This window comes from Veillonella sp. AS16 (assembly GCF_000517785.1).
In the GTDB taxonomy this organism is placed as follows: domain Bacteria; phylum Bacillota; class Negativicutes; order Veillonellales; family Veillonellaceae; genus Veillonella; species Veillonella denticariosi.
Genome location: NZ_AZYX01000007.1, coordinates 461,372 through 519,042 on the forward strand (window position 1 = coordinate 461,372; position 57,671 = coordinate 519,042).

General features: G+C 42.0%; 58 protein-coding genes (2 of these 58 running past the window's edge). 2 read left to right on the plus strand and 56 right to left on the minus strand.

The window, feature by feature from the left end:
- Window positions 1-1,412, plus strand: partial view of a transglycosylase domain-containing protein gene (locus HMPREF1521_RS02300; protein WP_038115328.1) — the 3' portion only. The gene continues 679 nt to the left of window position 1, outside the view; only the last 1,412 of its 2,091 coding nucleotides appear in the window; its start codon lies off the left edge, out of view; its stop codon occupies window positions 1,410-1,412.
- A gap of 200 nt (window positions 1,413-1,612) precedes the next feature.
- Here HMPREF1521_RS02300 and HMPREF1521_RS02305 read toward each other — a convergent pair whose 3' ends face one another.
- The 41 genes from HMPREF1521_RS02305 to nth all read right to left on the minus strand — a co-directional run bounded on the left by HMPREF1521_RS02305 (window position 1,613) and on the right by nth (window position 41,397).
- Entirely contained in the window at window positions 1,613-4,051 is a 2,439-nt protein-coding gene (locus HMPREF1521_RS02305) for an endonuclease MutS2 (protein WP_232203163.1), read from the minus strand.
- Window positions 4,005-6,428 (minus strand): DUF3656 domain-containing protein, encoded by a 2,424-nt coding sequence (locus HMPREF1521_RS02310; RefSeq protein WP_038115330.1) that lies wholly within the window; start codon window positions 6,426-6,428, stop codon window positions 4,005-4,007. The genes HMPREF1521_RS02305 and HMPREF1521_RS02310 overlap by 47 nt, the downstream gene beginning before the upstream one ends.
- Window positions 6,429-6,516: 88 nt before the next feature.
- Complete coding sequence (gene pheT / locus HMPREF1521_RS02315) at window positions 6,517-8,961, minus strand: phenylalanine--tRNA ligase subunit beta (protein ID WP_038115332.1); 2,445 nt, start codon at window positions 8,959-8,961, stop codon at window positions 6,517-6,519.
- A gap of 9 nt (window positions 8,962-8,970) precedes the next feature.
- Window positions 8,971-9,993, minus strand: a complete 1,023-nt coding sequence (pheS, locus tag HMPREF1521_RS02320) for a phenylalanine--tRNA ligase subunit alpha (protein ID WP_038115334.1) — start codon at window positions 9,991-9,993, stop codon at window positions 8,971-8,973.
- Window positions 9,994-10,029: 36 nt separating this feature from the next.
- Window positions 10,030-10,494, minus strand: coding sequence for a PaaI family thioesterase (locus HMPREF1521_RS02325; protein WP_038115336.1), 465 nt, complete (start codon window positions 10,492-10,494; stop codon window positions 10,030-10,032).
- Window positions 10,495-10,677: 183 nt separating this feature from the next.
- Window positions 10,678-11,889, minus strand: a complete 1,212-nt coding sequence (locus HMPREF1521_RS02330; RefSeq protein ID WP_038115338.1) for an ABC transporter permease — start codon at window positions 11,887-11,889, stop codon at window positions 10,678-10,680.
- On the minus strand, window positions 11,882-12,604 hold the full coding sequence (locus HMPREF1521_RS02335; protein WP_038115340.1) for an ABC transporter ATP-binding protein: 723 nt from the start codon (window positions 12,602-12,604) through the stop codon (window positions 11,882-11,884). Before HMPREF1521_RS02335 ends, HMPREF1521_RS02330 begins: the two co-directional genes overlap by 8 nt.
- 12 nt (window positions 12,605-12,616) lie before the next feature.
- Window positions 12,617-13,699 (minus strand): efflux RND transporter periplasmic adaptor subunit, encoded by a 1,083-nt coding sequence (locus tag HMPREF1521_RS02340; RefSeq protein WP_038115343.1) that lies wholly within the window; start codon window positions 13,697-13,699, stop codon window positions 12,617-12,619.
- Between the two features lie 152 nt (window positions 13,700-13,851).
- Complete coding sequence (locus HMPREF1521_RS02345; protein ID WP_038115345.1) at window positions 13,852-14,766, minus strand: ATP-dependent 6-phosphofructokinase; 915 nt, start codon at window positions 14,764-14,766, stop codon at window positions 13,852-13,854.
- Entirely contained in the window at window positions 14,723-15,421 is a 699-nt protein-coding gene (locus HMPREF1521_RS02350; protein WP_038115348.1) for a shikimate kinase, read from the minus strand. The genes HMPREF1521_RS02345 and HMPREF1521_RS02350 overlap by 44 nt, the downstream gene beginning before the upstream one ends.
- Window positions 15,422-15,575: 154 nt before the next feature.
- Window positions 15,576-15,896: a hypothetical protein gene (locus tag HMPREF1521_RS09080; protein WP_232203164.1), complete on the minus strand. Its 321-nt coding sequence runs from the start codon at window positions 15,894-15,896 to the stop codon at window positions 15,576-15,578.
- A 61-nt stretch (window positions 15,897-15,957) separates the two neighbouring features.
- On the minus strand, window positions 15,958-16,212 hold the full coding sequence (locus tag HMPREF1521_RS09085; protein ID WP_232203165.1) for a hypothetical protein: 255 nt from the start codon (window positions 16,210-16,212) through the stop codon (window positions 15,958-15,960).
- A gap of 307 nt (window positions 16,213-16,519) precedes the next feature.
- Window positions 16,520-17,374 carry a hypothetical protein gene (locus tag HMPREF1521_RS02365; protein WP_038115352.1) on the minus strand — a complete coding sequence of 285 codons (855 nt, stop codon included), beginning with the start codon at window positions 17,372-17,374 and terminating at the stop codon, window positions 16,520-16,522.
- A 9-nt stretch (window positions 17,375-17,383) separates the two neighbouring features.
- On the minus strand, window positions 17,384-17,737 hold the full coding sequence (locus HMPREF1521_RS02370; protein WP_232203166.1) for a hypothetical protein: 354 nt from the start codon (window positions 17,735-17,737) through the stop codon (window positions 17,384-17,386).
- 34 nt (window positions 17,738-17,771) lie between these two features.
- A complete protein-coding gene (locus HMPREF1521_RS02375; RefSeq protein WP_051435732.1) occupies window positions 17,772-18,239 on the minus strand; it encodes a hypothetical protein in 468 nt (155 codons plus the stop codon).
- Window positions 18,240-18,436: 197 nt separating this feature from the next.
- Window positions 18,437-18,760 (minus strand): hypothetical protein, encoded by a 324-nt coding sequence (locus HMPREF1521_RS02380; protein WP_038115360.1) that lies wholly within the window; start codon window positions 18,758-18,760, stop codon window positions 18,437-18,439.
- 37 nt (window positions 18,761-18,797) lie between these two features.
- The gene (locus HMPREF1521_RS02385) at window positions 18,798-19,259 is read right to left on the minus strand and encodes a hypothetical protein (RefSeq protein WP_038115362.1); all 462 of its coding nucleotides are present in this window, start codon (window positions 19,257-19,259) and stop codon (window positions 18,798-18,800) included.
- The gene (locus tag HMPREF1521_RS02390) at window positions 19,226-19,780 is read right to left on the minus strand and encodes an A24 family peptidase (protein WP_038115364.1); all 555 of its coding nucleotides are present in this window, start codon (window positions 19,778-19,780) and stop codon (window positions 19,226-19,228) included. The genes HMPREF1521_RS02385 and HMPREF1521_RS02390 overlap by 34 nt, the downstream gene beginning before the upstream one ends.
- Window positions 19,781-19,865: 85 nt before the next feature.
- Entirely contained in the window at window positions 19,866-20,312 is a 447-nt protein-coding gene (locus HMPREF1521_RS02395) for a prepilin-type N-terminal cleavage/methylation domain-containing protein (protein WP_156924910.1), read from the minus strand.
- A gap of 96 nt (window positions 20,313-20,408) precedes the next feature.
- A complete protein-coding gene (locus HMPREF1521_RS02400; RefSeq protein ID WP_038115366.1) occupies window positions 20,409-21,584 on the minus strand; it encodes a type II secretion system F family protein in 1,176 nt (391 codons plus the stop codon).
- Between the two features lie 8 nt (window positions 21,585-21,592).
- Window positions 21,593-22,612 (minus strand): type IV pilus twitching motility protein PilT, encoded by a 1,020-nt coding sequence (locus HMPREF1521_RS02405; protein WP_038115368.1) that lies wholly within the window; start codon window positions 22,610-22,612, stop codon window positions 21,593-21,595.
- The gene (locus HMPREF1521_RS02410; protein WP_038115370.1) at window positions 22,596-23,606 is read right to left on the minus strand and encodes a GspE/PulE family protein; all 1,011 of its coding nucleotides are present in this window, start codon (window positions 23,604-23,606) and stop codon (window positions 22,596-22,598) included. The genes HMPREF1521_RS02405 and HMPREF1521_RS02410 overlap by 17 nt, the downstream gene beginning before the upstream one ends.
- Before the next feature lie 238 nt (window positions 23,607-23,844).
- Entirely contained in the window at window positions 23,845-25,131 is a 1,287-nt protein-coding gene (gene eno / locus HMPREF1521_RS02415) for a phosphopyruvate hydratase (protein WP_038115374.1), read from the minus strand.
- Between the two features lie 103 nt (window positions 25,132-25,234).
- Window positions 25,235-26,761: a 2,3-bisphosphoglycerate-independent phosphoglycerate mutase gene (gene gpmI / locus HMPREF1521_RS02420; protein ID WP_038115376.1), complete on the minus strand. Its 1,527-nt coding sequence runs from the start codon at window positions 26,759-26,761 to the stop codon at window positions 25,235-25,237.
- A gap of 14 nt (window positions 26,762-26,775) precedes the next feature.
- Window positions 26,776-27,546, minus strand: a complete 771-nt coding sequence (gene tpiA / locus HMPREF1521_RS02425) for a triose-phosphate isomerase (RefSeq protein WP_038115378.1) — start codon at window positions 27,544-27,546, stop codon at window positions 26,776-26,778.
- Window position 27,547: 1 nt separating this feature from the next.
- A complete protein-coding gene (gene pgk, locus HMPREF1521_RS02430; protein ID WP_038115380.1) occupies window positions 27,548-28,726 on the minus strand; it encodes a phosphoglycerate kinase in 1,179 nt (392 codons plus the stop codon).
- 13 nt (window positions 28,727-28,739) lie between these two features.
- Window positions 28,740-29,750: a type I glyceraldehyde-3-phosphate dehydrogenase gene (gene gap, locus HMPREF1521_RS02435; protein WP_038115382.1), complete on the minus strand. Its 1,011-nt coding sequence runs from the start codon at window positions 29,748-29,750 to the stop codon at window positions 28,740-28,742.
- 72 nt (window positions 29,751-29,822) lie between these two features.
- Complete coding sequence (locus tag HMPREF1521_RS02440; protein ID WP_038115383.1) at window positions 29,823-30,848, minus strand: sugar-binding transcriptional regulator; 1,026 nt, start codon at window positions 30,846-30,848, stop codon at window positions 29,823-29,825.
- A 207-nt stretch (window positions 30,849-31,055) separates the two neighbouring features.
- Window positions 31,056-31,484, minus strand: a complete 429-nt coding sequence (locus tag HMPREF1521_RS02445) for a zinc ribbon domain-containing protein (protein ID WP_051435733.1) — start codon at window positions 31,482-31,484, stop codon at window positions 31,056-31,058.
- A gap of 26 nt (window positions 31,485-31,510) precedes the next feature.
- The gene (gene upp / locus HMPREF1521_RS02450) at window positions 31,511-32,137 is read right to left on the minus strand and encodes a uracil phosphoribosyltransferase (protein WP_038115384.1); all 627 of its coding nucleotides are present in this window, start codon (window positions 32,135-32,137) and stop codon (window positions 31,511-31,513) included.
- A gap of 283 nt (window positions 32,138-32,420) precedes the next feature.
- Entirely contained in the window at window positions 32,421-33,653 is a 1,233-nt protein-coding gene (gene glyA / locus HMPREF1521_RS02455; protein ID WP_038115385.1) for a serine hydroxymethyltransferase, read from the minus strand.
- A gap of 45 nt (window positions 33,654-33,698) precedes the next feature.
- A complete protein-coding gene (rpiB, locus tag HMPREF1521_RS02460) occupies window positions 33,699-34,136 on the minus strand; it encodes a ribose 5-phosphate isomerase B (protein ID WP_038115386.1) in 438 nt (145 codons plus the stop codon).
- An 11-nt stretch (window positions 34,137-34,147) separates the two neighbouring features.
- A complete protein-coding gene (locus tag HMPREF1521_RS02465; RefSeq protein WP_038115388.1) occupies window positions 34,148-34,594 on the minus strand; it encodes a low molecular weight protein arginine phosphatase in 447 nt (148 codons plus the stop codon).
- 121 nt (window positions 34,595-34,715) lie between these two features.
- The gene (locus HMPREF1521_RS02470) at window positions 34,716-35,747 is read right to left on the minus strand and encodes an L-threonylcarbamoyladenylate synthase (protein WP_038115391.1); all 1,032 of its coding nucleotides are present in this window, start codon (window positions 35,745-35,747) and stop codon (window positions 34,716-34,718) included.
- A gap of 1 nt (window position 35,748) precedes the next feature.
- Window positions 35,749-36,618, minus strand: coding sequence for a peptide chain release factor N(5)-glutamine methyltransferase (prmC, locus tag HMPREF1521_RS02475; RefSeq protein WP_038115392.1), 870 nt, complete (start codon window positions 36,616-36,618; stop codon window positions 35,749-35,751).
- Complete coding sequence (prfA, locus tag HMPREF1521_RS02480; protein WP_038115394.1) at window positions 36,611-37,693, minus strand: peptide chain release factor 1; 1,083 nt, start codon at window positions 37,691-37,693, stop codon at window positions 36,611-36,613. The genes prmC and prfA overlap by 8 nt, the downstream gene beginning before the upstream one ends.
- A 2-nt stretch (window positions 37,694-37,695) precedes the next feature.
- Window positions 37,696-38,601, minus strand: coding sequence for a DUF1385 domain-containing protein (locus HMPREF1521_RS02485; protein WP_038115396.1), 906 nt, complete (start codon window positions 38,599-38,601; stop codon window positions 37,696-37,698).
- 57 nt (window positions 38,602-38,658) lie between these two features.
- Window positions 38,659-38,856, minus strand: coding sequence for a 50S ribosomal protein L31 (rpmE, locus tag HMPREF1521_RS02490; protein ID WP_004696185.1), 198 nt, complete (start codon window positions 38,854-38,856; stop codon window positions 38,659-38,661).
- An 84-nt stretch (window positions 38,857-38,940) separates the two neighbouring features.
- The gene (locus HMPREF1521_RS02495) at window positions 38,941-39,210 is read right to left on the minus strand and encodes a YdbC family protein (RefSeq protein WP_038115399.1); all 270 of its coding nucleotides are present in this window, start codon (window positions 39,208-39,210) and stop codon (window positions 38,941-38,943) included.
- Between the two features lie 110 nt (window positions 39,211-39,320).
- A complete protein-coding gene (locus tag HMPREF1521_RS02500; protein ID WP_038115400.1) occupies window positions 39,321-40,760 on the minus strand; it encodes a hypothetical protein in 1,440 nt (479 codons plus the stop codon).
- A gap of 1 nt (window position 40,761) precedes the next feature.
- Window positions 40,762-41,397, minus strand: a complete 636-nt coding sequence (gene nth, locus HMPREF1521_RS02505; RefSeq protein WP_038115402.1) for an endonuclease III — start codon at window positions 41,395-41,397, stop codon at window positions 40,762-40,764.
- Window positions 41,398-41,617: 220 nt separating this feature from the next.
- Between nth and HMPREF1521_RS02510 the strand changes: the two genes are divergently transcribed.
- A complete protein-coding gene (locus HMPREF1521_RS02510) occupies window positions 41,618-41,887 on the plus strand; it encodes a DUF896 domain-containing protein (RefSeq protein WP_038115405.1) in 270 nt (89 codons plus the stop codon).
- Between the two features lie 145 nt (window positions 41,888-42,032).
- Here the strand turns inward: HMPREF1521_RS02510 and HMPREF1521_RS02515 are convergent, their stop codons facing one another.
- The 15 genes from HMPREF1521_RS02515 to murF all read right to left on the minus strand — a co-directional run.
- Window positions 42,033-43,037, minus strand: coding sequence for an ABC transporter substrate-binding protein (locus HMPREF1521_RS02515; protein ID WP_051435742.1), 1,005 nt, complete (start codon window positions 43,035-43,037; stop codon window positions 42,033-42,035).
- Window positions 43,038-43,087: 50 nt separating this feature from the next.
- On the minus strand, window positions 43,088-43,888 hold the full coding sequence (locus HMPREF1521_RS02520) for an ABC transporter ATP-binding protein (RefSeq protein ID WP_038115412.1): 801 nt from the start codon (window positions 43,886-43,888) through the stop codon (window positions 43,088-43,090).
- Window positions 43,888-44,892, minus strand: a complete 1,005-nt coding sequence (locus HMPREF1521_RS02525; protein ID WP_038115415.1) for an iron ABC transporter permease — start codon at window positions 44,890-44,892, stop codon at window positions 43,888-43,890. Before HMPREF1521_RS02525 ends, HMPREF1521_RS02520 begins: the two co-directional genes overlap by 1 nt.
- A 171-nt stretch (window positions 44,893-45,063) precedes the next feature.
- A complete protein-coding gene (locus HMPREF1521_RS02530) occupies window positions 45,064-46,311 on the minus strand; it encodes a pyridoxal phosphate-dependent aminotransferase (RefSeq protein ID WP_038115417.1) in 1,248 nt (415 codons plus the stop codon).
- A 190-nt stretch (window positions 46,312-46,501) separates the two neighbouring features.
- On the minus strand, window positions 46,502-47,074 hold the full coding sequence (locus tag HMPREF1521_RS02535; protein WP_038115420.1) for an outer membrane beta-barrel protein: 573 nt from the start codon (window positions 47,072-47,074) through the stop codon (window positions 46,502-46,504).
- Between the two features lie 86 nt (window positions 47,075-47,160).
- Window positions 47,161-48,201 carry a cell division protein FtsZ gene (ftsZ, locus tag HMPREF1521_RS02540; RefSeq protein WP_038115423.1) on the minus strand — a complete coding sequence of 347 codons (1,041 nt, stop codon included), beginning with the start codon at window positions 48,199-48,201 and terminating at the stop codon, window positions 47,161-47,163.
- Window positions 48,202-48,344: 143 nt separating this feature from the next.
- The gene (locus tag HMPREF1521_RS02545; RefSeq protein WP_038115426.1) at window positions 48,345-48,689 is read right to left on the minus strand and encodes a small basic family protein; all 345 of its coding nucleotides are present in this window, start codon (window positions 48,687-48,689) and stop codon (window positions 48,345-48,347) included.
- The gene (locus tag HMPREF1521_RS02550) at window positions 48,686-49,381 is read right to left on the minus strand and encodes a DUF881 domain-containing protein (protein ID WP_038115430.1); all 696 of its coding nucleotides are present in this window, start codon (window positions 49,379-49,381) and stop codon (window positions 48,686-48,688) included. The genes HMPREF1521_RS02545 and HMPREF1521_RS02550 overlap by 4 nt, the downstream gene beginning before the upstream one ends.
- Window positions 49,382-50,293, minus strand: a complete 912-nt coding sequence (locus tag HMPREF1521_RS02555) for a cell division protein FtsQ/DivIB (RefSeq protein ID WP_038115433.1) — start codon at window positions 50,291-50,293, stop codon at window positions 49,382-49,384. It lies immediately after the preceding gene.
- Between the two features lie 28 nt (window positions 50,294-50,321).
- A complete protein-coding gene (locus HMPREF1521_RS02560; protein WP_038115436.1) occupies window positions 50,322-51,254 on the minus strand; it encodes a D-alanine--D-alanine ligase in 933 nt (310 codons plus the stop codon).
- Window positions 51,254-52,633 (minus strand): UDP-N-acetylmuramate--L-alanine ligase, encoded by a 1,380-nt coding sequence (gene murC, locus HMPREF1521_RS02565; RefSeq protein ID WP_038115438.1) that lies wholly within the window; start codon window positions 52,631-52,633, stop codon window positions 51,254-51,256. The genes HMPREF1521_RS02560 and murC overlap by 1 nt, the downstream gene beginning before the upstream one ends.
- Window positions 52,634-52,647: 14 nt before the next feature.
- Entirely contained in the window at window positions 52,648-53,757 is a 1,110-nt protein-coding gene (gene murG / locus HMPREF1521_RS02570; RefSeq protein ID WP_038115441.1) for an undecaprenyldiphospho-muramoylpentapeptide beta-N-acetylglucosaminyltransferase, read from the minus strand.
- Complete coding sequence (murD, locus tag HMPREF1521_RS02575) at window positions 53,757-55,127, minus strand: UDP-N-acetylmuramoyl-L-alanine--D-glutamate ligase (RefSeq protein WP_038115444.1); 1,371 nt, start codon at window positions 55,125-55,127, stop codon at window positions 53,757-53,759. The genes murG and murD overlap by 1 nt, the downstream gene beginning before the upstream one ends.
- 166 nt (window positions 55,128-55,293) lie before the next feature.
- The gene (gene mraY, locus HMPREF1521_RS02580) at window positions 55,294-56,280 is read right to left on the minus strand and encodes a phospho-N-acetylmuramoyl-pentapeptide-transferase (protein ID WP_038115446.1); all 987 of its coding nucleotides are present in this window, start codon (window positions 56,278-56,280) and stop codon (window positions 55,294-55,296) included.
- A gap of 60 nt (window positions 56,281-56,340) precedes the next feature.
- On the minus strand, window positions 56,341-57,671 hold the 3' portion of the coding sequence (gene murF / locus HMPREF1521_RS02585) for a UDP-N-acetylmuramoyl-tripeptide--D-alanyl-D-alanine ligase (RefSeq protein WP_038115450.1). It continues 28 nt past the right edge of the window; the window shows 1,331 of its 1,359 coding nt (coding positions 29-1,359); its start codon lies beyond the right edge, outside the window; the stop codon is at window positions 56,341-56,343.

Genomic DNA, 57,671 nt, shown 5'->3' on the forward strand with positions numbered 1-57,671 from the left:
CTAACTACTACTCTCCTTTCAATAACTTAGAGGAAAGTAAAAAACGTCAGGCGATCGTATTGGGGCAAATGGTTAAATACGGTTATATTACACAAGAACAAGCCGATGAAGCTCGCCAAGCCGATTTAGGACTGATTGCTAAGCAAGAACAGGCTCATGAAGATTCAAATGCGTCATACTTTATCAACTATGTTATCTCTCAGGTTTCTGAAAAATATGGTGATGATGCTATCTATAAAGATGGGCTTAAAATCTATACAACGTTAGATATGAATGCTCAGAATGCAGCTGTCGCAGCTATGCAAAACCTCCCTAGCTTTTACAATGATCAAAATGGTCTACAACAGCCGCAAGGTGCCATTGTGGCCATGAATCCGCATAACGGTTATATCGTAGCCATGGTCGGTGGTCGTGGTGATGATGCCTTTAACCGTGCGACACAGGCGGAACGTCAGCCGGGTTCTGCTATGAAACCGTTTGTATACCTGGCGGCGATTCAAAGCGGTAAAACCCCTGGCTCCATCGTCGATGACAGTCCGGTCGATTTCAACGGTTGGCGTCCACAGAACTATGAAAAAGAATTCAACGGCGAGATTACATATCGCTATGCACTACAACACTCAGTTAACGTAGCGACTATTAAAATTGCCGATGAAATAGGAATGTCTAAGATTCTCCGTTTAGCAAAAGATATGGGTATTACTACTCTCACTGATAATGATAACAACTTGTCCACGGCTATCGGCGGTCTAACACATGGTGTAACGCCTCTCGAAATGGCACAGGCATACGGTGTACTTGCCAATGGCGGTATCAAAGTACAACCTACTGCCATCGTTAAAATCGTAGACAGAAACGGTCAAATCGTAGAGGAAAATTCAATTCAGGAAAAACGCATTATCGAAGAAAAAGATGCGGCTATTTTAACCAATATGCTTGAATCCGTAATAAATGGCGGTACTGGTGGCAATGCAGCAATCGGACGACCTGTAGCCGGCAAGACAGGTACTACAGATGACTCCAAAGATGCCTGGTTCGTAGGTTATACGCCTGACTTAGTCGCTGCCGTATGGATGGGTGATGATTATGGTACGGAAACATTGCACGGTATCACAGGCGGTACTACACCGGCTATTATCTGGGCACAATTTATGAGCAATGCACTTGCCAATACACCTGTATCCGATTTTAGTGTCCCTGCCAGCGCACAGTCAGCGATTCAGGAAGGTTACCGAAATCCTGTAAAAGAAACACCTAAACAGGAAGAAGTGAGAGAAACTCGACAATCATCTGAACGGGTAAGGAAAGATGAAAAAGTGAAAGAAGAAGAAAAGCCGTCTAAAGAGGAGGCTTCAGACTCAAAATCTCACTCATCTAAGAACTCAAAAAAATCCAGTAAAAAAGATCGTTAGACTATAAAAGCAACTATAAGTCATAGATGTCACAGAGGGCGGAACAATGTGTTCCGCCCTTTCTCTCTTTCATGTAAAAATGGTAGCGGATTCAACGCATCCGCTACCATTTTCATTACAATATTAATATTATGTATTATTAGGCTGAAATTTATTTTCACAACTGTTATCAACAACCGATATAAAAATCTAAATAATAGTTATTTAAGTACTACATTAGTAGCACCTGCACCGCCTTCATCATAACCGGCCGTTTCAAAATGTGCCACATGAGGCAATGTACGTAAATATTGATGAACACCTTCGCGCAATGCACCTGTTCCCTTACCATGAATAATTCGTACCTGGTTGACACCGCCCAGTAACGCCTGGTCGATAAATCGACCCACAGATACGGTCGCTTCATCTACGGTCTGACCGAGAATATTGATTTCCGTACGCACCTCTTTTTGTCGTTGAACCGCTGAACCGCCCATACGCTTTCTCATCTTAGGAATAGCACCTCTTTGTTCACGTTCAAGCTTGTGTCCTTCTTCTCGTGTTGCAGATTGTAATTCATTAATCTTAACCGTCGCGGTAAGTCCATTAATATCTACATTGACACGATTGCCCTTAACGGATAATACCGTTCCTAATGAACGCAGTGTCGTCACATATACGGCCTGACCGACTTTAATAGTATCCGGTGTTAAGCTTTTGCGATTGTCATCCACCGGTGCATCCGGTACATATACATTTGAAATCCCCTTACGAGCCGCATTAATGGCAGACTGTCTCTTATCCTTATTCATTTCAGAGAATTGAGATTTCAACTGCTTGATAATGGCCTCCCCTTCGACGCGTAAACTGCGTTTCATAGACTCCGCATCGGCTTGTGCCTTGGCTAAAATCTGCTTTCGCTTTTCATTGAACTGTTTCTTTTCCTTTTCCAATTGCCCCCGCATACGACGAGTTTCATCAAGTTCCTTTTTAAGGGCTCGCTCCCGCTCCGATGCCTTACGCAATTGTTCATTCAAATCGGAAAGAACTTCCTCCATTTCATGACTGCCGAATTGCGATTTATACTCCGATGCACGAGCCACGATATCCTTAGGAAGTCCCAACCGCGCGGCAATGCTCAACGCATGACTGCTGCCGGCTACACCGATATGTAAACGATAGGTCGGCTTTAATGTACGTTCATCAAATTCCACATGTCCATTTTCGATGCCCTCAGTATGATAGGCATAATTCTTAAGCTCATTATAATGGGTGCTGACCATCATAAGAGCGCCCTTTTGACGGAAAAATTCCAAAATAGATACGGCCAGAGCACTACCTTCTTCGGGGTCCGTACCGGATCCGAGCTCATCGAGTAATACGAGATCATTAGGCCCGCAATGTTTGATGATCGAAATAACCTGCGTCATATGCGCGGAAAACGTACTGAGACTGGCCTCAATACTCTGCTCATCCCCGATATCCGCAAAGATACTATGGAATATCGGCAACATAGAACCGTGATCAGCGGGAATAAACAGTCCACATTGATTCATCAGGCTTAATAAGCCCAATGTCTTAAGTGATACCGTCTTACCTCCCGTATTGGACCCCGTAATCAAAAGGATTCGATATGATGTACCCAATTGAATATTTGTTGGTACTACCATATTGGCAGGAATCAATGGATGACGGGCGCGCATGAGATTTACCGTTCGATCCGTACTCAAAACGGCGGGTACACCTTTATAGGCAATGGCAAGACTCGCCTTACCATATACAAATTCAATATGAGATACTCTTTCACAGGCATCCATCAAATCATTGCTATGCTGTTTTACAAGGGCTGAAAGTTCACGATAAATACGTATTACTTCCTGTTCTTCACCAATCAAAGCCTCCTGTAATTCATTATTTAAATTTACCAAGCGCATCGGCTCGATATACAAGGTCTGACCCGTTGCGGAACGGTCGTGAATGAGTCCGTCAAAATACTGGCGATATTCTTGCTTTACAGGAATCACATAGCGATTATTGCGCTGTGTGATAATCGCCTCTTGAAAATACTTTTGATTGTCCTTGTCATGCAGGATAGCTTGTATATCATGCTTAATCTTATCGCGTGTTTTAACGATGGTATTACGGAGACTTGCCAGTTTAGGCGATGCCGTATCCAGCAATTCCCCTTTATCATCAAAAACACGTCTGAAACGCTGTTCTAACCGATCTGTATTCGGCATATCCTGCACCCAAAGAGATAACAATGGATACTCCATATACTTCGTTCTAAAGAACTTCGTCATCCGCTTATAAGCCCCTATAGTGGAATAAATATCCCACAAGGCTTCACGGGTGAGTACAAAATCCTTTCGGCTATTCTTACAGGATTCGCGGATATCACGCGTTCCCCCCAATGGCTGTTCCACCTCGGTTTGCAACGACCGTACGGCTTCAGCGGTTTCATCAAGATTCTCCTGAATCGCTTTTATATCGGTCATCGGTTCCATCTGTATAGCCAACTCTTTGGCAATACTGGAACTGCAATGTTGCTGCAATTGTTCTTTTATATGGTGAAAGTCTAATACATTTTCGTTAAACAATGTACTACCTCGTTTATAAAATACCTCTAAAATAATGCCCCCGAGTAATAGGCGTATCATTCTTGCCCATACTCTTATGAGGAGCCTGTTTCTTTCCATTTTGAATGGCCACATAATCCGTTACGATGTTACGTAATCTATTGGAATCCATATGGCGACCATCAATACGCAATATACGTAACCCCTTGCGCATTAACTCCGGCACATAAGAACGCATATCCATCTCATGACTGTTCATGATATGCATACGACAATACGGATCTGTACGCAACGGAAAAACTTCCCCTTTTCGATCCCTTAACGCATAATCTTCAGTAACACATGGCATAGGACAATTTTCTTTTTTCCCGGTACCCACGAAACCGGCAATAGCGCAGTATTCGGAAATCATCATTTCCGTATACCCATGAACCATCACCTCCAAGGGCAATATGGTAGACCTTTGCAATTGTACTAACTGCGTCAAAGTTAATTCCAAAGATGGTGCAATACTGCTCATATTAAAGTCCTGCCATACTGTTAAAGCACAACGATTAAATATATTGAGACCCGTATCGGCTTCAATGGCTCCGGTATAGTTTAAATCTCGAAGCCACAGTAATGCCTGCGGCACATGAATGGAAATGCTATCAGGTTTAGCCTCTACCATAGCTTGTAAGGTTTTCATATAAGCATCTACTTCATCATCTTTTATCACCCGCGGTGTAGCAAATGCACAGATAACCTCATGCTCTTTACAAAGATTTGAAACCTGCTCATAAATACGTGGTTCATAAGGTTTTCGTTGTAAGCGGTCACCTCCGAAAATGATTTTCTTGGCGCCCCCTTCGATAGCGGCTGACACACCTTCTACTTCATCTACACGAACACTGATGATAGACCCTTCATATTGAATACTATGTTTAGCCACCATAGATGACATATCTCGGGGCTCTACGGATAATTTAGCCCATGAATCCTCATGAGCCTTAATTAATAAAGATTCCAAAGCCTCTGCAGCATCACGGCGCAATGTATTTAATACGCTCGCCGGCCACATATATGGTCCCTCAGGAATCGACATAGAGCCTAATGTAAATAATGTATTACCCAAACGTCCCACCTGGTTAGTGACTTTTTCTAATGATGTGGGCTTATTATTGGCATATACCGGTTCAAACTCATTAGATACGGTTACGCTGCGGCCATCATTCAAAACGAATGTGAGTTCTGTAAAAGCTCGCTCCGTTTCCGCATTGATCGTCAGATATCCATGAACTTCAAGTTTTGCCGTAAAATCCTGTAAACCACGCTGCTTTTGTGATTTAGGTGCAGACGCCAGATACACTTGTCCTGCTGCAAAGCCTTCATCAGGTTTACCCATAAAATGTTTATCATCAATTACCGACCAGTTTTGATCGATTTGATAATACGTAATGCTTCCCGATGCTTGCATCACCTTCAGTAATGAACCCTTTTCAATAGGCTCAGTCAGAATTAAATGAACTTGTCTCTTTTTTATAACCGCTTTGCCAATAGGTTTTCCCTGATTATTGGGAGCTACAACGGTCATCATTGATTTTCCTACATGATCTGTTAAATAATCTGTAGAAAATCCCCGATTAAAGCCTGCCGCCAATGCATCAGCATCGGATGATTCCATATGAGCCGTATCCAGAATATGTCGATATGTACCGATAACCTGGCGTACATAGGACACCTTTTTCATGCGGCCTTCCACCTTAAACGATGTAACCCCTGCCGCAACCAGTTCATTCATGTGCTCGCTATAATTTAAATCCTTGGGACTCAGTAAATAAGCTTCATGCTTCGGTAATAAACTCGTTCCCGACGAATTCAGCAACTCATAAGGTAGACGACAAGGCTGTGCACAGGCACCGCGATTACCGCTGCGTCCGCCGATGAAAGAACTCATCAAACATTGTCCGGAATAGCACACGCATAAGGCACCATGTACAAAAACTTCAATCTCCGCTGTGCAGTTTTTACAAATATGTTCGATTTCTGAAAGGCTCAATTCTCGCGCCAATACGACACGTGTAAAACCGAGATTTTCATAAAAACGAACAGCATCGAGTGTGGCCGCCGTCATCTGCGTACTACCGTGAAGATGTAACTTAGGGGCCACCTGTTGTGCTAATTTAGCCACGGCCAAGTCTTGCACGATGATAGCATCGACACCGATACGCTCTAACTCCTTCAAATATTCAGCAAGGGCCGTAAGTTCAGAATCACCAATCAGGATATTTACCGTAACATAAACGGACACATCCAATATGTGCGCCATACGGATGGCCTCCGACAGCTCATCAATACCAAAATTCGCTGCATGAGCACGTGCGTTAAATCCCTTACCGCCCAGATAAATTGCATCCGCCCCGGCCTCTAACGCGGCTATAAAATTTTCCATCGTGCCGGCAGGAGCCAATAATTCCATGGAGAGTCCTTTCTATCTCACTAAAGGTATAACTATAGTACTAAAAGGGTTTACCATACGGTAAACCCTTTCAATATACTGCTTGAGATTAACGTAATCTACAATTAATTTCTGCTAATGCATCAATAATAGCTTGAATATTACCATCAATATCCTCATCATTCAGTGTACCGTCCATAGAGCGGAATTGCAAATTGTACGCAAGACTGCGATAACCGTCCTCGATATGTTCCCCTTCATACACATCAAAGATAGATGCACTTTCTAAATATTCCCCACCATGTTCTGTAATGATTGATAACACATCATCACTGGATACGGATACGGGTGCCACAATAGCGAGATCGCGACTGGTTCCCGGGAACTTACTGAAAGCTGTATAACGGAATGGCGGAATCGACAAAGATAATACCGCTTCCAAGTCGATTTCAAACATATATACCTTCCCAGGCAAGTCAAAATTCTTGCTCACTTGGGGATGTAATTCACCATACTGAGCAATCATTTTGCCGTCTACAACGTATTGAGAGCTTACTCCAGGATGGAAATATGGCTCGGTACCGCGATTAACAGTATAGTCCTTGACACCAAGCTTAGCCAATAAACCGTCGACGATGCCTTTTACATCATAGAAATCTGTAGTGCGTTCTGCTTGGTTCCAACCAGCTTGGTTTACCTTGCCCATCAAGATACCGCAGGCCATAGGACGTTCGTGAGGAACTTCGGTTAACGGTAAAGTCTTAGGTTCATATACATTTGCAGTTTCAAATAGCCAGAGATCCTTGTTCTGCTGCGCTATATTTCGTTGCGCCGCTTCGATAACAGCCGGCACCAATGTGGTACGCATATACGGAAATTCTTCAGAAATAGGATTCAAAATAGGAATCGCTGTATAACGACTATCACCTTTAGGCAACATCATATTGGCTAACCCGTCTTTATGCATGAAGCTAAAGGTAATGATTTGAGTCATGCCCATATCCGCCAATGTATGTGTCACCTTTTTAATGAGAGCTTTTTTAGGTGTCATACCGCCGGAGGATAGTACCGCAACAGGAATAGTCGGTTTAATATTGTCATAACCGTGAATACGAGCAATTTCCTCTGCAATATCAGGCATCACGGTCACATCTCCGCGCCAGGTCGGAACAAGAGCGGACAATTGATGACCCTCTTCGGTAATCACAAACTCAAGGGCTGTCAAAATACGGACCATTTCATCTTTTGATATATCGGTTCCCAAGTAGTCATTAATTTGTTCTACTGTAAAAGTAACGGTACGTTGTTCTACAGGATTTTTATATACATCGATAACGCCTACATCAACTTTACAAGTAGGACAGATCTGCTGTAATAATTGAGCCGCTCTGTCGATAGCATAGGCAGTGTATTTATGATTTACACCACGTTCAAAACGACCAGATGCCTCGGAACGCATGCCGAGAGCTTTTGCCGTGCGGCGAATAGACGGGCCGTTAAAGACGGCGGCTTCCAATATGACCGTAGTAGTTTCATTCGTTACTTCACTATCAAAGCCACCCATGATACCAGCTACGCCTACCGGACGTTCCGCATCGGCAATGATCAGCATGGAGTCATTCAATTCGCGCTCAGAACCGTCAAGTGTAACCAGAACTTCTCCATTTTGAGCACGTCTTGCCACTAATTGATGACCTTTTACATGGTCATAGTCATATGCATGCATAGGTTGACCAAGTTCCAACATAACGTAATTTGTCACGTCTACCACATTGTTAATAGGGCGAATACCGCTGTTACGCAAACGGTTTTGCATCCACAATGGAGACGGTTCAACGGTCACATTTGTAATTATACGGGATGTAAAACGGGTACAAAGATCATCAGCTTCGATGGATACAGATGCTTTACCTTCGATGGATTCACCGTTTTCATTCACCATGATAACGGGAAACAACGCTTTTTGATTTGTCATCAGACCGAACTCGCGAGATAAGCCAACCATAGAGAAACAATCTGCACGATTTGCGGTAAGTTCAAATTCATATACTATATCATTCAGGCCCAATACGTCTTTTACATCAAGACCGATTGGCGTATTTTCCGGAAAAATATAAATGCCTTGCGCTTCTTCGGGTAACACTAAGTCGCTGGAGATACCGAATTCTGCAACAGAACAGAACATACCTTCAGATACGACACCACGTAATTTACCCTTTTTAATTTCCGTACCGTCCGCTAAGCGAGATTTATGATATGCTACAGGTACGATTTGACCTACCGCAACATTAGTAGCAGCCGTTACGATTTGCTTTGTAACAGGTTCGCCTTCTTCTGTTAGGCATTCTACTTGACATACTTGTAATTTATCCGCATCCGGATGTTTAATAATCTCAATGATTTTACCGGTATAAATTTTCTTAATGCCCTTATCCATAGCAATGACATCTTCTACAGGAATACCCGCTTGTGTCAATTCATCGGCCAATTCCTGGGCAGGACGAGTCATATCCACAGGCACGTATTCATTCATCCACTGTAAGCTTGCTTTCATGAGTTCCTCCTAAAATTGTTCCAAGAATCGTACATCATCTTCGAAGAATAGACGTAAATCGTTAATGCCGTATAAAAGCATAGCAATACGCTCTACGCCCATACCAAAGGCAAAGCCTTTGACCTTTTCAGGATCATAACCGTTCATGCGCAACACATCAGGATGAACCATACCGCAGCCTAAGATTTCAAGCCAACCGGTATGGGAGCATACACGACAGCCTTCGCCGCCACACATAACACAGGAAATGTCCACTTCGGCAGATGGTTCTGTGAACGGGAAGAAGCTTGTACGGAAACGCACTTTTGTTTCATCTCCATACATATGACGCAAGAAAGATTCAAGGGTCCCTTTCAAGTCGGCAAATGTAATGTGCTCATCGATAATAAGCCCTTCCACTTGATGGAATACTGGGGAATGCGTCGCATCGTAATCCCAACGATATACCTTACCTGGTGCAATCATGCGGATTGGACTGTTCGGTTCATGGCGTTGCATTGTACGAGCTTGTACCGGAGAGGTATGCGTACGTAACAGGAAGTTTTCTGTAATATAGAAGGAGTCCTGCATATCACGTGCAGGATGATCTTTCGGCAAATTAAGGCATTCGAAGTTATAGTAATCCTGTTCAATCTCCGGCCCCTCTTCAACGGTATATCCCATTTTCATAAAGAAGTCCTCAATCATCTCATTAACCGCAGTTAAAGGATGAATATGACCAGATTTCGGTGCGCGACCAGGCAAAGTAATATCAATGCGTTCTTGTTCTAAACGGGCATTTAGCTCAGCTGCTTCCATGCGGGTCTTAACCGCATCGATTTTAGCCTCTAATTCTTCACGCACGGCATTAACGAGAGCGCCCGCCTTAGGGCGTTCTTCCGGAGATAATTTACCTAGCCCTTTTAATAAGGCCGTTATCTCACCTTTTTTACCCAAATATTTAACGCGTATATCTTGCAACGATCGTTGATCTGTCAACCCTTTAATGGCATCAAGGGCTTCAGCCTTAATCCGTTGTAGTTCTTCTTTCATTCAAGCATCCTCCTATAGTATAAAGTTCAAATTTCATTATACCAAATCAGGGTTGTCCTCTTCAATAAAACGCCATGGTAAATCAGGCAACGGCTTTTCTTCCAAGACATAAAATGTACCCCTTGCCAAATGAACGAGCTCCCCGAGTTCATTATAAATACGTGCCGTCGCAACCATAGTGGTTTTACCGTTATGTTCTACATTAGCCACACCGCGTAATAAGGTACCGCCTGTAACAGCTTTCACATAATTGCCGTTAATATCGATTGTACTCACGGATTTTCCTAAGGTAAAGCAGGATGAACCCATCAAGCTATCCGCAAAACCGATACAGACTGCACCGTGCAGATGGCCTCTAAAATTACAGTACTCCGTTGCATTCGTTTGTAATGTCATTTCGATATGACCGGCCTCAACGGCCGTAACCTCCGAATCTTTCACCCAAGAAAAAGGATTTTGCTCGCGCAGTTCGTTAAAATATTCTAATAAGCTCGTCGCCATGGGATTCTCCATTTTCAATTTACAATACATTTTAAATAAAATTTATTTCTACTCAATACACATATACATTCTTTCGTTGGTGGAACTTGAAGTTTTTCCATCAATATAAAATGGTGCGTTACGTAATCATTGTATCACGCAACGCACCATATGCGAATAGCTACCGTGTAAACAGTAGATCATTTATTCATAATGTAATGCATCAATAGGGTTCAATTTAGCCGCTTTACGGGCAGGGTAAATGCCGAAGATTAACCCGATAGCCATGGAGAAGCCGAAGGATAAGAAAATCGTCGGAACGGATATAACCGTATGCATACCGGATGCCGTACCAATTAATTTAGATACGCCGATACCGAAAGCAATACCAATGAGACCACCCATCAAACTGATAACGACGGCCTCGATTAAGAACTGTGTAACAATTACGCTGTACGTCGCCCCCAGAGCCTTACGTATACCGATTTCTCGAGTACGCTCCGTTACGGATACAAGCATGATGTTCATGATGCCGATACCGCCTACTACGAGCGAAATCGCCGCTACAGCACCTAAGAACAATGTAAATGTCCCGGTTGTCTCAGCTACTGTTTCCATAATAGATTTCATATTTTGAACATTAAAATCATCCAAATTCGTATCCTTAATATTATGACGAACACGTAATAAATTTTCTATATCCGCCTGTAATCTATCAATACCGTCATCATCCTTAGCTACAACATACAACATACGTAGGTAGTCAACACCTTCCACGCGTTCCATTGCCGTTGTATAAGGTATTAATATCGTATCATCTTGGTCATTACCCATTGAGCCGTTCCCTTTACTATTGAGGACTCCGATAACACGGAACGGGATGTTTTTAACCCGAATCTCCTGTCCGACAGGGTCTTCGTCGGCAAATAGATTTTTCACCACCGTCTGACCTACAACCGCTACACGTTCACGGTTTTTTACATTCTTATCGGAGAAAAAACGACCGGATGCCATTGACCAGTTATTTACATCCTGAAAGTTCGAGTTAACGCCTGACACGGATGTGGTCCAGTTTTTATTCTGATAAATCACCACATACGAATTATTAGTCATCGGACTGACAGCTTTCACACCGTCTAGCTTGGCAATCGCTTCATAGTCGGATATTTTTAAGGACTTCATGGACCCTGCCGAAGGTCTAACCCCCGGGGTACGTGCAGCCCCCGGCATAACTACCAGTAAATTGGAACCCAAGCTGGAAATAGACTCTTGAATGTTCTGCTTTACACCATTACCGATTGATACCAATGCAATAACGGCGGCTACACCGATGATAATACCCAGCATGGTCAATATAGACCGCATTTTATTAGCGACCAAGGAGGCCCAAGCCATTAAGAAACTTTCTCTATACATGAGGCACCTCCTCTACCGGAGTCATATTTGAATTAATCGAATCCTCCACAATTATTCCATCTTTGAGAACAACATTACGACTTGCATACGTTGCAATATCCGGTTCATGCGTTACGAGAATAATTGTTCGCCCTTCAGTATGAAGGCCACGAAAAATATTCATGACATCGATAGTCGACTTGGAATCGAGATTCCCTGTGGGCTCATCGGCCATAATGATTGAAGGGTCATTCGCCAACGCACGGGCAATGGCAACACGTTGTCGTTGCCCACCGGATAATTCGGACGGCAAGTGATCCATACGGTCTCCGAGGCCGACGGATTGTAATAACAAAGAAGCCCGCTCATTTCGATTTTTCTTGCCTACACCGGCATAAATCATAGGCAATGCCACATTTTCAAGAGCCGTTAATTTTGTTAGCAGATTAAAACTTTGGAATACAAAACCGATCTGTTTATTTCGCACAAACGCCAGTTCATCATCGGATAAGGTGGCAACCTCATCACCATTAAGACGATAAGAACCGGTCGTAGGGCGGTCCAAACAGCCGAGAATATTCATAAAGGTGGATTTACCGGAACCAGATGGTCCCATGATGGATATAAACTCGCCCTTATTGACAAGTAAATCAATGCCATGCAAAACAGGAACTGATAATTTGCCATTCACATAGGTCTTTGTAATCCCTTGTATATCAATTACTGATTGATTCATAAGCACCTTCTCTTAGAATGGTCCGCCTACATTACTCTTTGGTGCAGTCACATCACCGCTCACGATGATTTCGTCACCTTCAGACAAGCCTTTGAGAATTTGTACATTCGTATCTCCGGTTACGCCGGTAGATACAGCTGTTCTCACAGGTTGACCATCTTTAATAACATATACATATTCCCCTTGCTTATCAGTACGTACGGCTGTTAGAGGAACAACTAATGTATTCTTTATATCATCCCCGAAAATAGTGGCCCTCGCCGTCATTGTCGGCAAGAAATTACCCGCTATATCCTGAGGTATGGCAACTTTTACGGTATAGTACACTACACTCGTACTGGTTTTGCCTAATTCACCCTTTGTACCTTTAGCAATTTCAGATACATAGCCCGTGAAAGTCTCACCAGGTTTGGAGTCGACTGTAAACTCAACACGCGATCCGTTTTTAATATTTCCGATATCCGTTTCATCCACTGTGAGATAGATTTCTAAATTAGATAAATCGGCAATCGTGGCGATAATCATCTGTGTCGAAATCCCTGTACTGATCGTTTGGCCCGCCTTCAAAGGGGTACCCACAACGGTACCGGCCATCGGAGCCGTAATGGTGGCATCGCTCAAATCAGCTACAGCTTTATCATATACAGACTTAGCACGTTCATAGTCAGTAACGGAATCATCATATTTCTGTTGCGCAATCGCATTCTGATCAACCAAGGCTTTATAACGATTCATATCAAGTTCAGCCTTTGACATTGCTGCACGTGCATCGTCGACAGTGGCTTGTAATTGACGCGTATCAATATACGCAATAACCTGACCGGCTGTAACTTGGTCATTTTCCTTAACCAATACTGATTCAAGCTTGCCGGCTACATTTGTGGATACATCTACATAGTTGACAGGGTTAATTGTCCCTGTTGCAGAAATACTTGTTTTAACATCACCTTTTTCAACTTTACCCGTAGTATATAGTTTTTGTGATTGACTCGCATCATCGCTGTTAATGTAGTAATAAACACCGCCACCGAGTACACAGAGTACTACAGCACCGGTAATAATACGTTTGCGATGTTTTCTAAAAAATTCTTTCATTCTTATCTCCTTATAGAAAAATGAAGAACTGATTATATTCATGAGAATCTATAGCCAATCAGGCTATGTCTATCGGTTTTAATCAATTATACAGTACTATTGACTTTTACACAATATAATTTTATTGAGATAAAAAATGGCCCTTCGGGCCATTAACTACTTAAAATAGACAACAAAGTATATTGTTCTTCATTGATTGGAAACTGCAATTTTTCCGCTTCCTTATAGGATATAGTACGAATATGACCATCAATATACCCGATTAAACGATTATCTACGCCGCTCATCAATGTATTAATGCATACCTCACTCATACGGGCGGCTAAAATCGCATCAAATGCGGAAGGTCCGCCACCACGTTGTAAATAACCTAGAACAGTCAAACTCGGGTCAAATTCCGTATGATTTTTTATAAATTCTTTTACTTCGCCACTTTTGTAGGCACCTTCTGCCACAAGTATAACGCTATACTCCTTACCTCGCAATTGAGTTTCCTTCAAATGGCGGCAAACTTCATGAAGCGGCATCGGATTCTCAGGTACCAGAACGATTTCAGCGCCACATGCAATCCCGGACTGCAAAGCAATATGTCCGGCCTTACGGCCCATTACTTCCACAATGGCTACCCGCTCATGAGAGTTCGATGTATCGCGGATATGCCCGACCGCATCAACAACAGTATTCAGTGCCGTATCAAATCCGATGGTATATTGCGTACCGCCCATATCATTATCAATAGTACAAGGAATTGTCATCGTTGACATACCGTGTCTTGATAAGCCCTGTGCACCGCGCATGGAACCGTCACCACCTATGACGATCAGATGATCGATACCATGACGCTTCAATATTTGATAAGCGTTCTCTTGCAAAGATTCATCTTGAAACTCAGGATACCTTGCCGTTTTAAGCATTGTACCGCCCTGAGTGATAATTCCGCCAACATCGCGAGCCTGTAGAGGGAATATAGCCTCTTGTATAATACCAAGATACCCCCGTTCAATGCCGAATACTTGAAAACCTTCATGGATTGCTTTTCTTGTAACGGCCCGAATGGCGGCGTTCATTCCCGGTGCGTCTCCACCGCTTGTTAATATTGCGATTTTTCTCATATCCATTACCCCCTCGTGGTATATCTTGTTTGGATATAGCATCTGATGGAATTGTATTATCTTTGGATCGACGCCTTGCTTTAAATTGTACCGCAGATGTTTCGAGCGCCTTTTCGATTCGCTGCATAAAATCAAAAGTTCGACCGTTTGTCGTATCTAATACATAGTCACACTGTTTATATACAGGTTTCCAGGATTGTATCATGGTATGAACAAAAGAATTCACATTTGTATAATCCATCGTCGGTCGTTTACCGATACGGCGATTAACACGACTTACAATACGAAATTGTGCTGCGCGAATACCGATGATATAGGAATATTTTTTCAATATCTTTAACGTACGATGTTCTATCGGAAAGTTTCCGCCTACTGAAATAACAGCTTCATGGTATAAGCATACCTTTTTTAAAACATCCATTTCAGCACGGCGAAATGCTTTTTCTCCGATTTTTTTATAAATATCTGCAATGGGCAAGCCAAAACGATCTTCCAATACGCGATCGGTATCTACGAATTGCCAGCCTTTTCGTTCCGCCAGATTGCGACCGAAGTGACTTTTTCCACTTCCCATAGAACCGATGAGCATAATATTTCGTTTAATTATCATGTATAGTGAGCCCCTTATCATTTCATATCTTTCATTTTACTATAATTCCATGTAAAAACAAAGATAGACCCTTTGGATATAACTCACCAGGGTCTATTTCTATTCATTATCTATAAAATTATAATAACATAAACGAATGAAAAAAGGCTTGAGTCTATTTATCGGACTTTATCATACATTGCACATATACAACATTGCCCTTTCGCTCAATATCTGCTATTTCTATATGATGTTGAGATTCTGCTTTCTCGACTGAATTCAACCAATTAAATAGACTTTCCGTACTGCCCAGCAACGTTAATTCCAGCATTTTTTCATGTTCCACCGTACTCACAATCATTAAGGGTTCGCCTCGCAAAGATTCCAATATCTGTTCATGAGACGTATCTTCATATTGAAACCGCATCAATAACTCGGCCTCTTTAGAGGTTAAATAATCAGATTTAACCTGCATATTTATAGTATATAACTCCATCTGCTCCGCTATGGAATATTGATGATTATAAAAATATACATATCCATATAGACAGACTCCGCTAAGGATTATCCAAAGCAGAAGCGCTCCCATGATTTTCTCCACCGGTAGCGTTGTGCTCGCCTTCAGATCCATCCATATGGAATGTATATTTTCCTTTATTCGCTTTAACTGTTCCATGACACTCAATTTTCGTCAATCGATGTTGAACATTATCCAAAAAAGCTCGACACCGTTCATCACTTATGCCCTCTCCATCAATGGATATATGCCCGTTCTTATACGCAAGATGATTTAAACTTATTTCTTGATTCATCGCCAGATCTAATATACAAATTATAACGGCATTATGTGAAAAACCTTTATCGCGTTGCAATATTTGATTACGCAAAGACATTACCGTATCATACTTTTGCCGTACGTCCACATACTGTCTATTATTTTTCACATCACACCACTGACCTACCTGATTCCGATAGGACTGATATGAAGTGATACATAAATAGATCGATATACAGCCTAACAGGAAAAATACAACACTTAATATATACCCTAAATATCGATACCTATGCCAAAAACTGTGCCATTGCAAAGAACGGGGCATAAGATTGATTAATTCATTATTACCATCCCTGACCAATCCACTTTAACCCCCTTGCCGCCATGCCTATGGCCATATCCCAATCAAGACATCCGATCTGGCATCGATTCCGGCCACGTCCTAACAATAGCAGAGGTATATATTCTATATCACCATACATATCTACAATAGAATTCAATTCACGCCATTTCTCCGTAGTAAGGTCTTCAGTTCCATAAAAATGAACTCCTTTAATTTCATCTATACCGAACTGCTGTAATTTCTCCTCGAGTCTTAAAATAGCCTCTTTTATATCTGATTCCGTTATAGGAACGATAACGTCCTGTACAGATACATCCTTCCACCAAGCCCATAAATGCATACCTTCCGGCTCTACAATCCCGGTTATGATTCCACTGCGTTGCATATAACTGTAACATATCGGTATAGGCCACCCATCAATAACATCTACCGGCGCATACGTATCCCGTATCCCCTGCTTCAATAACTCCAAATCATGCCGATCAACAGCCACCATGAACATGTAATAATTATGTCGTGGATATTCTCGACGACATGCATCCATTTGAAAGCAATCGCCATCAAAATCAAAATAGTCATCCACATTCCATTTAATAAATTCCTTCACATCAAAATCATGCGGATCATAAGCGGCCATATGCATTTGTGTCTTTATATCCGCAACAATACTATACTCTCCGTCATCTAAATCATAAGTTTCAATAAAATTTGCTACATCTTCATCAATGGAGCCGGTTCGTTTCATTTCAAGCGCATCGGTAATTACCATGGTTTTATTTTCAATATGTGCCGTTACACCGACGATTCTCTCATCGGTTACACATAGTCCCGCATGGACCTTTTTCTTTTCTTTCATATGTTCTCCTCAGTATGGTTTTATAGAAACTACATGCATATGATGATTTGTATCAACCGTAACATACATATGAATTCGACTGCTAATTTCATATGATTTTATCCTGCCGTAACTGATTACATGTCGTGGTATATCTTTACGCTTATCAGCCTCAATATAAATCGTGCAATCCTTATCATCAACAACCGATAACGGCTCATTAAAATCCCATCCATTCCCGGATTTACAATAGCCGACAAACCAGTGTGCTCCCCGTTCAGCTGCATAATGAGCCTCTTCAAGATGTAATTCATCCATTGTATTACTTTCACATATTTGACCTATATGAAGCCCGGTAAAAGCCACCAGCAATAAAAAAGTCATCGATAATATAGCCACATATGTAATGAATCCCGCATTATAAGTCTCTGTGTTCACTATCGCCCTCGTTCTCATCATGTATATACCAATTAAATATCGTCCCTCGACCTGTAGCCACTTCATAACCGGCTATACCGCCATAGCCCTCGGTATATGATTTTTCTTTAGCAAACCGATTATTAATGAACCAATGTAAATGAACCACACCGTACTCATCCATCGCAAATCCTTTATCCCGCGTATGATCTAAATGTCTTTTATCCGCAGTTCCGATAATGCGACTACCGCTGACAGGTTGTAAACTGCCGTCCGTTAGTTTACGATACAATGCATGTCGACGAATAACGAATGTAGTTCTTTTATTATCATGAATCATAAGGCTTTGATTGGCATCCTCAACCGTTACAGGAGCCTTATTCCACATTATATGGGCTACTACCATACGTCGTGTATAACGACCATCCTCCATCATCGATACACTATCGAGCAGCTTGGCATCCCACATGACAGCATAAAATATGACGCTCAACAGAATCGACAATATAATTGTAGAGATGGTTATACTGATAACAGTTGAGTATAAAATAAAGCCTGCTTGTTTATTTTTTTTTAAGACCCTTCTCATAATACTTACAATTCATATATACATCCTTTCAAGAATATAATTCATATCCATACAACTCATAGGTTATATACCTAGTTTCAATGTTCAATATCCGTACACAATGTATAAACAATGTGTCCGTTATCTAACGCCTGTACGGTTATATGCTGCATAGGAACACCTTTTATATCAATAAGCGCAGCACCTTTTCTGTAAGTTATGTTCATCCCGTTACTGATAATAAACTGTGACGGATAATCTCCGGCGGTAACATGTCCCGTTTTATAATATTCACACTTAGCCTCCTCCAAATATGTAAGAGTATCTTGCAAAATATGATCCCAATAGTAAGCCCGTTGAACAGAAAGACTTGCTAACCAGAACACGGACAATACGACGGGCAAAATAAATAGGATGATCATGGCTGATGCAAGTGCATCTCCATATAGAAAACCCGAATCAGTGAATTTCCTCCCACCGTATACGCCCCGTTTGTACAGATATCCAGATGCGATTTTTCTCACCACTTTCCTTATCTAATAAAACTATTTCCGTCTCATCATACGGTAAACCGAAAGCGGAAAAGGAAATCGTCGTTAAGGACCTCTGACTTTCAATTGACGTTGGTAACTGTATATCAACGGTATGATGATACATATCTTCCGCAATGGTGTATTTATTCTTATGCAGTACAAATGTCATGTGACCCAAGCGATTGGACTTATGCCCCAGCATAGACCATAACTGTACCTTTTTAATCATACATACGACCTCTTGTGTAGCTCCATTAAGAGTATAACGAGACGGCGTCGTCATCATAGGCATAGTTAGCGTGGCAATGAGTATTACTAAACCGATGGTAATAACCCACTCCACAAGTAGAGCACCTACCCTTGGCCCTTTAAGCTGACGAGTATCCATCTATACAATACCTCCATGTAACTCCCGCAGTGTAATGCACACCATCCGCCAAAGCATAGAAAGGGACCAAACGGTATATATCGTTTCTTATAGCCGCTCAGTAAGAGATAGAGTGAACCTGAGCAAAACGCTATGTAGAAGAAACAGATTAATTCCCACGGCGTCAACCATGTAGCGATAGCACAAAACCACTTTACATCACCTAGACCAAATCCCTTGTGACTGATATAGCGTATAAGTAATGTAATGAGGCCAACTACACAAACACCTGTAAGAACGTTCACTAAACTATAATCATTTATATAGCTGTATATACATCCTCCTATGGCAAGAATAACTGCACCTTCATCAGGCAGTATATAGTAATGCATATCGATGGTAGCACCTGCTAAGAGTATGAGTGAAAACACTGCATATAAAGCAACGTGAATATAAGATACTGCCTGTATACAAAACCATAGAGGGAGCATTATGGATGCTACATATATAACTAACGCGATAATATACTGTGTCCCTTTCATAAGCCTATCCTTATCAGACAAATACGAACTTACACATTATTGAAACTTAACAACATACAATCATCTTTACAATTTCAGCCATCCATCATGGTGTATTTGGAGCGGTAACGACGACAGATTTACCTGTATTACCGCTTACCTGTTCATAACTGATAGTATATTCCTTGCCTTTTGATGTTTTTACATGTTCCGTTAAATACCCTTCCTTATATAGACTTTCAACAGTCGGCGGTGTCTCTATGTTCTTGTCGATCATATACAACTGAGTGGCATTTTTAATAATCTGAATATCAGCAGTTTCCTTAGCCGCTTTAGCTTTATCCGCCGCGCTCATAAACTGTGGCATCGCAATGGCCGCCAATATTGCAATAACAGCAACCACCACCATTAATTCCACCAAGGTGAACCCGCCTTTGCGCGATCTTTTAAGGTCCTGCTGAACATGACCTAACTTCAGATGACTCACAACCCATTGACTACAGCGATGTAATCTTTCATCAACTGTATTGACAAACCGTAACATGTAATTCATACTATTCTCCTTTTCATTTCACACAAAACTCTTTTCTTTACGATAACAATTGTTACTCCTAATCAAAATAAACCTGCATAAATAACGATATGTCACTCAATATCCGCTGAGAGATGAAATTGACGTAAACAACGGATACATAACAGATACGACGAGTACAGCTACACCAATCCCCATAACCGTTAACAGAATAGGCTCCAACAGTCTCTCCAAACGCCCTATATACTTTGACAATATCAACTCGTAATAGCGACCGCAGTGATTCAACATCGTTACGAGCTCGCCACTTTCCTCTCCGATAGATACCATTTGCCATATGAAAGTATTCCCTATATGTGCAGCTTCTAAACTTTCATATAAAGAGTGACCGCTTAACAGTTCTTTTTTTACGTATTCACTGCATTCACGACCATATAGATTAGGCCATAAAGGTTGGGTGATCTCTACAGTTTGAATAATAGAAAGCCCCGCCTCCAACAACAATGCCCAAATCTTGAGCATACTCGTATAATACATACAGGTTAACCATTGATGACGATGAGCCAGTTGCCATAACCTACGATGTACTGCATGCCGTATACGATTTTGTTTATAGCCCCACAGGATACAGACGGCACCTAGAAAATGAATACCTATTGCCATTGTCGGATGATCCTTTAACCCTTGTCCTAATGCAAATAGAGCTCTAGTCATCATCGGTAATTCAATATGCATGGTCTCAAACACCTTCTGAAAGGACGGAATGATAAACAATACGGTGACAAAGAAAAATAAATTCATCAGAACCAAGAGAAATGCCGGATATGAGATAGCGCTGATAATCTTTTGACGCAGTTGCCGTTCCCATTCATAATGATGTGAAATATACCGCAGACTCTCTCCTAGCGTACCCGATGCCTCTCCGCTCTCAAGCAGAGCCAATGCGATAGGCGGACAACCTTCATTCCGAAACGCCTGAGACAAAGGTTGCCCTCGCTCAATTGATTCGTAAAGAGCCCTGTACACTAGTGCTCTACGACCATTACATAGCAAATGCAGAGCGCGTCTCAAAGGAACACCGGACTCTATCAGTAATCCCAACTGATAAGTTATATCGGCCACCACTTCATGACTCCATGATTGCACCTTTGATTTTTCTTTGCGGTTAATACGATAAATCCGGAATCCGTCACGTTTTAACCGAAGTACTATTTCTCGTTCGGATTCACCCCACAATACACCTTTTACGGTTTCATCCGCATCATTTCTTACTACATATTCATATGCATCCATGCTTACTCCTATGACAATTGCTGATCGAGTAAAGAATGTAACTGCTGATATCCACCGTATTGAGCTTTTACATCGCGCACCGACATTTCCAACGTCTTCATGGGCATCTGTGTTTCCTGTATGGAAACAATTTGCGGCTCTTTTCGGGTCCGTATAAGATTAGCCACCGCATGCGTATTTAATAAAATATCTCGAATCGTAATGAACTGTTGGTTCCACCGTAATAACCGTTGACATATTACTGCACGTAACACTTGAGAGATTTGACTGCGCACCTCTTCTTGTTGTTCACTTGGAAAAAGTGAAATCATTCTATGTACAGCCATTACAGCCCGTTGTGTATGCATCGTAGCCATTACCAAGTGACCCGTTTCAGCAGCATGCAAAGCCGCCTCCAGGGTTTCCCGATCACGCAGTTCGCCTACCATAATCACATCAGGATCTTCACGCAGCGCATCCCGTATTCCTGAGGACATAGAGATGATGTCACAACCCAATTGGCGTTGATGGATAAGGGATTTCTGCGCAACAAACTCGAACTCGATTGGATCCTCCAGTGTAATAATGTGTTTTTCCATCGTTTGATTAATATAATCAATGCAACACGCTAAGGTATAGCTTTTACCGCTACCCGTAGGGCCGCATACCAGAAGCAATCCGTCATGAGCGGCACATAAATTTTGCAATAACTTGCCTTCACCGGTATCATCCAATCCCAATTTATGGTGGCATAAAAGTCGCAACGTGCCGCATATGATGTGATTGGCACGATATAAATGAACCCTGATTCGTACGCCGCAGCAGGAGCATGCTTCGTCTAAAGACTGCCATTCGTCAGTTTCTATACCGCATCGCTGTAAGATATCCTCAATGAGTTCGGTTGTACAAATCGAATGTGTCGGCTTTAATCCGTCTCCACTTCGCAAATAAATCAACTGTCCACATTGTAAGTGAATATCTGTAGAAGATTTATCCAAAGCTTGCTGCACAATACCTTCAAGATCAACTATCTCACAACAAGAGTCCACAACGATGCACCTCCTCCAAAGATGTTATATGTCTCTGCACTGCATCATTTGCGGAGTCCTCAAGAGATAATAATAGATGAGACGCCAGATTATCCCAATCAGCCTCATTAAGAGGTATCTCCAAATACTCAAATAAAGCAGTTCTACCATGATATACAGTTCCATCAAAACGTCTGACTAAACGCTGTGCGACGGCACCTATTAAAGTAGCCCGAATCAAATAGGGCTCCACGCCCATATCCATAAGCCGTGTGACAACGCCCATAGCAGTATTGGTGTGAATTGTAGAGAGCACACGATGTCCTGTCAAAGCCGATTTAACGGCTAATTCGGCAGTCTCCCGATCTCGAATTTCTCCAATCATAATCGTATCCGGATCCTGACGCAGTACTGAGCGCAGCCCTTTGGCAAAGGTAAAACCGATTTTCTCATTGATACCGATTTGAATGGCACCTTTAATTTCCGCCTCAACCGGATCTTCCAGACAGATGAGCTTCGTTTCACGTAAATTAAGCATTCGCAACATAGAATATAATGTGGCTGTTTTACCACTGCCCGTAGGACCGCAAATTAACATGAGCCCATACGGTCTTTGCAGTAATTTTTTTATATGTTCAAAAATATGCTGCGGCATACCTAACGCTTCAAGACTTTTATGGCTCCCTTCATTTCCCATAAGACGGCACACTACAGTTTCACCATACAGACTGGGGAGTGTGGAAACGCGCATCGTTACAGATTCATTGCGATGCTTCCATACCCACCGTCCATCTTGAGGTAATCGCTTCTCACTGATATCAAGAGCGCTACATACCTTAATTCGATTTAATACGAGATCCGCCTCCTCATCAGGCAGTGTCATATGCGTCTGTAATAAACCATCTTGACGAAACCTGACATACACACCTTCTTCCATCGGATCAAAATGAATATCGCTCACATTATGTTGCAAAGCACATAGAATAATATCATCCAACGTTACATCTACATACATGGTCACCTCCTAAACCTTGCGGTATGTTTTTACCTCACCCTAACGTATGGCGTATATTGTTTCGACACAATATCTTAAATTCCTCTTTTATTTCTAAAAATCCACGAAGCGAAAAATTATAACTTTCACACAAATAAAAAAGCGCCCCGAAGGGCGCTGGTATCAGCATATTCTTGCCTAATACTGTTAAACGGAACTAAATTTAACAGTAACTGGATAATTTAAGTTATTATATCTGTTATTTTTTCAAATTATAAAAGACATCATTACCTTTATATTGAGCTGTTTCATACAGCATTTCTTCAATGCGCAACAACTGATTGTACTTCGCAACACGCTCAGAACGAGCCGGTGCACCTGTTTTAATTTGACCGGCATTGACGGCTACTGCAATATCTGCAATGAAGGTATCTTCAGTTTCACCGGAGCGATGAGATACAACACATGTATAACCGGCACGTTTAGCGAGTTCCATTGCATCAAAAGCCTCTGTAAGCGTACCGATTTGATTTACTTTCACCAAAATGGAATTGCCTACACCGAGTTCAATGCCTTTTGCCAAACGTTTTGTATTCGTTACGAACAAATCATCTCCAACAAGTTGCACACGACCACCAAGGCGGCCTGTCAATAATTTCCAACCGTCCCAGTCTTCTTCGGCAAGACCGTCCTCGATAGATACGATTGGATATTTGCCCACAAGGTATTCGTAGAACTCGACCATTTCAGTTGCAGTTTTAACTTTACCTTCTCCGGCCAAGTTATATTTTCCGTCTTTATAGAATTCAGAAGATGCGGAATCAAGTGCCAATTTAAAATCTTTTCCGGGTTCATAACCGGCAACTTTAATAGCTTCACAAATAACCTCTAACGCTTCTTCATTAGATGCCAAATTTGGAGCAAAACCGCCTTCATCACCTACAGCAGTGCTCAAACCTTTTTTATTCAACACAGATTTTAATGTATGATAAACCTCTGCACAACTGCGAAGGGCTTCACTGAAAGATTCAGCCCCTACAGGCATAATCATGAATTCCTGAATATCCACATTATTATCAGCATGAGCGCCACCGTTTAAAATATTCATCATCGGCACAGGTAATTCTTTTGCATTAAATCCGCCCAGATACATGAATAACGGCAAGTCCAGAGACTCGGCAGCGGCGCGAGCAACCGCCATGGATACACCTAAGATGGCATTAGCACCGAAATTGGATTTATTTTCCGTACCATCTAGTTCCAGCATCAGATTATCGATAGCCACCTGTTCTGTAGCATCATAACCGATAAGAGCAGGTCCTATTTTTGCATTTACATTATCGATGGCTTGCAATACGCCTTTTCCGTTGTAGCGATTTTTATCACCATCCCGTAATTCTACAGCTTCAAACATCCCTGTGGATGCTCCGGATGGAACAGCCGCAGTAGCAATAGTACCATCCTCCAAACATACTTCTACTTCAACGGTTGGATTACCACGAGAATCCAAAATTTCTCTTGCCACGACTTGCTCAATTACTGCCATGTTGTCACCTCATATAAAATACTATTATCAAAATACAGATGTATCATTTCTATAACCCAGAAATTCAATTCACCTGCGTTCATATAAAACAATATCTGCCTTATTAAGATTTACGCAATAAGCTATGCCCCGTCATCGATGCAGGTTTATTAATTCCGGCTAAATCCAGCAATGTCGGCGCGATATCACAGAGCTTACCCGCTTCTAAATGGTCTGATTTATGTTCATCACTGACCAAAATGAGCGGTACCAGATTCGTTGTGTGTGCCGTATGAACCTTACCGGTTTCATGATTCACCATAACCTCCGCATTCCCATGATCCGCTGTAACCAGTAAATGTCCATGTTTACTGCGAATGGCCGCTACAATTCGTACCAAACATGAATCTACAGCCTGAACGGCTTTAACCGCCGCCTGAAAACTGCCCGTATGTCCGACCATATCAGGATTCGCAAAATTAAGAATGATCATATCATATCGAGACGATTCAATAGCCTCTACGACACGATCCGTCACCTCATAAGCGCTCATTTCCGGTTGCAGATCATAGGTTGCTACCTGCGGCGACTTCACCAAGATTCGATCTTCACCATCAAAAGGTTCCTCTTTACCGCCATTAAAGAAGTATGTCACATGAGCATACTTTTCCGTCTCCGCAATGCGTAACTGACGATAGCCGCCCGTACTCAACACTTCCCCCAGTGTTTCCGGCAACGTATCCTTTTCATATACGATATGTACCGGCAAGCCGTCTTCATACTTTGTCATTGTTGCCATATAAATGGACAACGGTTCACGCTGAAAGCCGTCAAATTCCGGTAATACCAATGCTTTGGTGAGTTCACGTCCCCGGTCGGGACGGAAATTACAGAAAATTACCGCATCTCCATTCTTGATGGTTCCCTCATGATCAATAACGGTAGGGATAACAAATTCGTCCGTCACATCTTTATCATAAGACTGTTGTACCGCTTCACAGGCGGATGCTGCCGTTTCACCTTGACCATTCACAATAGCATTATAAGCCAATTCTTCACGGTCCCAGCGATTATCACGATCCATTCCATAATAACGCCCGCTGACTGTGGCAATCTTACCGCAATGAACATCCGCCATATAGGATTCTAACTCTTTCAGGTAAATCTTCGCACATTGTGGTGCCACATCACGACCATCAAGCAGAGCATGTACATATACCCGCTCAATGCCATTATCATGAGCACCTTTAATGACCGCTTTAATATGCTCTAGCGAACAATGGACATTACCGTCAGAAACAAGACCGATAATGTGAAGACTTTGCTTTTTAGCCACTTTATACAATTCCTTCATAACAGGACGCTTGTAAAAGTCACCGGATTCCACATCTTTTGTGATACGTGTCAAATCTTGATATACGATACGACCGGATCCGAGGTTTAAATGACCTACCTCAGAGTTTCCCATCTGTCCATCCGGCAAGCCTACAGCAAGCCCTGAAGCCTCTAATGTTGTATGAGGATACATATCCCATAATTGATTAAAACAGAACGGCTTCGCCTGTACGACAGCATTGGTCTTATCTAATTGATCCCCCATGCCAAAGCCATCCAAAATAACCAGCATAACCGGGGCCTCTAATTTAGCCATTTTAATACCTCTTATCAGACGTCCGCCATATTAGCCGCCTTAATGATTTCTACAAAGTCATCCACCACGAGGGATGCACCGCCTACAAGGGCTCCATCGATATTAGGCTGCCCTAAAATTTGTTTGCTATTATCCGATTTTACACTGCCGCCATATTGAATGCGCACTCTATCCGACACATCATGACCATATACGGATCGGATGTAATCCCGAATGGATTTACATACAGTTTCCGCTTGAGCTGCCGTCGCCGTTTTACCGGTCCCGATGGCCCATATAGGCTCATACGCAATAATCAACTGGCTCACCTGTTCTTTAGGAATATCCTGTAAAGCACCCTTTAATTGAGACGTTATCCACTCCAATGTGTGTCCCGCTTCGCGTTGCTCTAAGCTTTCACCGACACAGACAATAGGTATCAAATTATGACGAAAGGCACTCTTAATTTTCGCATTCACAGTTTCATCCGTTTCACCATAATATTCACGGCGTTCAGAATGACCGATAATCACATAAGATACCCCCACCTCTGTGAGCATAAGCGGAGAAATCTCACCGGTAAAAGCACCCGCATCATGGTAGTCCATCGTTTGCGCCCCTACTTCAATCGCCGTGTTTCGCGTCAATATAACCGCACGTTCAAGGGCTGTGAAGGGAGGGCATACCACCACATCACAGGACAGATCCATACCTTCTAAGACGTTATTGAACGCTTCAATTAATATAGATCCTGATGCGATTGTACCATTCATCTTCCAATTTCCCGCAATAATAGGTTTTCTCATATTATGCCTCAGTCAATGCAGCAATACCCGGTAGAATCTTGCCTTCCAGGAATTCAAGCGATGCACCGCCACCGGTGGAAATATGACTAATCTTATCTGCTAAACCACTCTTTTCAATAGCAGCCACAGAATCACCCCCGCCGACGATAGTCATCGCGTCAGATTCAGCTACAGCTTTCGCTACCGCATTAGTACCGGCTGCAAAGTTTTCCATTTCAAATACGCCCATAGGGCCGTTCCAAATAATCGTTTTCATCGGGGCCAATGCCTCTGTGTAAAGTTCACGTGTTTTAGGTCCAATATCTAAAATCATCCAGCCATCCTCAATCTGATCCACATCGACGATTTTAGTATTAGCATCATTGCTGAAAGCATCGGCCACCACCGCATCTACAGGTGTTAACAGTCTAGCACCTGCCACACGTGCTTCCATCACAAGATCTGTCGCAATCGCTTCCTGCCCTTCTTCAAATAAGGAGTTGCCGATATTACAGCCTTGAGCTTTAATGAAAGCATTAGCCATGCCGCCACCGATGATCATTACATCCACCTTAGGCAATAAATTCGAGATAACAGAAATCTTATCAGTTACCTTAGCACCGCCTATAATAGCCGCCATAGGTGTTTTAGGATGTACAACAGCTGCGCTTAATGCATCGATTTCTTTTTTCAATAAGAAACCTGCACCCATAGGAATATAATCAGCAATACCGACTACAGATGCCGCATTGCGATGAGATACACCGAAAGCATCATTGATGGCCACATCGGCCAAAGACGCCAACTGTTTTGCGAACGCAGGATCGTTTTTAGTTTCTTCGTTGTGGTACCGCAAATTTTCAAGCATCAACACATCACCGGGTTGTAACGCTTTTACAGCTTCTTCCACCTTTGGCCCGATACAATCATCCACGAATGCTACTGGCTTATTGATGAGACCAGATAAATGCTTAGCACATGGGGCCAAGGACATTTCCGGTTTGCGTTCCCCCTTTGGGCGACCGAAATGTGATGCGAGGATAACCTTTGCGCCCTTTTCAATCAGATAGTTTATCGTCGGTAAAGCACTACGAATACGCGTATCATCAGTGATGACACCGTCTTTCATAGGCACATTAAAATCAACACGTACAAATACTGTTTTATTCGCTACTTGTAAATCCTCAATTGTCTGTTTCATAAAAGCCTCCCGATTATAAGCCTTTACTTGCCACGAATGCAGCCATATCGATAAGACGTTCAGAGTAGCCCCATTCATTATCATACCAGGAAACAATTTTCACCAAATTACCGTCCATAACCATCGTCAAATCAGCATCAACGATGGAACTGCGTGGATCAGAGCCGAAATCACAGGATACCAATGGCACATCGGATACGCCAAGGATCCCCTTTAATTCTCCGGCAGCAGCCTTACGGAATGCTTCGTTGATTTCTTCTTTAGTAGCCGGTTTTTCAAGTTCGCACACGAGATCAGTGGCGGATACATCCGGAGTCGGTACACGCAATGCGAAACCGTCAAGTTTGCCTTTCAATTGAGGCAATACCTTAGCCACAGCCTTTGCCGCACCGGTTGTAGTAGGGATGATAGACATGGCCGCCGCACGGGCACGACGAGGGTCTTTATGGCGCGCATCAAGAATTTTCTGATCGTTAGTATAGGAATGAATTGTTGTCATCATTCCGCGTTTAATACCGAATTCATCGCACAATACTTTAGCAAATGGAGCCAAGCAGTTTGTTGTGCAAGATGCATTAGAGATAATGTGATGTTTTGCAGGATCATACATATCCTGGTTAACGCCCATAACCATCGTTAAGTCTTCGTTTTTACCAGGTGCGGAAATCAACACTTTTTTAACAGTCGGTTGATTCAAATGAACCTTTGCTTCCTCAGCATCACGGTATTTACCGGTACATTCCATAACGATTTCTACGCCCTCTTCAGACCAAGGCAATTTGGAAGCATCACGGTCGTGGAATACACGAATTTTCTTACCATCAACATAGATGTTATCATCATCAAATGTTACTTCATTAGGAATTGTGCCATGTACGGAATCGTATTTTAATAATAATGCGGTACCTTCATTGTCCCCGGTTGCATTAATAGCCACTACTTCCACATCAGGATTGTTAATCGCTGCACGTACTACACATTTACCGATACGACCAAAACCGTTAATACCAACTTTTACTGCCATCGTTAGATCCTCCTAAACAAAAATATAAAAATTTATAGTCTAAATACCTTAAATTATATATATTACAATTTCCTATAAAGCAGGAATCTGTAATAATTGACGCATACCTTCAGCGGCCTGTTCATCGATAATCAGAATGCCTTTTTTACAAGCCCTCATAACTCCGATAATAGCGCCGGCTTTATCTTCGCCTCCCGCTACAGCGATGACATTAGGCACCTCTGCAACATCCGGCAAAGACAAACCGATATTATTTGTTGAATAAATTAAATTGCCTTCAATATCACAGTATTGACCTAAGGCCTCACCTACCGCATGATTTTCTACTAATATTTGACGAATATCATCCCCAATATGACGCTGATCCGCCATGCGCATGGCCGTACCGATACCAAACAGCAACACATCAGTCCTATTGATGAGATCCCCAATCTCCTTAATTTGCGGTTCACAGGTCATGAGCATATGTAATGAATCCTGTGAAAGTCCATCTGGTAAATGAAGCATCTTATAGGTTCCGCGAAGACGTTCAGCAAGTACCGAAGCGATTACATTTGCTTGGTATTCTACAACCTCGCCGACACCGCCTCGAGCCGGCACTACCATAGGCTCCAACGGTAAAAGAGGCATCTCCTCCGCTAATGCCGCCATGGTACTACCACCGCTGATAGCGACAACAGCATTTGGCTTTAACAGCTTCTGTAATAATTTTGAAGCTGTATAACCCAACTTTTTCACCATTAATGTCCCATCTGTGGGTGTAATGATGACTCGATTAATATGAAGCGCCTCAGTCAATCGATGTTCCAATTCACCGATACGATCCAATTCATTCAAAAAATTTCGTAACTTTGGAACAATTGCTTGCCCCTCGTCAGTGAGATAAATCCCAGGTTTATAAATATCCACCAAACCATTGGTGCGCATCAGTTCAATATGACTTCGTACGGTACGCTCCGGCAAATCAGTGACCACCGCCAATGTTCTTCGTCCGATAGGTTCTTCATAAACAAGATGATTTAATATTTTGTATCGTTCCTTTAAGACACTTACAATTTCAGGAACAATACGTTCACACACCATTAGAAACTCGTTCATCGGGCTCCTCCTTTACCCTTTGGCAACCGTTTGAATTATTTCGTCCCATGTGAACAAAATTTGTCCCACTCAAAATAAAAAAACACTTTTACATTTGTATTGTATACCCTATGTAGATTTTATTCAAGTAAAAAATAAAAAACGAAAAACGCTCCGAAGAGCGTTTTTTACTTGAATAATTATTTTTTTAAATGATTAGGATACTCTTCAAAAGACTTTAATTCCATAGGGTTTAGTTGATAGATAATCCCCATTTACCTTATTAATATCTTCAATAATGTTTGCTTTAAATTCAGATAAATCCGACTGACAATAGCGGCACTTAATAGCTTCCTTACGAATAAACTCACCGCAATATGGACATTTCTTGAGATTATTATCTTTAACCATAACACTATCATTAAGTGAAATAGCATGAATTAACGCAACTATCCATAGTAAATTACTATATATCAACCATAAAAAAAAGGAACGTCCTTTTTTATTCGCAATAATTGCTGGTATTAAAAATAAACCAGCAATCACAGGAATCATTGACATAGATTTTGTCCATATTGGATGATAAACAAAATCCATGTACCCATCAACAACAATACAAGAAATAATAAACCCCAATATACATTTTATAATGATCATCTTAATATCCCCCTACAAAATTCCCCCTATTTTGTACCGAAGATGCGATCGCCGGCATCGCCTAAACCCGGCAAGATATATCCATGATCATTAAGTTTTTCATCGAGTGCGGCTACATAAATAGGTACATCAGGATGTTCCCTATTTACAACTTCAACACCTTCAGGTGCGGCTACCAGGCACATGAGTTTAATATTCTTTGCCCCTTTTTCTTTCAACAAGGTAATCGCTGCAGCGGCGCTACCACCTGTTGCCAACATAGGATCTGTAACGATAAAATCACGTTCACCTATATCGGTCGGCAATTTACAATAATACTCTACAGGTTTTAATGTTTCAGGATCGCGATATAAGCCTATATGCCCTACTTTAGCCGTAGGAATCAAGCTTAACATACCGCTTACCATACCAAGTCCGGCACGTAAGATAGGAATGATACCCAGTTTTTTACCTGCAATACGTTTACCGATCATTTTAGTTAACGGTGTTTGCACCTCCACATCTTCAAGCGGTAAAGTACGGGTAATTTCATACCCCATTAGTAAAGTGATTTCATCAAGTAATTCTCTAAAATCCTTAGAACCTGTTTGTTCATCACGCATCAATGTAACTTTGTGTTGAATCAACGGATGTGTCATAACATTAACTTTCATGACGGTCCTCCTATAAAAACAATATACTCAGTTCTCTAAAGGTAGCATTAAACTATCATACCTACTCTACCATAGATTGATAAATCATGCCATATAAATATGTATCATGTAAAAGAGACACATCGTAATGCGTTTAATATGATATACATATTATTTTATAAACCGGACCGATACCAGGATTATATACATAATAAAAGAGGATATGCCTAAGCACATCCCCTTTAAAAATATTCATATGAATTATATCTTAATTGCAATTTATACAAATTTATATAACGAAAGATTAGTATAACGGATATTCCTCACAAAGTGCAGCAACACGTTTACTTGCCTCTTTGTGAACAGCTTTATCTTCAGGATTTTTAAGTACTGTTGCAATAATATCAGCGATTTCTTCCATGTCTTTCACTTGCAGGCCGCGAGTTGTAAGCGCCGGTGTACCTAAACGAATACCGCTTGTTACAAATGGACTGGCCGGATCAAATGGAATAGTATTTTTATTACATGTAATCCCTACTTCATCAAGCAAATGTTCCGCTTCTTTACCGGTAAGACCTGTATTACGGACATCAACAAGCATCACATGTGTATCTGTACCGCCGGATACAATAGTTAATCCTTTTTCTTGTAATGCCGCTGCCAACGCCTTCGCATTATCGATGACCTGTTGTGCATATACCTTGAACTCAGGTTGTAAAGCTTCACCAAGAGCAACGGCTTTTGCAGCGATTACATGCATTAAAGGACCACCTTGAATACCGGGGAAAATTGCTTTATCAATTGCTTTTGCGTATTTTTCTTTACAAAGAATCATCCCGCCACGAGGGCCGCGTAATGTTTTATGAGTTGTTGTCGTTACAATATCAGCATACTCTACAGGATTCGGATGTAAACCGGCTGCAACAAGACCTGCGAAATGAGCCATATCCACCATGAAAATCGCATCTACTTCATGTGCCACATCAGCCATTTTTTTGAAATCGATTTGACGGCTGTAAGCACTACCACCGGCAATAATCAATTTAGGTTTTGCTTCCAGGACAATCTTGCGGAACTCATCATAATCGATTTGTTGCGTTTCTGCATCTACACCATAAGGAACTACATTGAAGTATGTACCGGACACATTAACCGGAGAACCGTGAGTTAAATGCCCCCCATGGGACAAATTCATACCCACAATAGTATCTCCCGGTTGTAATAGTGCAAAATACACACCGAAATTAGCTTGAGAACCGGAATGAGGCTGTACATTAGCATGCTCCGCACCGAAAAGACGTTTTGCCCGTTCGATTGCCAAGGTTTCGATAACATCGACATTTTCACAACCGCCATAGTAACGTTTACCGGGATAGCCTTCCGCATACTTATTTGTCAATACACTACCTTGAGCTTCCATTACCGCTTGAGAAACGAAGTTTTCAGAGGCAATCATTTCCAATTTGTCACGTTGACGTGCCAACTCCTGATTGATAACAGCTTGAATATTAGGGTCTTGTTTTTCTAAGAAACTCATAAGTATCCTCCTCATGTAAATATATGCGTATAAGGTAACGATGTATTACTTCTCTAAGGCTTTAATCTTTTCCACACGGCGTTCATGACGGCCACCTTCAAAATCCGTTGCCATCCAAATAGTAACGATATCCTTTGCAAGGCCGGGACCGATAACGCGTTCCCCCATAGTCAGAATATTCGCATCATTATGGGCACGACTATATTTTGCGGAAAATGAATCATGACAAAGAGCTGCACGTACACCCTTTATCTTATTAGCCGCGATGCCAATACCGATGCCGGTACCGCAGATCAGAATGCCCCGGTCCATTTCACCGGATACGACGGCGTTAGCTACCGGTACGGCAATATCGGGATAATCACAAGATTCCGATGTATATGTACCGAAATCTTTCACGTCATGACCTAAATCAGATAATAATTCTTTAATCTCTTCTTTTAAATGTAATCCACCGTGATCACAGCCGACAGCAACTTTCATATTTTCATCTCCTATGCTTTCTGAGGCACCGTTTTAAGGCCTTCCTTCACCAAGTGATAAATTTGTTCCGCACATTGATTATACGTGGTTTGATCAGCTCCATAAGGATCTGATACGTCACCGTCCTGACCGCCCCACTCGGAAATGGTTTTAATCTTTTTTTCCTCAAAAGGAAATTGACGAAGCAAAACGGATTTATGATCCTGTGTCATGCCGATAATAAGATCCGCCGCATTCACGAGTTCCATCGTCAACGGACGCGATTCATGGCCGGAAATATCCGCAATGGAGCGAATGGCAACGACCGCTTCATCTGTCGGTTTTGCACCATAAGCGGCAAATAAACCGGCCGACAAAGTCGTAACATCTTTACCCTGTTCAGCTGCTAAAGCCCTCGCAATGCCTTCTGCCATAGGACTGCGGCATGTATTACCGGTGCATACAAATAAAATATTCATAATAACATCCTTACTCAACCACTTATGTGGCTATTTATACATTATAGCAAATTCATCCAATATGTAAATACATTTTTCTATTAACAGTGGACATTTTTATAAAATTAACAGTAAAATATCATCATTTATAAATGACATGATGGCTCGATGCCTTCTCCATGCGGTTCATGACTGCTACGCCAAAACCGTGCGGTTCTACGCCTTCCGCCAAGATTAGAGTAACATGATTTGCATTAAAATGTAATAGGCTTTTGTAAAAATCATGTCCCAAGGCCAATGCATCCCCATACGGACCAAAGCAGTGGCATTGAAACCGCTCATCCATTCCAATAAGAGCATGTGTTTCATAGCTCACTAAACAGCCGATAGGTCCCTTGTAACCTTTTGAAAGTTCTTTAAAAGCCTCGACCACATCTGATGGTTTTCCTACGACCACATACATCGAAGCATCGGGAGCGTAATGCGTATACTTCATACCCGGCGCCTTTGGTTTTGTCGATTCATTGATTAAAGCCGTATCATATATGACAGTAGGCACTACATCCTCCAACATCGATTGGGTAATACCGCCGGGACGTAAAATGATGACTTTGTCATCATGTACTTCAACAACTGTCGATTCTACACCGATTGTACAGGACCCCGCATCTAATATATAAGGGATACGACCGTTCATATCATGATATACATCCTGCGCCGTCGTAGGGCTGGGACGTCCTGAAATATTTGCACTGGGTGCCGCAACGGGTACTCCGGCACGCTTTAGCAAATCACGACATATAGAATGATCCGGGCAACGTAAAGCCACACGTGATAAGCCTCCCGTAGCACGATCCGGTACAAGATCGGATTTCGGCAACGTAATTGTCAATGGACCGGGCCAAAACGCATCAATCAAAGCTTGTGCCGTTGCAGAAATATTTTGCACTAACGGACGTATACTTTCACCATCAGGCACATGCAAGATTAAAGGATTATCAGAAGGCCGCCCCTTGGCGGCATAGATTTTATCCATAGCCTCGACATCCAGGCCGTTCGCACCTAAGCCATACACTGTTTCTGTCGGTATCGCCACCAATTCTCCGCTTCGCAATGTTTCAGCCAGCAGATCTAAATCTGACCCTGATGGATTAGAGATGATTCTTGTATCCATATTAACCCTCACATATAGCCGTCACCACACGATTATGCCCGCCCAGATCGGCTAAAAACTGAATATTTGAATAATGATTTGTGTCCTGTAACAAATTTTTCACCGCATCGGCCTGATCATAGCCCACTTCAAAAACAATGCGACCCTTGGCCTTAAGATAATCTGAACACCCCTCGGCGAGAATACGATAGAAGTCAAGTCCGTCTACACCGCCAAAGAGCGCTATATGAGGTTCATTAAGCACATCTTGTGTTAACATCTTTGCATCCCCCGTTCTAATATACGGAGGATTTGATACGATGAGATCAAATTGTTCCTGCTCGCCAGCTAAAGCACTAAACATATCGGACTCCATAAATCTAATGCGATTTCCCTGCCCGAAAGATTCTGCATTTTGCTTCGCTAATGATAATGCATCAGCGGAGATATCGACACCTACACCTGATGAAGAGGGCAAATAGTGTAGCAGACTCAACAAGATTGTTCCCGGGCCTGTACATACGTCGAGAATACGCAAATTTGAATCTTTAGGATATATGTTCAATATATATTCCACCAACGTTTCCGTATCGGGACGAGGAATGAGCACCTTATCATTCACGGCAAATGTAAGGCCCATAAAGTCCTTTTCACCTGTAATAGAAGCCACGCTGTATCCCTTTGCACGCTGCTGAACAAGCGGTCGAAATGCATCTAGCTCCTCCTGAATTAGAGGTTGATCATAATGGGTATACAGATAAATTCGGTCTTTGCCTAAAACGTGAGAAAGCAGTACTTCCCCATCAAGTCGAGGTGAATCCATCTCCTTGCTTTGAAAGTACTGCTCTGTCCACTGGAGAATACGACCGATTGTCCAAATCTCCTTATGCATTTGTATTAGCCTCCTGCATCTTTGCCGCCTGATCAGCCGCATTTAACGCCTGAATAAGCTCATCGAGATCACCGTTTAAAATCGCATCCAGTTTATACAATGTCAAATTAATACGATGATCCGTTACACGGCCTTGCGGATAGTTATAGGTGCGGATACGTTCACTGCGATCACCTGTACCGACTTGACTCTTGCGATCTGCGGCCATACTGGCCGTTGCCTCTTGTTCCGCCTTATCCTGTAATTTTGCACGCAATACACGCATGGCCTTTTCTCTGTTCTGTAACTGAGACCGCTGGTCCTGACAAGCTACGACGATACCTGTCGGCAAGTGCGTAATGCGAACGGCAGACTCCGTTTTATTAATGTGCTGACCGCCGGCACCACTGGCACGATATGTATCGATTTTAAGGTCTTTTTCGTTAACTTCAATATCTACATCTTCCATTTCAGGCAATACGGCTACCGTTACTGTAGATGTATGTACACGACCTTGTGTTTCCGTAGTCGGTACACGCTGTACGCGATGTACACCGGATTCGAATTTCATCTTGGAATAGACGCTATCTCCATCAACGGAAAAAATGACCTCTTTGAAACCGCCCAATTCCGGTTCGTTTGCATCGATAATCTCACAGCGCCAGCCTTGACTTTCCGCATATTTCGTATACATACGGAACAAATCACCCGCAAATAATGCCGCCTCATCACCGCCGGCACCGCCGCGAATTTCTATAATGATGTTTTTATCATCATTAGGATCTTTAGGCAACAACAGAATCTGCAATTTAGCTTCCAGTTCCTCTTTTTGAGGTTTCAACTCTTTCAATTCCTCTTGTGCCATTTCGCGGAACTCTTCATCCATAGATTTATCTTCGATAACTTCCATAGCTTCATCAATGCCAGCTAATACTTTTTTGTAAGTACGGAATGTTTCAACTGTTTCAGATAATTGGGAATGTTGACGTGTCAATTTACGCCATTCATCTTGACGGGCAATCACTTCAGGGTCACTGATGCGCTGCTCCAGGTCCATAAACTTATCTTCAATAACTTGTAATTTATCAACTAACATATTTATTCCTCTTCATATGCTTCAGACTCAGGAGGACGTACCTCTTCCAAAGCGCGTATTGCCACTTCAATCTGATCGTCCTCCGGTTCACGGGTCGTCATATACTGTAATGCGAGTCCGGGTTTGACCAGAGCTTTCACAACGGAATTATCACTACGCCCTGCCAATCGAATGAGCTCGTATGCAATACCTGCGACAACAGGCATGAGTAATACTCGACTGACAATACGTTCCACCAGATTAGGCCACCCCAAAAAAGCGAATACGAATATACTCACGACCATGACGATGAGCAGAAAATTCGTACCACAGCGGGGATGTAATCGCGTTTGGTTTCGAACATTCTCTACCGTCAAAGGCAAATCCAATTCATAGGTATGAATCGTCTTATGCTCTGCCCCATGATACTGAAAGACCCGTTGGATATCTTTCGTCAATCCGATGCCCCATATATACAATAAGAATAACGCTAATCGGATAATTCCTTCAATGAGATTCAGAATGATATGATTCTCCTGTACACCGGGAATGAATTTCACGATAAACGTAGGCAATGCTAAAAATATGGCAATCGCGAAAATCGTAGAGATTACCATGGTGATAGCAATTTCACTATTTGACATTTCTTCATCTTCATCACCGGCAGCCTTTGCGGAAAAAGATAATGCTTTCATACCGATAACTAACGATTCATAAAGGGCTATACAACCGCGAAGAAATGGTTTTTTCAAGATCGGATATTTGTCACTGATGGATGTAGTTGCTTCTTTTTGCACCACAATAGAACCGGACGGCTCACGTACAGCCGTTGCCGTATAGCCGGGTCCGCGCATCATGACACCTTCAATAACAGCTTGTCCCCCGACAAACTTTTTAATACGTTTTCTGTTCACAAGATCTCCTCTCATAAACAAATATAGGCAGAGCCAACAGCCCTGCCAATACATGCTACATTACAAAACAAATTATTTGCCGTAACGTTTGTTAAATTGTTCAATACGACCACGAGCTTGTGCTGCGCGTTGTTGACCCGTGAAGAACGGATGGCATTTGGAGCAAACGTCTACACGAAGGTCTTCTTTTACAGAGCCAGTTTTAAATGTGTTGCCACAACCGCAAGTTACTGTAGCTTCTTTATAGTCTGGATGAATACCTTGTTTCATTCTATACACCTCTTTCCAGCAATCAATATTATTCTTATAGATTATAGCACGACATATAGTCAAATGCAAGTTGACTGCGGTGCACTATTCCTTAGATGCTTGCTTCTCTTCGATAGATTCCGCAAGGATAGATTCCAAGTCACTTTCATTGAGAATATCACGCAATGCGATGATTTCCTCAAGAGAAAGAGTAATCCCTTTTTTCATGCTCGTATATTCGCTGTCCCAAGCACGAAGATCAAATTTAGGATTATATTTTCCCCAACTTGTACAAGTTAATTGTTTTTTCCAACCATCTTTATCTTCGGACAATGTACCGATAACTTTGAAAATTTCAAAATTAATAACTGCCATAAGTCCTCCTTTCTTACACCTCTGTGTAATATGTATTATCCCTGTCATACGGGATAGATTTATATTTTTAAGATACGGTATATTTTAAACTAATTACATAGGATTGACAATTATTTTTTATAATCACTGTAATCCTCTATGTCAATGGATATTGTTGGCGGCATCACACGACTGCCCAAGTCATCCATTGTATGCTGCCACTCGGCATTTGCGCTCTCAACAGCGGATACATACGCTTCATCTGCACTTTTTACGGAGCCGACCAATGCAGATTCGTCGTTTACATCAAGTACACGTCGACGTATGCTGCTGAGCATATAACCGAAAGATTCTTCCGTTTGTACGAGCATGGAGGTTTCCTGTACTAAAGTTTGTCCAATCGTACTGGAAAAGTACGTATACCACATGTAGGCCAACTCTTCATCCGGGAACATCCAGTAAACACCATTCTCGGGTACATCCGTAGTCATACCTACCTCTACATAATCACTATGACGCTTGAATGTCAAATAATATGCACCACTTTCACGGAGTGCAGCACGTCCCAGTTCCGACACGCGGCTATCAAGACAATAAATACCGTCCTGCCCTAATGCCACATCGGTCTGACCGCCGGGCAACAAAATAGATCGCAAGGACAGCCCGTAGTTTAGCACTGTAAATACAGGTAGTTGAGCAAACACACCATGTGGTAATGGAATATAATTAATCGCCTTCCACTCATCACCTACGCGTTCACGCAGACCTACGCGCATCTTCTTGACCTCCGCTTTTCCGTAGACGATTTCATAAGCCCCTAACGGAGTCCACTCACGAATCGATTCCACGCGCTTCTGATTCAAGAAGAATTGTAGCGCCATATTATTTAATCCCAGCTGATTCTGAGCCATCGTAGCAGGTAAAAATAATTGAGCAGTCCCGTCAGGCACTAGATTATGTAAGCCATTGGCCACCTCTTCCACAATATCCTCGGAGGACTGAAACATTCCGACGGTTCCTGTAAAGATGTGATCAAAGTAACTGCGATGAGGCCAACGGTCGATGATTTGAGCCATAGGATACAGGCGAGATAAAATACTGTAGCATACAGGGGATGCAGTATAGAGAACGACCTTTTTGTCTTCATAAGATTGGAGAATTTCCTCCACCATACCGGCATATTCCTCTACATATGCATACAATACAAGTTCACCCGTTCTGCTGTGCGCCTCTATACTTTCACGAACCGGCGTTTCCCATATTGTCCCTACATCCAGTCCTTCAAGAATGCCCGTATCACTGATAAAATCAAATAACTCCACCGTAAAGGACGGACCATAAAGGGCCTGGAACCTTTCCACATCATAGGGAATCGGTCCGAAAGATTCAACTGTGGACTTTTCTGCCAATGCATATAAATCCTCCGCCGTGACACCCCACTCACGCGAGCTGGCGTTTCCTGAAATCAGTTGGTCCAGCACCTTAAAACGCATCAATTCATTGACGATATCAATCCCCTTAAGACCGTACTTGGCACAGAGGGTTATCATTTGTTCATTATTTGCTTTCATTTTAAACCTTTCCTGCTGACGGGCAAAGATGTTGTAAGAAACATGTTTCACATAACGGCTTACGAGCTTTGCAGACACGGCGTCCATGATAAATCAGCCAATGATGCGCCGCCGCCCATTTCTCCTTCGGAATGGCCTTCTGTAATTTCAATTCCATCTCTTCCGGCGTCTTGGCAACACCTAATTTCAAACGATTACTTACGCGGAACACGTGCGTATCCACAGCGATAGCCGGCGTACCGAACAAGACGGAAACTACCACATTAGCGGTCTTACGTCCGACCCCCGGCAACTGTACCAGTTGATCAAATTCACGCGGTACCTCTCCATGATATTGTTCCACCAGTATATGACATGTGGCAATCAAGTTTTTAGCCTTGGATTTATAAAGGCCGCAATCCTTAATCAATGCCTCCAACTTGGTCACTCCGATTTCCAACATCTTTGCAGGATGATTTAACTCAGGGAACAACCGTTTCGTCACGATATTGACACGTTCATCCGTACACTGTGCGGATAATACCACAGCCACCAGTAATTCAAATTCATTTGTATATGTAAGAGCAGGTTTTGCATCAAAATAATGTTCTTCAAGTAATTTTAATTGCTCCGCCTTAATTGCTTTTGTAACGCGCATAAAACTCTCCTTTCTCACTTGTGAAAGTGTGAATGCGTTCACTGTATATCTTACCATACGTATTCATTTACATCTATGTTATAATGAATCATGCGATTCTAATATAAGATAGAATAATAAAAATAATGCATACATTGTATAGTTTCATCATAATCTATACGATTATATACAAATAACAATGATACACTCGATACTATAAATATTATTGGAGGTCTCTACCATGAGCAATATTAATGATACGATTAAACGCATAAATGAATTAGCGGCAAAGAAAAAATCCGGTCAGAAATTAACACCTGAAGAATTAGCCGAAAAAAAGGTACTCTATGATACATACCTCGCATTTATCCGAGGACAGGTCACAAGCACTTTAGACCGCGTTCAATTTGTAGACTCTGAGACCGGTGAGAGAACAGTACCAAAACAAGCCTTAGATGACTTTGCGAAACGCGCTGATAGTGCAATTAAAGAAAATAAGGATATTCACTAATACATAAAGAGCGTACACATCAATGACTGAACTGCATCCCCAAATTATATCTAATATTTGAGGTCCAGATTAGTCTAATCATAAATGTGTACGCTTTTTTAAGTTATGTATCTAACTGTATATTTCTTAACAACATTAATATTATCTATTGTGGACCCTCCCCAGCAATGATACGTTGAGCCTCTGTATCAGACAAATCATAGTGTAAGAAAGTTTTATAAAAATCTCGAGTTTCTTTCACCAAATCAACATCACCGAATAATTCCGGATGAATCAATTTACCCGCCCAAAGAATTTGGAGCGCCGATTCTGCACTATAACGATCCCAATTAAACGTGCCTACAGGATTACTGTATACCCGACCATTCTGAACTGCTTTAAGACTTGCCCATTGAGGGTCATTCATAATTTGTTCAATTCCCTTTCGAGATTGTGTACCGCCGATAATGATAATATCCGGATCGGCCTTAACGATTTCTTCCATAGTGACAACAATTTGAGGACCGCTAGCTGTAATAGCATTTTTACCACCCGCATATCTAATCCATTCATTGATAATCGTTTTATCACCATCAACCTTTAAAAGATTATCTCCACCTACGATATGCAAAACAGACGGACGATCTGCATCGTTGATACTTTTAGTTCTATCCTCAGAAAACTTAATCTTATCATCTAAATATTGAATGTATTGTTTAGCGATTTCCGGTGCCTTACCGCCTAATACATCAGCTGTAATTGTCACTGTCTTACGTAGCCCTTCATAGTCTGCAAAATTGACACGAACCGCCGGAATGCCTGCATTACGAGCCATTTCAATCTGATTTTTATTACTAGCCAATACAACTTGAGGTTTAACCTTTTGAATTTCCTCCATCTGAACATCAGTGCCCTTTACAGGGGCGGGGATTTCCATAATCCGTGGATAAACTTTTGCAAACCAAGGCAAACCTTGTACATTCTTTGTGGTAGATACTAATGTATCAGCACCACCGAGCATTAAAACGACTTGATTATTTGCATGCCATAAATCTGCAACTTTAGTAATATCCTTTGGAATTATTACTTCTGTACCATCAATATCTTTTACCACACGAGTATCAGATTGATCTCCTTGTGATGCATGCTCCGTGCCACAACCGGCTAACATAAAGACAGCCGTCATTATAACAAATAAAAATAATACTGTACGCTTCATTATTACATTCCTTTCTGACTTAATTGAGGGATTACACAAACCGTACGATTTACAGAATCGCTGTAAAAAAGACTTAACTTCGTCTTATACACGGATTCAAGCTCCTCTAGAGTCACTTCACTGACAGAATCATAAAAATCTATAGTTCCACCACGACATAAACCAACACGACTATTCAATAAGAGTGCCTGTTCAGGCAGATGTGTTGTAAAAACAATAGCATACCCTTGTGTCCGCAGTTGTTCTATTGTCTCTAAAACAATAACCTGATTTCTAATATCTAAGGCAGATGTAGGTTCATCCATAAGTAGTAAGCGCGTATCCTGCAATAACGCACGACCAATGGCCACTAATTGACGTTGACCTCCGCTCAAATCTCGACAAAGCTTATACCGTAAATCAGTAATTCCGAGCATCTCTAAGATAGCATCAGTTCTTTCAAATTCCTCCCGTCCCGGCGATGAAAACATACCGGTACGTAAAGTAGCACCGAACGATACATAATTTCTCACCGTATAGGCAATATCGGCCCCGATAATTTGAGGCACAAAAGCAATCAATTTGGCACGTTCATGAATCGATGCCGTCAATAAATCCACACCGTTACAATATATATGCCCGTGTCTAACACGATTAAAACACATTAAACAACTCAATAGAGTAGACTTACCAACTCCATTTCGACCTAACAATGCTAGAGCATCACCGGATTTCACAGAAAATGATAAATCCGTAAAAATATCAGATTTATTCTTATCATATGAGAATGATATAGAGTCTACTACTAATTCGAATGTATCCATTAGAAGTACCTCCGTTGTCTATATAATACCCATGCAAAAAATGGTGTCCCGATAAAACCGCATAAAATACCTAACGGAATTTCAGCCATTGTTAAAGATCGTGCCAATAAGTCGGCAATCATCAAAAACGAAGCACTTACCAAGATTGTAGCGGGAATAAGTTTTTTATGATCATTACCTACAAGCATACGCGATAAATGTGGAATCACAAGACCTACCCATCCGATTGTGCCGCTTAAACATACTGCTGCGGCCGTAAGTAACGTAGAAACACCGATAATAATGAGCCGTTCGCGACTTACATTTACACCAAGACTTTGCGCTTCCTGATCAGATAGAGATAAAATATTAAGACGCCATCGTAATGCTACAATAGCAATTGTCGCCACTACGATGATCGGTAGCACATAGAATAGATTGTCCCATGTAACCTTAGCAAGACTGCCTAATTGCCAATATACTATATCCTGCAACTCTGTATCAGGATCGGCAATATATTTTAATAAACCGATGATAGCAGCCATAAATCCGGATACAATGATACCACAAAGTACGAGTACTATCCGCGATTGGTTTTGAATTAATCTAGGTAATAATAACGTTAAACAAACAGATATAATACCGCCCATAAAAGCTAATATAGCGATGCCATATAAAGATAGATGCATCAAAATGCCTACACATGCCCCTACGCTGGAACCATGTGATACACCGAGTAAATCCGGTGAAACCAATTCATTGCGAAACACGCCTTGATAAGCAGCACCGGATACAGCTAGCGAGATACCGACAGCAATAGCACCTATTACGCGCGGCAGACGAATTTCCATCACCACATTATACATGGATGCATCCCAGGTAATAGGCAACACCAAAAACTTAGAGGACAAAATATTGGCAACTTGATCTATAGGAACGAAAAAACGTCCTATCACCAAAGAAGCTAAAAAAATAGCAATGCATACAACTAACGTTATACACATTGTTCGCATATAATGATGCATAAAACTACCTCAACAAACTATAACAATATTCTATGGTCACGTATACTATATTTACTATATTCACTATACAATACATTTCGCTGTTTGCATAATTAGTTTTAATGATAGACATCTGTAAAAAACTCCCCAACAAATATGTTGAGGAGCTTTTAAGATAAGCAAAACTTATGATTATAATTTACCAAGGCGTTTCATAGCATTATAAATTTTTTCCGCCAAGCCTGTCATCTGAAATTTAGGAATTCCGCAAGCTGCTATGCGAATACCATTTGCTAAGGCAATGACATAAACATGTTCTTTTTTTAGTTCTTCACAGATGGCTGTTCCGGAATCAGTAGGTATAGTAATAAAGAAACCGCCACGATACGGTAACATTGGAAGGCCTATTTGTGCAGCCTCCTGTTTGAATATATCCGCTCTATCACGAATCAACTGATAGTAACAGTTCCGTTCATCCTCATAAGCTTTGAATTTTGCAGGGTCAGCCACAATATTAGCCATTGTACGCATCGCAGGACGACAGATATTAGACCATGTAGCACGACTTGTAGATTTATTGATTTCGAAGAATTCATCTGTAATTTCTTCGTCTACAGAAAGACCGATCATAGCGCCTACACGTTGCCCATACATGGTAAAACCTTTAGATAAGCTGTAACAAACACAAGTAAGAATTTCTTTAGGCAAATGACTGAATTTACTGAAGAAGGCACGTACCGCCTCCTTCTCACCCGAATAATCAAGATATGCCACATCGATGCCCATAATAATATTATTTCGACCGATAACGACAAGTTCCTTCAAAAAGTTAATGATGGAATCCCAGTCCTTATCTTCTATAGAGTATCCTGTCGGATTATTCCCCGGTGTATTGAATATAATAAGCACGTTAGTTTGTTTTGCGGCTAATTCTTTAACACGATTTTGAAATGCTTCATGATTAAAGTTATTATGCTCGTCAAATAGTGAATATGTTACAAGAGTGCGACCGTTGTCACTGCAAATCGCACGATATGCACCCCAGTACCAATCGGCAGTCAACACTTCATCACCGGGTTCAGTATAATTATGAACTAAATGATGAATGCCGCCGGTACCACCGGTAGTAGCAATACTGCGAATGTAACCATCCGGTCTGAAATCACCAAAGCATTCTTTTTCGGCAGCTGCCAGAAATTCCGGAATACCTGCAATAGGTGCATATCCTATATATTCCGAGTCAGGCAAACTTAAATATTCTTCTTTTACAGTTTTTAGAAATACAAGTTTTCCCTCTTCATCATAAATGGCCCCCAATGTACCATTAATGACATTCTCACGACCATTTTCCTTAACGTCTGCCTGTGCTTGTCCAGCGGTTACAAAGATTACATCTTTAAGTTTTTTACCTTTTGCATGTTTTGCTGCAACACTTGTCATCGCCTACACCATCCTATCTAAAAAGTATTGATATATTCTTATCATACCTAATGTTTTGTATTTATACAACGTGTATTGAACTAATATATTGTATACATAAACATATTAGAATAAGAGTAGAATAAGAGTAGAATAAGAGTAGAATAAGAGTATACAAAAAAGACCACTCTTTCGAGTGGTCTTATATTGTTTAGAAGGAGTAGCCTACACCGGCATGCAAGCCTTTTGCAGTTTTGTCATTACTGTCTACGCTATATTTATCATAGCCATAGTATACATTCAAGTCAACATCAGGACGAACTTCATATTGTGCACCAACTTGATAAGTTTGCTTAATGTCATTACCCCAACCGGCTTTTGCAAAACCGTTAACCTTATTAGTCAAAGGTACATGACCGATAACACCTGCTTGAACACCAAACTCAGTGTCATGAGTACGAATAGCAGTACCCGCACCATATAGATTAATGTTTGGATGTACTTTATAAACTAAAGCCAATTGATGATCTTTAATGTCACCATTTTTAGCATTAAGTTTATCATAAGAATATTGCAATGCAGTTTTATCGCTCAAATCATGTTGTAAGGATATGCCAAAGCCGTCATTGCTATTGCCGCCACCTTTAGACACATGTTGTTTGAACGCATAATCAGCTTGAACCTTAGTAGATCCATCACTAATTTTAGTTACAGGAACAGCTGATGCAAATGCACTACCTGTTACGACAGTTGCCGCTAGAGTTAATAATACTAATTTTTTCATACGTACCTCCTATACACACACTTCTCGTGTGTCTTACTAAGTTACCGTTAGTTATAACAGATGTTATATAATATACACCCGTAAAATTAGCGTTTCATGAATACAGGAATATCCGGAATTCCGCTGTTACTATTTGTACTGGATGCTGGACGGGATGTGGTCGTTGTTTTACCGAATTCAGGTACATTCTTAGTATTTGAATTAAACCCGGTTGCCACAACAGTAATTTGAACTGTATCGCCCAAGCTTTCATCGATAACGGAACCGAAGATAATATTTGCATCAGGATCCGCTGCTTCAGAAATAATTTCGGCAGCTTCATTGATTTCAAACAAGCTCAAATTAGCACTACCGGAGATATTGAGCAAGATGCCCTTTGCACCATCGATAGATGTTTCCAATAACGGGCTGTTAATTGCCATTTTCGCAGCATCGGCAGCACGGTTTTCACCTTCACCAACACCGATACCCATCAATGCTTCCCCTTGTTCGGTCATAATAGTTTTTACATCGGCAAAGTCAAGATTAATCAATCCCGGAACCTGAATCAAGTCGGAAATGCCCTTGATACCTTGGCGAAGTACATCATCAGCTGTACGGAATGCATCGCTTAAGGAGCATTTTTTATCTACAACTTGCAACAATTTATCATTAGGAATAACGATAATAGTATCTACTTTTTGAGTCAAGAATTCAATGCCTTTTTCCGCTTGTGCACGACGGCGTTTACCTTCAAAAGCGAACGGTTTAGTAACGACGCCTACTGTCAATGCACCGATTTCTTTAGCACATTCAGCAACGATCGGTGCAGCACCTGTACCTGTACCGCCGCCCATGCCGGCAGTTACGAATACCATATCAGCACCTTCAAGCGCTTTAATGATATCTTCACGGCTTTCCTGTGCAGCTTCCTCACCGATTTGAGGATTTGCACCGGCACCTAGACCTTTAGTTACTTTTTCACCAATTTGAATTGTCACATCCGCCTTAGATAATTCAAGCACTTGGCTTTCTGTGTTAGCGGACAAGAACTGTACACCTTTAAGATCGCTATCTACCATGCGATTAACAGCATTATTACCGCCGCCACCTACACCGATAACTTTAATATTTGCAAAATCAGACATTGAACTTCCTCCTCTTATCGTTATTTATTGTATCAATATAAATTCCAAGTTTATTGATGAATATACTGATTAAATTATAACAATTACATTTATTTTACACTATAATTTAAAAACTTTCCACTACTACATAGAGACGGATTAAGTTAAAAACGTTTTGTCATAATATTCTTACGAATAGCGCCAATATTAATGAAAACGCGTAGCCCAAATCCGATGAGCGCCACATAGTACAGATTGATTCCTATGAGATCGCCAATATACACCAAGATAACGGCTATGACTACATTGGAAAAGAACCCCGATATAAAATTTCTCAAATCAAATGTTCTTTCTAATGCGGCACGACTGCCTCCAAATACGGCATCGAGCGCCGCAAGAACCGCTACCGATGTATAGTTCGCATAGCTCGACGGAATGTGTAACGGAGCTACCCATCCCAGAAGCGAACCTAGTAATAAGCCGAGAATAGCAAAGATGTAAATATTCATTCTTTACCTCCTAACTCATTGGGCATCATGTGTTCTTCCCTAAATGTGCCTGTAAAAGCAGGTACAGCCACGGAATCCTCTTGTTTAATAGTGACCTTAATCCCCCAATGTTTCAAAGAGTCAACCACGCCTCCGCGCATAGTCAATGCGGAATTTAATGTTTTAGGATCTCCGATGGCCTTAACCACAAAAGGGGCACCGAATACTTTGCCGTTTACGGTAATAGTAGGTCCGGAGCAGCGAATTTCAGATGTCCCGATAAGTCGTTGATCATTAATGGCGATGGCTTCCGCTCCTCCCGCACGCAACTCATTGACGATACGCAAAATATCTTCATCATGAATAACATACAGATTTGGATTTTCTCCCCCTTGAATAGGCTTTGAACTATCCTCGATCAACACGCTCACTCCGGGACCTTTCACATTCGTCAGCGCCGCTTTCATCATCAGCTGCTCATCCGCTTTAGCATCGCCGCCGGCACCGGATTTCTTTAAAGTTTCGATATGTTTTAACAGAGCGTCCCGCTCTTGTTGTGCTTCTTTCAACTGTACCGCCAAATCACCGGCACGTTGCAATCGAATATTTTCTTCAATATTATCTTGAGTCATTTTATATTGGCTCACCACCATAAAGCCCAATATAAAGCTGACTATGGCAATTGCCCAACGTTCGTGTCTCACGGAAATCATCTACCTTTTATTTTCAACATGACCTTGATTATCTTTCTTTGCATCATCTGTTTTTGTATCGTCTTTCTTTATATCATCTTTCTTAGTAGATGAAGCATCCTTGGTCGTTGCCCTGTTATGATATGGTTTTCCTTCAGGCATAACATCGGTTTTGATATACGGCGATGAAATATTTACATCAATGTATTGAACATTGCCGTTCGTCTTTTTAATGTCCTGTAACATCGACTGTGTGAGTTCCGCTTTTTTTGCCAAATCCTTGCCATCACCTATGCGAATCTGTATACCGGATACCGTATAGGCCATGATGGATTCAGGATCACCTATATTGATTTCCGCAATATTTTTAAATGTGCTCTCATCAAGTGCGTTAAGATATTCAATGGCCGATAAGATCGGCTGATCCACCACGGTATCACCGAGTAATATATTTCCCGCTTTCACCCCTGAAATCATGGGTACCGAAGTATCTTCGATAGCACTTTCCGAAGCGATGACCTGACCTTTCGCATCTAATGTCAAGTATCCGAACTGAGCCGGTATGACGGCCACAGCCTTCCTTTCTACAATGCGAACAACCATGGTTAAAGGCAACTCATAACTCACTTGTGCCTCCTCCACTCGGAGGTCCTTGGATAAACGGGATTTCAATTTTTCCGTACTGATCTGTAAAATATTGACGGGTTCACGAATATCCCCGGCCACCATCACATCTTGTACGGTCACCTTATCGGAGCCAATAATTTTTAATGATCCGAAAGGAATAGGTAGCGTAAACAATGCCACCAACACGAGAATAAGTACACCACCGATTTTTAACACTCGTTTTCTAAATACAGCCCGTTCATCACGAGCGGGTGCAGCAGAATACATCTCCCCAGAGTTGGATGGATGTTTATGATTATCATCCATAAAAAACTCCTTACATTCTATTCAACTCTCAAAATTTCCCCAAACCGGCCGTTAACAGAATCTTTTCACATAATGTGGGAAAATCCATTCCCGTTTCTTTAGCCGCTTTTGGTACCAGGGATGTCGACGTCATTCCCGGTATCGTATTATATTCCAGAACATATAAATTGTCATCATGATCCGTCATGATATCAACACGAATAGCGCCGCTCCCTTGCACTTCCCGATATACTCGTTCCCCAATGCTCTGCATCGCAGCCGTCATATCATCGCTGATCGGTGCAGGTACGAGATAATCTGTAGCGCCAGCCGTATACTTACTTTCATAATCATATTCACCGGAATGCGGACGAATTTCAATGACCGGTAAAGCTTGACCATCCAGGACGGAAACGGTGAATTCACGTCCATCCAGGAACTGTTCTACCACGAGGATTGGGTCATACTTAAGCGCTTCCGTTACGGCATCCGCCAACTGAATTTCATCACGAACAATGGTAACACCGATACTTGAACCTTGCGTTGCAGATTTTACTACTACAGGGATGGTGAAAGTCTCACGAATATGTTGAATAATGGCTTTATCTGACTCAATATTACCATTATACGATTCAAAAGTTGCGGTCGGAATACCGGCCCCTTTAAATACATCCTTGCTGACTTTTTTATTCATGCCCACCGCATGAGCCATGATGCCGGATCCGGTATACGGGATTTCAGCCATTTCCAATAACCCCTGTAACGCTCCATCCTCACCGTAACGGCCATGAATCGCATTAAATACGATTTCACCGCCTAATGACTCAATGTCTTGTAACAATGTACGCGGGTTCAACTCCAAGGTTTTAGCTTTATAACCTTTACTAACAAGAGCCTCTGCAATAGCGGCACCTGTACGTCTGGACACATCCGCTTCCTTTGAAGGGCCGCCCATCAATACGATTATCTGTTTATCTTTCATCATAAACCTTCTTCCAATAGCGCTAATAACTTCGGTCCATATTGATTAATGGAGCCGGCACCCATGGTGATGACCAAATCATTAGGTCGCACAATTTTCGCCAACACGGCCGGCATATCGTCAACGGACGGTACATAATGTACAACCTTATGTGTAGCAGCTTCAACGGCATCAGGAATGGTGCGTCCGTCAATTCCCGCAATCGGATCTTCACCGGAGCTGTAAATATCTGTCATATAGATTTCATCAGCACTTGTAAAGGCTGTGGCAAATTCATCCTTCAACAAGCTTGTACGAGAATACCGATGAGGTTGAAATACACAGATGACACGATGTTTTTCAAGCTCTTTTGCCGCTTTTAAGGTCGCTTTAATTTCTGTGGGGTGATGAGCATAATCATCGACAACCCACACGCCGGCAACATGACCTTTCGTTTCAAAACGTCGTTTTGCACCGATAAATTTAGACAGCCCTTTTATAATAAAGCGATTCTCTACACCGCAACATTCATGGGCTACAATAAAGGCCGCCAATGAATTCAGTACATTATGTTCTCCGGGCACGCGCAAGCCGATACGACTGATATTAATGCCCTTATGATACACATCATACACCAATGAAGAATCTACATAATGGATATTCTTAGCCACATAATCGTTGGATTCATCAAAACCGTAAGTGATAAAATTGCGTTTCACCTGATTCATGACATAGCGAATATTTTCATTATCCCCACACACGACAGCCGTACCGTCAGTAGGTAGCGTTTCTACAAATTCACAAAATGCTTTAAGCAGATTATCCATTGTCTTGTAATGATCCATGTGATCATCCTCAATATTGGTAATCACAACGGTATGAGGGCGCAATTTCAGGAATGAGCCGTCGCTTTCATCCGCCTCAACGACGGAAAAACGCCCTTTGCCTAAGCAACTGCTGCCTTTAAGATAATCTACTTCACCGCCGATAATAACCGTAGGATCAGCACCAGACTCTACCAGAATTTGACCGATCATGGACGTAGTCGATGTTTTACCGTGAGCACCGGCCACGGCAATACCGTCGGTAACATCCAGTACGGCTTTTACAATATCGGAACGATGCAAAATAGGGATATTCTGTTCCTTGGCCGCCACAATTTCCGGGTTATCCTCACGAATAGCGGTAGAACGAACCACCGCATCCGCACCGTTAACATATGATTTATCATGACCGATATGAACGGTAGCACCCATATTTTTAAACTTTGTAATAACTGCGGACTCCGCCACATCCGAACCGGATACGTCAAAGCCCTTTTGAATCAAAATATTCGCTATAGCACGCATACCAGATCCACCGATACCGATGAGGTGAATCTTATGAATACCGTCTAACATAAAACCTCTCCTTATCACTTAGCAATCGACAATGCCAATTTTGCAATATCACGAGCTGCATTCGGTTTCCCCAACTGCAAAGCTCGCTTCCCCATTTGTGCCAATAGATCTCGATTGGCCATAAACATTTCAATTTCCCCAATTAAATCATGAGAACGCAACATCTTATCCACAATCATATGAGCAGCCCCTTCTTGGACAAAAATGCGCGCATTATATGTCTGATGATCCTCCGCCGCATACGGATACGGCACCAGTACGGAAGGAATACCGCGTACGGCGAGTTCCGCCAATCCGATAGCACCGGCCCGGAATACCGCTAAATCAGCAGCAGCCAACGCCTTCGGCATATCATGTAAATACGGTAAAATCAGTGAAGATTCACCCAAACCGTTTCCATCCGTAATCCCCAATTGAGATAAAACGGATTTGTACTCACCATTCCCCGTAATATGAATTAGCTTGATACCTTCTTGCCCTTTAAAATGTTTATGTACTTCTATCATGGCATTATTAATGGTACGTGCACCACGGGAACCGCCGGCGATAAGAACTGTAAAAGTATCGTCATCTAAACCAAAATGCTTTCGTCCGTCTTCTCTCATATCCACTAATACATCCGGTCTCACAGGATTTCCCGTATAGACGATCCGTTTAGCTTTTGCAAATGATGGCCCCGCATCCTTATATCCCATCGCTACGACATCCACAAAGCGACTTAATATTTTATTGGTAATTCCTGCAATGACATTCTGTTCCTGAATAAGAGTAGGAATCTTACGCAATGCTGCGGCCATCAAAATAGGGCCGCACACATAACCGCCGGTACCGATAACCACATCCGGTTTGAATCTGGAAATAATACAATGTGCTTTCACAAGAGATAATACGGTTTTTCCCAAGGTCACAAGCATACCTAAGGATAAACGCCTCTGCAAGCCCTGCACCGGCAAGGTGGTGAACTCAATACCTTCTTTAGGTACTAACGTCGCTTCCAAACCTTTTTCAGTCCCCACATATAAAACCTGTGCATCAGGACATTGTTTCATAATCTCCTTATATATAGTAATCGCCGGATATATATGTCCGCCGGTTCCACCACCTGAAATAATGATGCGTTTCATTAATGGTGTCCTCCCTCTTCCAACATCTGAACACACCTTTTAAAATCGTCTCCACGCTCTTCAAAACAACTGTACCAATCAAAACTGGCACACGCCGGTGATAGTAACACGATATCGCCGTCACCCGCCAATTCATAGGCCTGACGTACCGCATCTTTCATGGAGTCTGCGCGATATATATGCGCCACACCGGCATCTTTAGCGGCCGCTTCAAAGCGCTCCGCCGCTGCACCCATGAAAATAACGGACTTTGTCCGTTTCTTAACGAGCTCCATAAAATCTTCTAACGATGTCATTTTATCATGCCCACCGGCCAGTAAGATCACAGGTTGTTCAAAAGATTCTAACGCCTTCACAACAGAATCTACATTGGTCGCTTTTGAGTCATTATAAAAAGTTACGCCGGAAATGGTTTTCACACGTTCCAGGCGATGCTCCACACCATGAAAATTGCTGACAACACCACAAATACTATCCGCAGACATGCCCAACGCATATGTTAAAGCGATAACGGCCAAAATGTTTTCAATATTATGGCTCCCGGGAATATGGATATCCTCTGTACCTATTATCGCCACAGGGGTACCATCCGATACGGCATAACAGCAACCATCAGCGTAATACGCACCATTTTTAACAGGCTTTTGTTGGCTGATTTCAAGAATATGACTCGATGCTCGTTCAGCCATATTAGCTACAACGGGATCATCTACATTCAACACGAGAAAATCGGAACTGATTTGATTTTCAAAAATGCGTTCCTTTGCGGCGATGTATTTTTCCATCGTCTTGTGACGAGCCAAATGATCCGGTGTAATGTTGAGCACAATTGCCCCTAACGGTCTAAAGTGCTTAACTGTTTCCAACTGATAACTGGACAATTCCGCCACCAAATAACCGCCGGCCGGCATAGAGTAGGCCACCTCACTAAGCGAGTCGCCTATATTTCCGCCCACCTTTACGGGTTGCCCCGTTTTCTCAAGTACTCTTGTCAATAATGTAGTGGTCGTCGTCTTACCGTTCGTACCTGTTACAGCCACAATAGGTGATTTGGAAACTTCATAAGCGACTTCAACCTCACTTATCACATCGATACGGCGCTTTTTCGCCGCTTTCACGATGGGAATGTCTAAGGAAATTCCCGGAGATATAACGATAACATCCACTCCGTCGAGGAGGGATTCATCTTGATGCCCCGTAATGATAGTGACACCGGCAGCAACCAAACGCTCTTCATCACGTTGCGGCAGTGCAACCGGCTTATAATCATTCAATACCACATGAGCACCTAACTGAGCCAGTACCCAGGAGGCGCCTATACCGCTGGCACCGGCACCAAGCACAAGTATCTGTTTATCTCCATATTCCATCTATATCACCCAAATTAATAACAAATATAATATTCTTATTTTATAAGCATACCATTATTTATCGCTTCCGTTAAGTATTTCCCTTATAAATAGCCATAAATTTATTATGAATATTATAGATCCGACTACACGTTCTGAAAGTTAACCTAAACACATGTAACAATGATTATAATGTAACAGTCGCCAATGCTACACCGATAACCGCAAGGAGTGCCCCGCCGAACCAGAATCTGTTTACCACGGTTTGTTCCGGCCAGCCCGATAATTCAAAATGGTGATGTATAGGACTCATCTTGAATACTCGCACACCGCGTGTTTTAAAAGAAATAACTTGAATAATAACGGATAACGCTTCCATTACAAAAATACCGCCGATAATAATAAGCAGCAATTCTGTTTTAGTTAAAATCGCCATAGCCGCAAATGCTCCGCCTAGAGCTAAAGAGCCGGTATCCCCCATAAATACCTTCGCAGGATTCACATTATATACGAGAAAGCCAAGGCAAACAGCCGCTACTATGGCGCCAAAATAAGCCACACTTTCAGCAACCATAGAATTAGTCGTAGATGTCACGATAAGACCGATAACAGAAAATGCAATAGCCGCAACCGCAGAAGTGCCGCTGGCCAGACCGTCAAGACCATCCGTCAAATTTACCGCATTAGTAGCTCCAATAATAATGATGAACGCCAATACATAATAAGCCCACCCCATTTGGATGTGAAGATCCACCACAGGAATCCACAAGGTGGTAGGCACCACCATAATCTCCGTAATGCAATAGCAGAATACGGCTGCTAATACGAATTGACCCAATAATTTTTGTTTAGCCGTCAAACCGAGATTACGTTTTTTCACAGCTTTTACAAAATCATCAAAAAAGCCGAGCAAAGCATGTCCTAATGTTAAAAACAAGAGCATTCCCGTTCCTACGTTCCACGGCGCAAAAATAGCCACACCGATAACGAGAGCGACCATCATAAAGGCACCGCCCATTGTAGGAGTACCGGCCTTAGCCTGATGACTTTCCGGCCCTTCTTCACGGATACTTTGCTGCGCATGTAACGAACGCAACATAGGAATAGCAATTTTACCGAGTATCACGGTAATTACAAAGGTTATTATAAATGCCAGTAAAATATCATAAATCATATACATCCCCTACTTATTAATAAAAGGATAATACGGCTAGACTCGGCTAGCCGTTAATTATTATTCCCGTTCCTTTAATTCCTCAACAACACGTTCCATGCGAAGTCCGCGAGAGCCCTTCACGAGGATCACGTCCCCTTTTTCCCGAATATCTTCATATAAGTTGGCCATTTCTAGATGACTCTTGCAACGATAGGTAATCAATCCCGCTTTTTTAGCCTCTTTCGCAATAAAAGTCGCTGCGTCGCCAAAGGTAAATACGACGCTGTAGCCCTCTTCAGCGAGCAATTTTCCGATATTGCGATGCTCTTCCTCCGTGAAATCACCCAATTCCAGCATATCGCCGAGCATAGCAATCTTGCGTTTACCTTCCAACTGTCCCAAAGCCTTAATAGCTTCAGCCATAGATGAAGGATTGGCATTATACGCATCATTCAAAATGACAATATCCGGAAACGATACGATTTCCTGACGCATCGGTGTGCCCGTAAATTCGCCTAAGCCTTTACGAATCGTATTGGATTTAATCCCCAATGCGCGACCGGCCACAATTGCCGCCAACGCATCATAAACATTATGTACACCGATCATGGGAAGAAATATATCGAACACCTCGTCATAACACTTGCAGGTGAACTTGATACCGTCCTTTTTATATTGCAGATGACTGCCGATGCAGGTAGCATTACTTTCAATACCGTAGGTAATCGTCTTCCCCTTAGCCAATGAATCCATCGCTTTTACATACGGGTCATCTTCATTGAGAACGGCTATGCTGTCCTCAGGCAGACAGCGAATTAATTCACTCTTAGCTTCGGCAATGGCCTCGCGAGAACCTAACAGTTCAATATGACTCGTACCGACATTGGTAATAATCCCCATGGTAGGCTCCGCAATGAGTGCCAATTCTTCAATCTGACCAAGTCCGCGCATGCCCATTTCAACGACACAGGCTTCATGTTCCGCTGTCAAACGCAACAACGTTTTCGGCAAACCGATTTCATTATTAAAGTTTTTTTCTGTTTTCAATACATTAAATTCCGTACTTAAAACAGCAGCCACCATTTCCTTTGTCGTAGTCTTACCGGAGGATCCCGTAATCGCCACGACAGGAATATCGAATCGACGGCGATGATATCGAGCCAACTGTTGATATGCGGTCAATGTATTATCCACTTCAATACAAACGATACCGTCAACAGTACGGCCCTTTTCCACGACAGCACCGGTAGCGCCCTTTTCAATAGCGTTCCCGATAAAATCATGACCGTCAAAGGTATCACCCTTCAAAGCGACAAACAAAAAGCCAGCTTCAATGATACGTGTATCCGTAGATACATCTGAAAATGTAATCGTTTTTGTATGTGTACTCGTCCCGCCTGTTGCTTCCA

Bases quoted from the DNA above. Each gene is read 5' to 3' on its own strand.
- HMPREF1521_RS02305 (WP_232203163.1), bottom strand. From the start codon at position 4,051: ATGATACGCCTATTACTCGGGGGCATTATTTTAGAGGTATTTTATAAA.
- HMPREF1521_RS02310 (WP_038115330.1), bottom strand. From the start codon at position 6,428: ATGGAATTATTGGCTCCTGCCGGCACGATGGAAAATTTTATAGCCGCG.
- pheT (WP_038115332.1), bottom strand. From the start codon at position 8,961: ATGAAAGCAAGCTTACAGTGGATGAATGAATACGTGCCTGTGGATATG.
- pheS (WP_038115334.1), bottom strand. From the start codon at position 9,993: ATGAAAGAAGAACTACAACGGATTAAGGCTGAAGCCCTTGATGCCATT.
- HMPREF1521_RS02325 (WP_038115336.1), bottom strand. From the start codon at position 10,494: ATGGCGACGAGCTTATTAGAATATTTTAACGAACTGCGCGAGCAAAAT.
- HMPREF1521_RS02330 (WP_038115338.1), bottom strand. From the start codon at position 11,889: ATGTATAGAGAAAGTTTCTTAATGGCTTGGGCCTCCTTGGTCGCTAAT.
- HMPREF1521_RS02335 (WP_038115340.1), bottom strand. From the start codon at position 12,604: ATGAATCAATCAGTAATTGATATACAAGGGATTACAAAGACCTATGTG.
- HMPREF1521_RS02340 (WP_038115343.1), bottom strand. From the start codon at position 13,699: ATGAAAGAATTTTTTAGAAAACATCGCAAACGTATTATTACCGGTGCT.
- HMPREF1521_RS02345 (WP_038115345.1), bottom strand. From the start codon at position 14,766: ATGAACGCCGCCATTCGGGCCGTTACAAGAAAAGCAATCCATGAAGGT.
- HMPREF1521_RS02350 (WP_038115348.1), bottom strand. From the start codon at position 15,421: ATGATAATTAAACGAAATATTATGCTCATCGGTTCTATGGGAAGTGGA.
- HMPREF1521_RS09080 (WP_232203164.1), bottom strand. From the start codon at position 15,896: ATGGAGTTATATACTATAAATATGCAGGTTAAATCTGATTATTTAACC.
- HMPREF1521_RS09085 (WP_232203165.1), bottom strand. From the start codon at position 16,212: ATGAATCAAGAAATAAGTTTAAATCATCTTGCGTATAAGAACGGGCAT.
- HMPREF1521_RS02365 (WP_038115352.1), bottom strand. From the start codon at position 17,374: ATGAAAGAAAAGAAAAAGGTCCATGCGGGACTATGTGTAACCGATGAG.
- HMPREF1521_RS02370 (WP_232203166.1), bottom strand. From the start codon at position 17,737: ATGACTTTTTTATTGCTGGTGGCTTTTACCGGGCTTCATATAGGTCAA.
- HMPREF1521_RS02375 (WP_051435732.1), bottom strand. From the start codon at position 18,239: ATGTGGGATGCCAAGCTGCTCGATAGTGTATCGATGATGGAGGATGGT.
- HMPREF1521_RS02380 (WP_038115360.1), bottom strand. From the start codon at position 18,760: ATGATCATCCTATTTATTTTGCCCGTCGTATTGTCCGTGTTCTGGTTA.
- HMPREF1521_RS02385 (WP_038115362.1), bottom strand. From the start codon at position 19,259: ATGGATACTCGTCAGCTTAAAGGGCCAAGGGTAGGTGCTCTACTTGTG.
- HMPREF1521_RS02390 (WP_038115364.1), bottom strand. From the start codon at position 19,780: ATGAAAGGGACACAGTATATTATCGCGTTAGTTATATATGTAGCATCC.
- HMPREF1521_RS02395 (WP_156924910.1), bottom strand. From the start codon at position 20,312: ATGAATTACATGTTACGGTTTGTCAATACAGTTGATGAAAGATTACAT.
- HMPREF1521_RS02400 (WP_038115366.1), bottom strand. From the start codon at position 21,584: ATGGATGCATATGAATATGTAGTAAGAAATGATGCGGATGAAACCGTA.
- HMPREF1521_RS02410 (WP_038115370.1), bottom strand. From the start codon at position 23,606: ATGTATGTAGATGTAACGTTGGATGATATTATTCTATGTGCTTTGCAA.
- eno (WP_038115374.1), bottom strand. From the start codon at position 25,131: ATGGCAGTAATTGAGCAAGTCGTGGCAAGAGAAATTTTGGATTCTCGT.
- gpmI (WP_038115376.1), bottom strand. From the start codon at position 26,761: ATGGCTAAATTAGAGGCCCCGGTTATGCTGGTTATTTTGGATGGCTTT.
- tpiA (WP_038115378.1), bottom strand. From the start codon at position 27,546: ATGAGAAAACCTATTATTGCGGGAAATTGGAAGATGAATGGTACAATC.
- pgk (WP_038115380.1), bottom strand. From the start codon at position 28,726: ATGAAACAGACAATTGAGGATTTACAAGTAGCGAATAAAACAGTATTT.
- gap (WP_038115382.1), bottom strand. From the start codon at position 29,750: ATGGCAGTAAAAGTTGGTATTAACGGTTTTGGTCGTATCGGTAAATGT.
- HMPREF1521_RS02440 (WP_038115383.1), bottom strand. From the start codon at position 30,848: ATGAACGAGTTTCTAATGGTGTGTGAACGTATTGTTCCTGAAATTGTA.
- HMPREF1521_RS02445 (WP_051435733.1), bottom strand. From the start codon at position 31,484: ATGATCATTATAAAATGTATATTGGGGTTTATTATTTCTTGTATTGTT.
- upp (WP_038115384.1), bottom strand. From the start codon at position 32,137: ATGAAAGTTAATGTTATGACACATCCGTTGATTCAACACAAAGTTACA.
- glyA (WP_038115385.1), bottom strand. From the start codon at position 33,653: ATGAGTTTCTTAGAAAAACAAGACCCTAATATTCAAGCTGTTATCAAT.
- rpiB (WP_038115386.1), bottom strand. From the start codon at position 34,136: ATGAAAGTTGCTGTCGGCTGTGATCACGGTGGATTACATTTAAAAGAA.
- HMPREF1521_RS02465 (WP_038115388.1), bottom strand. From the start codon at position 34,594: ATGAATATTTTATTTGTATGCACCGGTAATACATGCCGCAGTCCTATG.
- HMPREF1521_RS02470 (WP_038115391.1), bottom strand. From the start codon at position 35,747: ATGGATACAAGAATCATCTCTAATCCATCAGGGTCAGATTTAGATCTG.
- prmC (WP_038115392.1), bottom strand. From the start codon at position 36,618: ATGCATAAGGAGATTTGGACAATCGGTCGTATTCTCCAGTGGACAGAG.
- prfA (WP_038115394.1), bottom strand. From the start codon at position 37,693: ATGTTAGTTGATAAATTACAAGTTATTGAAGATAAGTTTATGGACCTG.
- HMPREF1521_RS02485 (WP_038115396.1), bottom strand. From the start codon at position 38,601: ATGAGAGGAGATCTTGTGAACAGAAAACGTATTAAAAAGTTTGTCGGG.
- rpmE (WP_004696185.1), bottom strand. From the start codon at position 38,856: ATGAAACAAGGTATTCATCCAGACTATAAAGAAGCTACAGTAACTTGC.
- HMPREF1521_RS02495 (WP_038115399.1), bottom strand. From the start codon at position 39,210: ATGGCAGTTATTAATTTTGAAATTTTCAAAGTTATCGGTACATTGTCC.
- HMPREF1521_RS02500 (WP_038115400.1), bottom strand. From the start codon at position 40,760: ATGAAAGCAAATAATGAACAAATGATAACCCTCTGTGCCAAGTACGGT.
- nth (WP_038115402.1), bottom strand. From the start codon at position 41,397: ATGCGCGTTACAAAAGCAATTAAGGCGGAGCAATTAAAATTACTTGAA.
- HMPREF1521_RS02510 (WP_038115405.1), top strand. From the start codon at position 41,618: ATGAGCAATATTAATGATACGATTAAACGCATAAATGAATTAGCGGCA.
- HMPREF1521_RS02515 (WP_051435742.1), bottom strand. From the start codon at position 43,037: ATGTTAGCCGGTTGTGGCACGGAGCATGCATCACAAGGAGATCAATCT.
- HMPREF1521_RS02520 (WP_038115412.1), bottom strand. From the start codon at position 43,888: ATGGATACATTCGAATTAGTAGTAGACTCTATATCATTCTCATATGAT.
- HMPREF1521_RS02525 (WP_038115415.1), bottom strand. From the start codon at position 44,892: ATGCATCATTATATGCGAACAATGTGTATAACGTTAGTTGTATGCATT.
- HMPREF1521_RS02530 (WP_038115417.1), bottom strand. From the start codon at position 46,311: ATGACAAGTGTTGCAGCAAAACATGCAAAAGGTAAAAAACTTAAAGAT.
- HMPREF1521_RS02535 (WP_038115420.1), bottom strand. From the start codon at position 47,074: ATGAAAAAATTAGTATTATTAACTCTAGCGGCAACTGTCGTAACAGGT.
- ftsZ (WP_038115423.1), bottom strand. From the start codon at position 48,201: ATGTCTGATTTTGCAAATATTAAAGTTATCGGTGTAGGTGGCGGCGGT.
- HMPREF1521_RS02545 (WP_038115426.1), bottom strand. From the start codon at position 48,689: ATGAATATTTACATCTTTGCTATTCTCGGCTTATTACTAGGTTCGCTT.
- HMPREF1521_RS02550 (WP_038115430.1), bottom strand. From the start codon at position 49,381: ATGATTTCCGTGAGACACGAACGTTGGGCAATTGCCATAGTCAGCTTT.
- HMPREF1521_RS02555 (WP_038115433.1), bottom strand. From the start codon at position 50,293: ATGGATGATAATCATAAACATCCATCCAACTCTGGGGAGATGTATTCT.
- HMPREF1521_RS02560 (WP_038115436.1), bottom strand. From the start codon at position 51,254: ATGAAAGATAAACAGATAATCGTATTGATGGGCGGCCCTTCAAAGGAA.
- murC (WP_038115438.1), bottom strand. From the start codon at position 52,633: ATGTTAGACGGTATTCATAAGATTCACCTCATCGGTATCGGTGGATCT.
- murG (WP_038115441.1), bottom strand. From the start codon at position 53,757: ATGAAACGCATCATTATTTCAGGTGGTGGAACCGGCGGACATATATAT.
- murD (WP_038115444.1), bottom strand. From the start codon at position 55,127: ATGGAATATGGAGATAAACAGATACTTGTGCTTGGTGCCGGTGCCAGC.
- mraY (WP_038115446.1), bottom strand. From the start codon at position 56,280: ATGATTTATGATATTTTACTGGCATTTATAATAACCTTTGTAATTACC.